This is a genomic window from Nocardia vulneris (assembly GCF_001613425.1).
GTDB lineage: Bacteria > Actinomycetota > Actinomycetes > Mycobacteriales > Mycobacteriaceae > Nocardia > Nocardia vulneris.
On record NZ_BDCI01000015.1, the window covers coordinates 225974 to 282914 of the forward strand.

The following is a 56941-nucleotide window of genomic DNA, read 5'->3' on the forward strand; positions in this document are numbered from 1 at the left end:
GGGTGGACCCGGCGATGTTCCCGGAACTGCGGGCCAGCGACGTCGTGGTGACCAATACGCGCGGCCTGTTCGACACGGCCATCGCGGAATATGTGCTGGGGCAGATCCTCGGCTTCGCCAAGGACCTGCCCGGAGCGCTGCGCAGACAGCTGCGCCACGACTGGGAACATCGCGAGAACGAACGGGTGGCGGGCGCCACCGTACTGATCGTCGGCACCGGCTCGATCGGCCGCGCCATCGCGCGACTGCTGCGCGCGGCCGGGATGAACATCCGGGCGGTGGGCCGGCGAATGCGCTCGGACGACCCGGATTTCGGCGCGGTGGGCACGGACCTGCACGCCGAGCTACCTGCGGCCGACTACGTGGTGGCGATCGCCCCGCTGACGCCACAGACCCGGAACATGTTCGGCGCGAGGGAATTCGCCGCGATGAAACCGCATGCGAGGTTTGTCAACGTGGGCCGCGGGGAACTCGTAGTTACCGACGATCTGGTCGCCGCCCTCGGTGCCGGGTCGATCGCCGGGGCGGCGCTCGATGTGGTCGCGCCCGAGCCGCTGCCTCCCGACCACCCGCTGTGGGATCTGCCGAACGTGTCGATCACACCGCACAATTCGGGCGATTTCATCGGCTGGCGGACCGAGATCGTCTCCGTGTTCGCCGAGAACTTCGACAACTGGATCGCCGGCCGGCCACTGCGCAACGTGGTCGACAAAGAGCTGGGGTACGTGCCCGGCTGAAGGAGCCATGAGGATGAGCTACCCCGATATCAACATTCCGACCGAGCCCGCGGCGATGACCGCCGTCCAGTTGGTCTCGGCCTATGCCGCGGGCGCGCTCTCCCCGGTCGAGGCGACCGAGGCCGTGCTGGCCGCCATCGCCGCCAACGATCCGGCGGTGAACGCGTACTGCCTGGTCGATCCCGATCGGGCGCTGGTGCAGGCCAAGGACTCCGAGGCGCGCTGGCATTCCGGGCACGCGCGCGGACTGCTCGACGGTGTGCCCATCTCGATCAAGGACATCTTCCTCACCGAGGGCTGGCCGACGCGTCGCGGCTCCACGTCGGTCGACCCGGCGGGTCCGTGGACGGTGGACAGCCCGGTGGCGGCGCGGCTGCGCGAGGACGGCATGGTCTTCCTCGGCAAGACCACGACGCCCGAAATCGCTTGGAAGGCGGTCACGGACAGCCCGCTGACCGGGATCACCCGCAATCCGGTGGATCCGGCGACGACGGCGGGCGGCTCCTCCGGCGGTAGTGCGGCGGCGGTCGCGGGCGGGATGGGGCCGGTCTCGGTCGGCACCGACGGCGGCGGCAGCATTCGTATCCCGGCGGCGTTCTGCGGCATCGTCGGTTTCAAGCCGACACACGGGCGGATTCCGCTGTATCCGGCGAGCCCGTTCGGGCCGCTGGCGCACGCGGGCCCGATGACCCGCACGGTCGAGGACGCGGCGCTGCTGATGGACATCCTCTCGCTGCCCGATCCGCGCGACCCGACGAGCCTCGCGCCGCCCCTGACGACGTTCCGCGGCCAGGTGGTGCGCGACGTGCGCGGACTCACCGTCGCCTATTCGCCGACCCTGGGCTACGCGCAGGTCGATCCCGAGGTGGCCGCCCTGGTCGACGCCGCGGTCCGCAAGCTCGGCGAGGCCGAATTACGGGTGGCCACAGCCGATCCCGGCTTCGCCGATCCGCGCGAGGCGTTCGAGCTGCTGTGGGCGGCGGGTGCCGCCACCATGCTGTCGAAATTTCCCGCGGGGTCGCGCGAGCGGGTCGATCCGGCGCTGGGCGAGGTCTGGGATGAAGGGAATGCGGTGCGCGCCGTCGACTATCTCGACGCGCGCAACGAGGCGGCGCAGCTCGGCATCACGATGGGGGCCTTCCACACGGCCCACGATGTGCTGATCACCCCGACGATGCCGATCACCGCGTTCGCCGCGGGCCACGATGTGCCGCCGGGCAGCGGCCTGACGAGCTGGCCGCAGTGGACGCCGTTCACCTACCCGTTCAACATGACTCAGCAGCCCGCGATCAGCATCCCGGTCGGCACCACCGCGGCCGGACTGCCGGTCGGGCTCCAGATCGTCGGCCCGCGCCACTCCGACGATCTGGTCCTCGCCGTCGCCCGCTACGCCGAACACGTTCTGGCACAGTGAAAATGCGCGTCGGCCGCCGTGGCGGCCGACGCGCATTTCTCCTGCCCCCGCGCACATGCCGTGCGCGGGTAGCGAATTCGCGTACGGGGGTCAGGCGCGGGCGAAGGCCAGCGTCTCGCCGGAGACGCCGTGCAGCCACAGGTCGTTGCAGGCGGCGGCGATATCGGCCAGGCCCTCTTCGATCGTGGCGAAGACGTTGCCGGGCACCCAGCCCATGTCGCCGTTGATGAGCAAGTTGTTGCGGCCGTAGAAGATCGCCAGATCGGTCGCGCCCTGGTCATGGTGGGCGGTGGAGCCCGGCTCGTAGCCGTAGGCCGGGTTGCCGATCTCCCAGGCCTCGAAATCGAACAGGCAGACATCGCCCGGGATCGGTGTGACCGTCGGGTTCTCCCGATGCGGGGCCGCGCCGATGCGGGGGACCAGGGTGTAGACCTCGTTGCGGGCGTACTTGGCGTGGAAGGCGTCCCCCTCCTGCGGGAGCGCGTCCCACACGGCGGCGCAGGTGTGCGGCGCCTCGGCGTCGAGCAGCCGGGCGCGGCAGGTGACGGCGGCCTTGGTCAGGGTGATGGTGATGAAGCGAGCCATTGCTGTCTGCTTTCTGTTGTCGCGCGGATCGATGTGCGGACTCACAGGGCGGCTGTTCGGCTGATCCGAGGTTATCGCCGCGGTAGGCCGGGCGCACGCGCTGTGGCGACCGGCTCAGAGTTCGGCCAGGACCTCGCTCCAGATCGCGAGCGCGTCATCGACCTGGCTCGCGGTGACGATCAGCGGCGGGATCATGCGCACCACGTTCATGTGCGCGCCGCAGGTGAGTAGCAGCAGTCCCTTCTCGACCGCGCGCCGCTGTGCCGCGCTCGCCGTCTCGGTATCGGGTTCGCCTGTCGCGGTGGTGAATTCGGCTCCGGCCAGCAGGCCGAGGCCGCGCACGTCACCGATCGCCTTGGTGGCGCTCGCGCGCAACCCGTCGAGCAGTTGCGCGCCCCGGGCGGCGGCGTTGTCCACCAGGTGCTCGGATTCGATGACCTCCAGGGTCGCCACCGCGGCCGCGCAGGCCACGGCGTTGCCGCCGTAGGTGCCGCCCTGCGAACCCGGCCAGGCCTTGGCCATCAGCTCGCGCGAGGCCGCGATGCCCGAGAGCGGGAACCCGCTGGCGAGCCCCTTCGCGATGGTGATGATGTCGGGTCGCACGTCGAAGTGCTGGTGCCCGAAGAACTTTCCGGTGCGCCCGAACCCGGTCTGGATCTCGTCGAGCACGAGCAGGATGCCGTGCCGGTCGGCGCGTTCGCGCAGGCCGCGGAAAAAGGCGGTGTTGCCGGGGATGTAGCCGCCCTCGCCGAGCATCGGCTCGACCACGAACGCGGCGGTCTCCGCGGGCGAGGTGAGCGTGGCGAACAGATAGTCGAGCTCGCGCAGCGCGAACGCGGTCGCCTCCTGCTCGGTCCAGCCGTAGCGGAACGCGGTCGGGAAGGGGGCCACGTGCACGCCCGACATGAGTGGGCTGAATCCGGCCGAGAACCGGGTGCCCGAGGTGGTCATGGTGGCCGCCGCGACGGTGCGACCGTGGAAACCGCCGTGGAAGACCACCACATTCGGCCGTCCGGTCGCCTGGCGCGCCAGGCGCAGCGCGGCTTCGATCGCCTCGCTGCCGGAGTTGGCGAAGAACAGCGCGTCCAGCTCCGGCGGCAGGACCGTGCCGAGACGCTCGATGAGCTGCAGCATCGGCCGGTGCATGACGGTGGTGTATTGGCCGTGGATCAGGCTGCCCACTTGGGCCTGGGCCGCCGCGACCACGTGCGGGTGGCAGTGGCCGGTGCTGGTGACGCCGATGCCGGCGGTGAAGTCGAGGTAGCGGCGTCCGTCGGTGCCGTACAGGTAGCAGCCGGTGCCGTGATCGACGGTCACCGGGGTGGCCTGGCGCAGAACGGGCGAAAGTTCGGTCATGGTGAGCCGCCTCCCGGGCAGTGGTGCGATCGCAACATCCGCAGATTGTCTATTGTCGGATTGTTGACAATATGCATAACATGGCGGGGGAGGTCGCAGCAATAGCCTGCGGATGCCTCCTGGCAGCGAAAGGAGTCCGGCGCCGATGCTCACCGAGACCTTGTCCGCCGCGGAGCGGGCCGTAATCGACACCGTGCCAACGGGTTTGTATATCGACGGGCAGTGGTGCGCGACGAATGCCGAACTGCCCGTGCTGGATCCGGCCACCGGCACCGTGTTGTGCGCGGTCGCCGACGCGGGCCCGCAGGACGGGCTCGACGCGTTGACCGCGGCGCACCAGGCCCAGGCGGCCTGGGCGGCGACACCGCCGCGAACCCGCGCCGATCTGCTCATGCGTGCACACCACGCGCTGCTCGACGACACCGACCGGCTCGCGCTGATCACGACGCTGGAGATGGGCAAGCCGCTCGCCGAGGCCCGCGGCGAAATCGCTTATGCCGCAGAGTTCTTCCGCTGGTTCGCCGAGGAAGCCGTCCGTTCGGACGGTGGCTACCTCCCCGCTCCCGCGGGCGGCTCCCGCTTCCTGGTGACCAAGCAGCCGGTGGGCCCCAGCCTGCTGATCACGCCGTGGAACTTCCCGATGGCCATGGGCGCGCGCAAGATCGCGCCCGCGCTCGCCGCCGGCTGTACCTGTGTGGTGAAACCTGCTGAGCAGACGCCGTTGTCGATGCTCGCGCTCGCCGATCTGCTCGATCGCGCCGGCCTGCCGCGCGGCGTCGTCAACGTGCTGACCACCGCCGACCCGGGCGCGCTGATGACGCCGCTGATCGCGGACGAGCGCTCGCGCAAACTGTCCTTCACCGGGTCCACCGCCGTCGGCAAACGGCTGCTCGAACAGTGCGCGCGCACGGTCATGCGCACCTCGATGGAGCTCGGCGGCAACGCGGCGTTCATCGTGTTCGACGACGCGGACCTGGACGAGGCTGTCGAGGGCGCGCTCGCCGCCAAGATGCGCAATATCGGGCAGGCCTGCACCGCGGCGAACCGAATCTTCGTGCAGCGCGGCGTCGTCGACGAGTTCGCCGCCCGGCTCGCCGAGCGGATGGCGGCCTTGCCGATGGGACGTGGCACCGAGCCGGGAGTCGTCGTCGGGCCGCTGATCGACGCCGACGCGGTCACGAAGGTCGCCGAACTCGTCGCCGACGCGCGCCGCCGCGGCGCCCGCGTCCTCACCGGCGGCACCGTGCTCGACGGGCCCGGCAACTTCTACCCGGCCACCGTGTTGGTCGGCGTGCCGGACGATGCGGCGATGTGCCACACCGAGATCTTCGGTCCGGTCGCCTCGATCACGACCTTCGACACCGAGGACGAGGTGGTCGCCCGCGCCAACAACACGCCCTACGGCCTGGTCGGCTATGTCTTCACCGAGCATTTGCGCCGCGGCCTGCGGGTGTGCGAGGCCTTGGAAACCGGCATGGTCGGGCTCAATCAGGGCGTGGTGTCCAACCCGGCCGCACCGTTCGGCGGCGTCAAAGAATCCGGGCTCGGCCGCGAAGGCGGGATGATCGGCATCGACGAATTCCTCGAGACCAAATACATCGGAGTGCGACTGTGACAGCGCCCAGGTACCGCATCGCGACCATCCCCGGCGACGGCATCGGCGTGGACGTCACCGCCGCCGCCGTCTCGGTGCTCGACGCCGTGCTGCCCGGCCTCGAGTGGACCGAATTCGATTGGTCCTGCGCGAAATATCTGAGCACCGGCCGGATGATGCCGCCCGACGGTCCCGAACTGCTCGCCGGTTTCGACGCGATCCTGCTCGGTGCGGTCGGCTTTCCCGGTGTGCCCGACCATGTTTCGCTGTGGGGTCTGCTGATTCCGTTGCGCCGTGCCTTCCATCAGTACGTCAATCTGCGGCCGGTCCGGCTGCTGCCCGGCACCGAATCGGCCCTGCGCGGGCGCAGCGCCGAGGAACTGGACATCCTCATCGTGCGGGAGAACTCGGAGGGCGAATACTCCGAGATCGGCGGCACGCACAATCCGGGCCGCGCGGACGAATTCGTGCTCCAGGAGTCGGTGTTCACCCGGGTCGGGTGCGAACGGATCATCCGGTACGCGTTCGAGCGGGCTCGGGAACGCGGTGGCCGGTTGTGCTCGGCCACCAAGTCGAACGGCCTGATCCACTCGATGCCGTACTGGGACAGCGTGTTCGAACGGATCGCCGCCGACTACCCCGATGTGCAGACCCGGCAGATGCACGTGGACGCGCTCGCGGCGGAGATCGTGCTGCACCCGGACCGGCTGGACGTGATCGTGGGCTCGAACCTGTTCGGCGACATCCTGTCCGACCTCGCCGCGGCCGTGACCGGCGGCCTCGGGCTCGCCCCCTCGGGCAATATCAACCCCGAGCGCACCGCACCGTCGATGTTCGAGGCGGTACACGGCAGCGCGCCCGATATCGCGGGCCAGGGCATCGCCGATCCGATCGCTCAGATCCTCGCGGGCGCAATGCTGCTCGACCACCTCGGCGAAACCGCCGCGGCGGCCGCGGTGGACCGGGCGGTGTGCGACGTACTCGGCAAAGGCGAGGTGCGCACGCCGGACCTGGGTGGCGAGGCGACCACGACGGAACTCGCCGCCGCCGTCGCGGACCGCGCTGCCGAACTGGTCGCCATCCCTCCGCGCTGAGCGGGTTCAGTTGGCCCGCAACAGTTTTCCCTTGCTCAGGTGGTCAACCAGATGGCCTCGGCCGCGGGACGGCCGAGGTCGGTGGGCGTTTCCCCGCTGCCGATGCGAATCGCGATGGTGCCCGCGAAGTCCCGGCGTTCGAGCACGGTGATCGCGGTGTCCAGGGCGATGCCCACGGAGTCGAAATAGCGCAGCATCTCCGGATCCGAATCGGAGATGCGCGCGACCCGGCCCGCCTCGCCCGCATGGAAGTCGCTGAGCTGACGAGCCGGCGGCGTGGGGACCGCGCCGTCCACCGACGGAATGGGATCGCCGTGCGGATCCCGGTCGGGATAGCCGAGTTTCGCGTCGATGCGCGCCACCAGCAGTTCGGAGACCGCGTGCTCGAGCACCTCGGCCTCGTCGTGCACCTCGTCCCAGCCGTAGCCGAGCTCGTTGACCAGGAAGGTCTCGATCAGCCGGTGCCGGCGCACCATCGCGATGGCGGCGCGGCGACCGCCCTCGGTGAGCGTGATCGACCCGTAGCGGGCGTGCTCGACCAAGCCTTGGTCGGCGAGTTTGCGCACCGCCTCGGACACCGTGGACGCGGAGACCCCGATCCGTTCCGCGAGCAGTTTGGTCGACACCTTCTCCTGCGACCATTCCTGCGCGGTCCAGATCACCTTCAAATAGTCCTGCGCCACCGAGGAGAGCACCGGCGCGATGGTCGCGGTGGTGCCGCGGGCCTCGCCCGGCACGGGGGCGTCGGTCAGCTCGCGTCTTGTGGCGATGTCTCGTTTACCGGGCACATACTCGAGCTTAAGCACAGGAGACCCGATTGACACAGCTCGCCGCACAGTGGAACCAGGGTTTCATCACCCGTACACAACTCCGGAAGCTGCGCGTGACATCAGCCACCCTCGCGGCGGGGTCATCGCCGGCACCGCCGTTGCGGCGACCGCCTTCGGTCGGACCGTGTTTCCGTGCGCGATATAAGCTGCGCGTGTGCAGAGATGGCGAGGTCTCGAGGACGTGCCCGCGGACTGGGGCCGATGTGTACTGACGATCGGTGTGTTCGACGGTGTGCACCGCGGACACGCGCAGTTGATCAGCAGAGCGGTGAAGAAGGCGGCCGCGCGCGGGGTGCCCGCGGTGTTGATGACCTTCGATCCGCATCCGATGGAGGTGGTCCGCCCCGGCTCGCATCCGGCGCAGCTGACCACCCTGACCCGCCGGGCCGAACTGGCCGAGGAATTGGGCGTCGACGTGTTCTGCGTGATGCCGTTCACCCAGGCCTTCATGAAGCTCACGCCCGTGCGCTACGTGCACGACCTGCTGGTCGAGCGGCTGCACGTGAGCGAAGTGGTGATCGGCGACAACTTCACCTTCGGCAAGAAGGCGGCGGGCACCGTCGACACCATGCGGGAGCTCGGCAAGCGCTGGGGCTTCGAGGTCGACGGCGTCAAGCTGCTCGGCGAACACGCGGTCACCTTCTCCTCCACCTACATTCGCGCCTGCGTCGACGCAGGCGATATGGCCGCCGCGGCCGAGGCGCTCGGCCGGCCGCACCGGGTCGAGGGCGTGGTCGTGCACGGCGACGGGCGCGGGCGCCAGCTCGGCTTCCCGACCGCGAACGTGGCGCCGCCGATGCACGCCGCGATCCCGGCCGACGGCGTGTACGCGGGCTGGTTCACCGTGCTCGGTCCCGGGCCGACCATCGGCACCGTCACCCCCGGTGAACGCGCGATGGCCGCGATCTCGGTCGGCACCAACCCCACCTTCTCCGGGCGCGCCCGCACGGTCGAGGCATATGTGCTCGACGGTGAAGCCGATCTCTACGGCCAGCACGTCGCGGTCGATTTCGTCGACCACGTGCGCGGGCAGCGCAAATTCGATTCGATCGATGAACTCATCGAGACCATGGGCCGCGATGTCGAGAACGCGCGAAAGGTGCTCGCCGCCGAAGGCAAGTGAATCCGGGCGGTGCAGGGCATCCCGACCGGGTGCATCGACCCGCGATTCGGTCTACCGCGTCCGTTCCGGTAAGGTAGATCCTCGGGTTTGCTGCGGTCCGCGGCGGCGCCCACACCCGGGTAACCGGAAATTCGAGCGCGGCACTGAAATAGGGAGTGGATGCCTCATGGCTCTGACCACTGAGCAGAAGTCGGCGATTCTGAAGGAATACGGCCTGCACGAGAAGGACACCGGTTCGCCGGAGGCCCAGATCGCGCTGCTGTCCAAGCGGATCTCCGATCTCACCGAGCACCTGAAGGTGCACAAGCACGACCACCACACCCGGCACGGCCTGCTCGCGCTGATCGGTCGTCGTCGTCGGCTCTCGAAGTACCTGGCCGCCAACGACATCCAGCGCTACCGCTCGCTCATCGAGCGTCTGGGCCTGCGTCGGTAATTTCGGCCGCGCGGGCGCGGCGTGGTTCGCGGCCTGTCTGCCAGCATCGCGGAGCGATTCGATGAGGGGCGGCGGTCGGGTGACGGGTGGGCCTCGCACCTCAGCTGTCGAGACTCGCGCCTACGGCGCATGCGCTTCGACAGCTGAGCTGCGAGACGGCCGCGAACGGGTCGCTCGAAAGGCTCGCTCCGTGGTGGCCGACCGAGAATGGTCGGCGCGACACACGGTTTGCGGAGGCCCACGAAGCTCAGCCAACGGGGAGACGTACAATCTCCCCGTTGGCTATTCGTGTATGGGGGCGACAGTGGATTTGTGCGCCTGTTACACGACGACATTTGGACAGCCGTAAGTACCCGCCCGCGTGGCGTCGGTCTTCGGTAGTGGCCTCCCGGCAGGGGATAGACCGCCGGCGGGCTTCGATCGATGACCGCCTCCGCGTCGCCGTGATCCAAGGGGATTCGGCCGGGTCTGCGCGTCGCCGCCAGGAGGGCTGCCGCGCGTCCGTACCCAGGTACGGCTGACGAAGCGCCGGATCGCGCCGCCCAAGCGCTCGAGCCGGCGAAAGACGAGAGGTTGAGAGAAGAGAATGACCGAAACAACTGAACGCAAGTCCTCGGCCGTCGAGGTCGAGCCCGGTGTGTTCGAATCCGTCGCGCTGATCGACAACGGCACGCTCGGTACCCGCACCGTCCGCTTCGAGACGGGCCGGCTGGCCCGGCAGGCCGCCGGTGCGGTCGTCGCCTACCTGGACGACGAGACCATGCTGCTGTCCGCCACCACCGCGGGCAAGTCGCCGAAGGACCAGTTCGACTTCTTCCCGCTGACGGTCGACGTCGAAGAGCGCATGTACGCCGCGGGCCGCATCCCGGGCTCGTTCTTCCGTCGCGAGGGCCGCCCGTCCACCGACGCGATCCTGACCTGCCGCCTGATCGACCGCCCGCTGCGCCCGTCGTTCGTCGACGGCCTGCGCAACGAGATCCAGGTCGTCGTCACGGTGCTGAGCCTGGACCCGAACGACCTGTACGACGTCGTCGCGATCAACGCCGCGTCCGCCTCCACCCAGATCGCCGGCCTGCCGTTCTCCGGCCCGGTCGGCGGCGTGCGCGTCGCGCTGATCGACGGCCAGTGGGTCGCGTTCCCGACCGTCGAGCAGCTCGAGGGCGCCGTGTTCGACATGGTCGTCGCGGGTCGCGTGGTCGAGTCCGGCGACGTCGCGATCATGATGGTCGAGGCCGAGGCCACCGACAAGGTCATCGCGCTGATCGAGGGCGGCGCGCAGGCACCGACCGAGGCCGTGGTGGCCGAGGGCCTCGAGGCCGCCAAGCCGTTCATCGCCCGCCTCTGCAAGGCGCAGGCCGACCTGGCCGAGCTGGCCGCCAAGCCGACCGGTGAGTTCCCGCTCTTCCCGCCCTACGAGGCCGATGTCTACGAGGCCGTCGAAGGCACCGCCAAGCGTGAGCTGGGCGAGGCGCTCTCGATCGCGGACAAGCAGGAGCGCGAGGCGAAGATCGACGAGATCAAGCTCGACGTGCTGTCCCGGCTCGGCGACGATTTCGCCGGCCGCGAAAAGGAACTGGGCGCCGCGTTCCGCTCGGTCACCAAGAAGCTGGTGCGCCAGCGCATCCTGACCGACGGCTTCCGCATCGACGGTCGCGGGCTCGCGGACATCCGCGCGCTCTCCGCCGAAGTCGCCGTGGTGCCGCGCGCGCACGGTTCGGCGCTGTTCGAGCGGGGCGAGACCCAGATCATGGGCGTCACCACCCTCGACATGGTGAAGATGGCCCAGCAGGTCGACTCGCTCGGCCCGGAGACCAGCAAGCGCTACATGCACCACTACAACTTCCCGCCGTTCTCCACCGGCGAGACCGGTCGCGTCGGTTCGCCGAAGCGCCGCGAGATCGGCCACGGCGCGCTCGCCGAGCGGGCCCTGATGCCGGTGCTGCCGAGCCAGGAAGAGTTCCCCTACGCCATCCGTCAGGTCTCGGAAGCGTTGAGCTCCAACGGTTCCACCTCGATGGGCTCGGTCTGCGCCTCGACCCTGTCGCTGCTGAACGCCGGTGTGCCGCTGAAGGCGCCGGTCGCCGGCATCGCGATGGGTCTGGTGTCGGACACGATCACCAACGACAAGGGCGAGGACGAGGTGCGCTACGTCGCGCTGACCGACATCCTCGGCGCCGAGGACGCTTTCGGCGATATGGACTTCAAGGTCGCGGGCACCAAGGAGTTCGTCACCGCGCTGCAGCTCGACACCAAGCTGGACGGCATCCCGTCGCAGGTGCTGGCCGGTGCGCTGAGCCAGGCGCACGACGCGCGCAACACCATCCTGGAGGTCATGGCCGAGGCCATCGACACCCCGGACGAGATGAGCCAGTACGCGCCGCGGGTCACCGCGATCAAGATCCCGGTCGACAAGATCGGCGAGGTGATCGGGCCCAAGGGCAAGGTGATCAACCAGATCACCGAGGAGACCGGCGCCAACATCTCGATCGAGGACGACGGCACGGTCTACGTCGGTGCGACCAACGGCCCCGCGGCGCAGGCGGCGATCGACCAGATCAACGCCATCGCGAACCCGCAACTGCCGAAGGTCGGCGAGCGCTTCCTCGGCACGGTCGTCAAGACCACCGCCTTCGGCGCGTTCGTCTCGCTGCTGCCGGGCCGCGACGGCCTGGTGCACATCTCGAAGCTGGGCAACGGCAAGCGCGTGGCGAAGGTCGAAGACGTGGTGAACGTCGGCGACAAGCTGCGCGTGGAGATCGCCGATATCGACAACCGCGGCAAGATCTCGCTGGTGCCGGTCGAAGAGGAGGCTGCCGAAACGGCCGCCGCGCCTGCCGATGCCGAGACCGTTGATGCGGGCGCGGCAGGGGCAGAGTAGTACTTGTCTCTGTGACGAAGAAGAAGACGACAGCCCCTCTGCTCCGCCGCGAGCAGGGGGGTTCGTCTGTGGAGCTGCGGGCGAACATGATTGATCCCGGCGTACAGCGCACCGTGCTACCCGGCGGGCTGCGCGTGGTCACCGAGCATGTGCCCGGCGTGCGTTCGGCATCGATCGGCGTCTGGGTGGGCGTCGGTTCGCGCGACGAAGGTCCGACCGTCGCCGGTGCGGCCCACTTCCTCGAGCACCTGCTGTTCAAGGCGACGCCGACGCGCACCGCGCTCGACATCGCGCAGGCGATGGACGCGGTCGGCGGCGAGCTCAACGCGTTCACCGCGAAAGAGCAGACCTGCTACTACGCGCACGTGCTCGACGAGGATCTGCCGCTGGCCGTCGACATGGTCTCCGATGTGGTGCTCAACGGGCTGTGCCGCGCCGCCGACGTCGACGTGGAACGGCAGGTGGTGCTCGAGGAGATCGCCATGCGCGACGACGACCCGGAGGACGTGGTCGGCGACTCGTTCCTGTCCGCGCTGTTCGGCGATCATCCGATCGGTCGGCCGGTGATCGGCTCCATCGAATCCATCGAATCGATGCACGCGGCGCAGCTGCGCGGCTTCCACCTGCGGCGCTACCGGCCGGACCGGATGGTCGTCGCGGTCGCGGGCAACGTCGAACACGACCACACGGTGGAGCTGGTGCACCGGGCGTTCCAGAATCGGCTCGATCCGGCGGCGCAACCCGCCAAACGGCGGGAGGGCCGGTTCCGGCCGCAGAGCGATCCCGAATTGCAGTGGAGCCACCGCGACAGCGAGCAGGCGCATCTGGCGTTCGGGGTGCGCGCCTTCGGGCGGCACGAGGGCGAGCGGCGCTGGCCGCTCTCGGTGCTCAACACCGTGGTCGGCGGCGGACTGAGTTCCCGGTTGTTCCAACGCATCCGGGAGGAACGCGGGCTCGCCTACTCGGTGTACTCGAGTGTGGACACCTTCGCCGACACCGGCGCGTTCTCGGTGTACATCGGCTGCCAGCCGGAAAATCTCGGCAAGGTGGCTTCGTTGGCCCGCGGCGTGCTCGAAGAGGTTGCGGCGGACGGCATTTCCGATGCCGAGTGCGCCCGCGCCAAGGGGTCGTTGCGTGGTGGTCTGGTGCTGGGCCTGGAGGATTCGGCGTCCAGGATGAACCGCATCGGCCGCAGCGAGCTCAGCTACGGCAACCATCGCAGTGTGTCGGAAACGCTGGCCCGGATCGACGCGGTCACCACCGACGAGGTCTCGGCGATCGCGCGTACTCTGCTGGCCCGCCCCTTCGCGGCCTCGATCGCGGGCCCCTACAAGCGGACTCGGGAAATCCCCGCGGCCGTGCGGCGGCTGGTCGAAGGCTAGGGCGCTCGCGCCGGCGGGTCAGGCGCCGGCGCGGTTCGCGGCGTCGACGATCGAGGGGAGCAGGCCGGGGAGGGCGGCTTCGACGTCGGTGGCGCGCAGGCGCTGCCAGATCTGGCCCTCGACGATCACGCGCTCGATCACGCCTGCCTCGCGCAGGATCTTGAAATGGTGGGTCGCGGTCGATTTGTTGATCGCGTCGTAGAGCGAGTTGCAGCGCACCGGAGTGCCCGCGCCCGCATTGCTCAGTCGGCGCACCATCTCGAGCCGCACGGGGTCCTGCAATGCGGCGAGCACGGTCGGCAGCGGGGCTACCGGGGGGACATCGACCACCGTATCTTTAGCATCGGTCATGATCCACCTCACTTTGGGGTTTGATGATCGTCGTACCGGATGTATGGTCGAGCTCGGTTCGATCATCATCAAACCTACCCGATCGGAGTTTCGATGGCAGTGACGGTAGCGACACCCGAGACGAGCGAGCGGACCTCGCAGCGCTGGGCATACGCACTGGTCCTGGCCGCGAGCGGGGTGGCGCTCGGGGTGTCCGGCGTGCCCGCCCCGCTGTACGGCATGTATCAGCAGGAGTGGCATTTCTCGCCGCTGACGACGACCTTCGTCTTCGCGGTCTACGCGTTCGCGGCGCTGGCCGCGGTGCTGGTGTCCGGCAAGATCTCCGACGTGGTGGGCCGCAAGCCGGTCCTGCTCGGTGCGTTCGTGACGATGATCGCGGGACTCGCGGTGTTCTTGCTCGCCGACAACGTGGCGATGCTGCTGCTCGCGCGGGCGCTGCACGGGTTCGCGGTCGGCGCGACCGTGGTCGCCGGTGCGGCGGCGCTGCTCGATCTGCGGCCCAAGCACGGCGCGCGCTCGGGTCAGCTGAGCGGCGTGGCCTTCAATGTCGGGATGGCCGTGGCGATTCTGGGCTCGGCCCTGCTCGCCCAGTACGCCCCGCACCCGCTGCGCACGCCGTACGTGGCCATCACCTTCGTGTGCCTGCTCATCGGTATCGGCATCATCGCGCTGGAGGAGCCGCACACCGCCCGCATCGCCGGACGCATCCGGATCGCCAAACCGGCTGTGCCGCAAGAAATTCGCGGTGACTTCTGGTTCTCCGCACTCGGTGTGATGGCGGCCTGGTCGGTGCTGGGCGTGCTGCTGTCGCTGTACCCGTCGCTGGCCTCGGCCGAAACCGGCATCCACAACCTGGTTTTCGGCGGCGCGGTGGTCGCCTCGACCGCGGTGGCCGGGGCCACCTCGCAGTTGTTCGCGACCGCGATTCCCGCGCGGCGCGCGGCGATTCTCGGCGACACCGGCATGGCGATCGCGCTCGTGCTCACCGTGCCCGCGCTGCACACCGGTAACTGGATCGTGGTGCTGGCGGCCGGCGTGCTGCTCGGGGCGACGTTCGGCCTGGGCTTCGGCGGCTCGCTGCGGCACCTGTCCGAGGTTGTGCCGCAACACAAGCGGGGCGAAACCATGTCGGCGTACTACCTGCTCGCCTACACGGCGATGGCATTGCCGACCATTCTCGCCGGCTGGGCGGCCACCACATGGGGACTGAGCACCGTGTTCCCGTGGTTCGTCGGGGTCGTCGCGCTGGCCTGCCTGGCCGCGGCCGGCCTGGGCGTGCGGCGCAATCGCGCGACGGCTCGGCAGTCCGCGTAAGGGCGGATTGGCATTTTCCGCCGTCGATCGGCTAGAGTTCCATCTCGCATCACGGAGCGATCCGAGAGGCGAACGCGGATGTAGCGCAGCTGGTAGCGCATCACCTTGCCAAGGTGAGGGTCGCGGGTTCGAATCCCGTCATCCGCTCAATTCATTCGATGAGCCGCTGTTCCCGCCGCGGCACCGCGGCCGCGGTTTCCTCTTTCGTCAACAGCCCGGCCATGAATCCGAGCACGTCCGGGTCTTCGAGTGGTTTCCACTGCGGCGCAAGAAGTTTCATATAGCGCTCGACATACAGCAGCTGCTTGCCGACCAGCACCAATTCGCGCGGCAGCTTGGCCTCGTAGATCCTGGCCACCTCGGCGAGGCGGCGACCGAGCTGGGTATAGGACAGCGCGCCGAGATCGGACTTCTGCAAGGGGGCGGTGACCGACCGGATATCGCGGGCCGCGCGCTTGACATTGCCCGGGCGCCGGACCGCGCCCATCTCGAAAATGGTGCGGCCCGCCGCCTCGAAGTCGTTGTGCACCATCAGTTCCACCACGAGCCGGCGCAACAGCAGCCGGGTCCGGTCGTCGAAACGGCCGACGATGCCCCAATCCAGGAACACGACCTTGCCCGCCGCGTCGACCAGGACGTTGCCCGCGTGCAGATCGCCGTGGAACAGCCCGGCCCGGAACGCCGACTCCAGCAGCGAGAGCAGGATCGTCTTCAGCAACGCGGCGCCTTGGCACCCCGCGGCCCGCACGGCGGCGACATCGTCGATGCGGACCGCATCGACGTACTCCATCGTCAGCACCTTCGTGGTGCTGAGTTCCGGATACACCCGCGGCACCCGCACCTGAGCCGCGAACGGGGTGTTCGCAATGAATCGCGGCCACTCGGTCATCGCCGTGGCCTCGGTGTGGAAATCGATCTCGTCGTTGAGGTTGGCCGCGAAATCGGCCACGATATCGCGCGCGCCGAGCATGCGGCCGTACTCGGACAGCTCGAGCAGTTGCGCCGCGCGTTCCAGGATCTGCAGGTCCGCGGCGAGGCGGGCCTTGATGCCGGGCCGCTGGATCTTCACCACCACCTCGGTGCCCGAAGGCAGCGTCGCCCGGTGCACCTGCGCGATCGAGGCCGATGCGATCGGTGTGGGATCGAAATGCGCGAACAGCTGTGCGGGTGGCGCGCCCAGCTGCTCGGTGAGCAGCGTCCGGATCGCCGCCGGATCGGCCGGCGGCACCCGATCCAGCAGGGTGCGGAACTCGTTCGACAGCGTCTCCGGGAAGACTCCGGGGCTCGACGCGATGAGCTGACCGAGCTTGACGTAGGTGGGCCCCAGCGCGGCGAATCGGTTGCGCGCCTCGTGTGCCGCCCGATTCGCCAGCGGCCGCCCGTCGCGGCGGGTGAACAGCAGGCGTGCGCCGCCGCGGGTGGCCTGCCACAGGGTCGCGCCGACCCGCGCGGTCTCGGTGCCGATCGACACCGGCTGCAACCGAAGTGGCGTGGTGGCGCCCGATGGGGCCATCGATCCTCCGTCGTCGGTGCGCGCGCCCGGCCGCTCGCTCACGGCACGCGCGACTGCCTGCATACCCGAACCCAGAATAGGCGTTCGGGCGGTGATCGGAACGACCGGCGGATCGAGCGTGTCCGGGCGGGTCAGGCGAGCAGGCGGACCACTTCGCGGGCGCTGCCCCACGAGAGGCTGACACCCATGCCGTCGTGGCCGTAGTTGTGCACCACGCGGGCGCCGCCGAGCTGCTCCTCGTCGAGCCGGGCGGCGGTGCGGCCCGGGCGCAGGCCCACCTCGTGGCCGACCACTTCGGCGTCGGCCAGCCGCGCGTCGACCTCGATGGCGCGGCGCAGGATGCGTTCGTCCAGTTCGGGATCGGGGTCCAGACTCCAGCGGCCCGGATGCCGGGCGCCGCCGAGGATCAGGCGCTCGCCGTGCGGAAAGATGCCGGTCCACTCCGGTTCCTCGACGAACTCGACGTAGAAATCGGTGAGACCAGGGTTGCGCAGGATGACGTGCTGGCCGCGCACCGGCTGGACCTCGGCATCGCCGACGAGCTTGCCCGCGGCCACACCGGTGCAGTTCACCACGACGGGCGCGGCGGCGGTGGCCTCACCGAGCTCGCGCACGCGGCGCTGTTCGATCTCGATGCCCGCCGCGGACAGCCGATCGGTCAGGTAGTCCAGATAGCGCGGCAGGTCGATGAGCGGTGCGGTGCACCACAATCCCACCAGCATCCCCTCGGGCAGCTCGTCGGCCCGGCAGAACTCGGCCTCGCCGAGATCGTCCATCCAGTGCGGCGGTTCGGCCGACAGATTCGACACCTGGAGTCCGCGTTCGAAATGCACGCCCGACGCGGGTTCCTCGGCGAGCCGGGCGAGTTCGGCGAAGGAGACCCGGCTCCACGCCAGATCCCGCGGCGTGTGCCCCGGCCCCCACAGACCGCTCGCGACGGCGGAGGTGGTCTGCCGGGGCGGCAGCTCGGCCCACACCCGAACCCGATGGCCTGCCTCCGCCAGGCACACCGCCGTGGTCAATCCGATCACGCCCGCCCCGAGCACCAAAACATCATCAGCCATCTCGTGACGGTACCCACGAATACCCCTCGCGGACTTGAAAAGAACGGAATGGCGGCGTCAATGACTCTGTGCGGGATCAAGATTCGCAAGGCCGGGGCGGGCGCGGCGGACCACCGTTCAGTCGGTCGGCACCGCGGTTTCCTGGATGATCCGCCAGCGGTAGCGCGGGGGTGCGCCGTCGGTGGTGAGAACCGCGGTGCTGCGGCGGTCGGTGTGTTTGCCGTCGAAGTGATGGCGCTCCAAGAACCGGACCACGGTCACGCTGCCCTCGACGAGCAGCAGTTCCACATCGTCGATCTCGATGTCGAGACCGGGCCTGGAGTTCTTGGCGCGGCGCAATCCGGACAGCAATTCCGATTGGCTCACTCGAGCCCCGTCCAGGGTCACCATCGAGAACGAGTCGTGCTGGGTCGCCGCGAACTGCTCCAGCACCTCCTGGTCCGCATCGGTGCCCAGCCAGGCCGACAACAGCGCGTGTACGTGCTCGACCTCGGCGACCGGGTCGAGGGAATCGGAAGCAGACATAACGGCACCCTACTCGAGCAACCACACCGCAATGCCCCGGCACGCGGACCCGGTGGCAAGAGGACATGCTGGAATGAGTTGGGGCACTGTGCTAGCCGATCTTGTCCGGTAGTCGGCAGGCGGCAATCCGGCTACCATGCGCTAATGCGATGGGGGAGGTTGGGCGACCGACTGCACCGCGCGGCGTTACTGCTTGCGGTGTCGATGGCGGTCGTCGGCGGGCTCGCCATCGCGGCACTCACCTGGTGGTTGCTGTGGCTGGGCTTCGGCGCCACCGCCGAGCAGCCGAACCGGCTGGACCTCACCAAGATCGCGCTGGCGGTCGCGGCGGGTGTCGGCGGCGCCGTCGCGCTGGCGGTGGCCTACCGGCGCCAGCGCGACCTGGAGCGCGGCCGCTTCGCCGACATGTTCGGCGCCGCCGCGCGGCAGCTCGGGGACGCCGACGTGGCGGTCCGCATCGCCGGGGTCTACGCGATGGCCGGCGTCGCCGACGACTTCCGCGCGCCGAGCCGGCGCCAGCAGTGCGTCGATGTGCTGTGCGGTTACCTGCGGCTGCCCTACGACCCGGTCGCCGGGGCGAACCACCTTGTGTCGCAGGCGGAAACGGTGGACGAATCCGGGCTGAAGGTCGAGCGGGTCTATCAGTTCCGGCAGAACGATCGCGAAGTCCGCCGCACGATCGTCAAGGTGATCGCCGATCACCTGCGCCGCTCGGCCGAGATCTCCTGGTCGCACTGCGAGTTCACGTTCAATCGCGCCGTGCTCGAGCAAGCCGACTTTCGCGACGCCGTGTTCGCGGGACGGCACACCTCCTTCGCCGGGGCGCTGTTCACCGGGCGCACCACGTTCGAGCACGCCGTCTTCGCCGGTCCGCACGTCACGTTCCGGGATGCGCGGTTCCAGGACGGGCCGGTGCTGTTCGAGCGGGCGCAGTTCGGCTCGGTCCGCGGCGAGAAAGGGGAGCGCGCGAGTTACGGCACCACGTTCGACGGCGCGGACTTCGACTGTTCGGTGTCGTTCGAGCACGCGGTCTTCTTCGGCCCGCGCACCAGCTTCACCGGAATGCGCTGCACCGGGGCGCGAACCTCGTTCCAGGACACGAAGTTCCAGGCGGAGGTCACCGCGTTCGACCGCGCCACGCTCGATGGTCAGCACCTCGCGTTCACCGGGGCGGAACTGACGAGCGCCCGGATCACCTTCGCGGGCACCAACTTCGAGGCGGGCACGGTCGCCTTCGACGAGACCCGGATCGGGGCCCCGGCGCGCATGCGCAACCGGGGGACCCGGGAGACCGATTTCCGCCGCGCGGAATTCCACGGCACGACCACCTTCGCGGGCACCACGTTCGCGGGCCGCTCGGTGGACTTCACCGAGGGCGACTTCTTCGGCGACATCTCCTTCGTGGGCGCGCGGTTCAGCGCGGGCGAGGTGCGTTTCGATCGGCCCAAGGCCTGGGTCGGGATCCATTTCGACTGGGACGACATCCCGACCCGCAAACCGCAGAACGTGAAACCGAATCCGTGGCCGCCGGAGCCGCCCGACGAGTGAGCTCTACTCGGGGACGACCGCAGGGTAGGGGCGCAACGCGGGCCACGTCTGCGTGGTCAGCTTGCCCAGGGTGTATTTGGTGAGCAGGTCTTCGGCGATCTTTCGCGCGATGAGCTGGTACACCGCCTCGGTGGGGTGGGCCAGATCGCTGGTGGTGAGGAAGCGGCGGAACACCGGCTCGACCGGGTCGCGCTGCCCCAGATAGTGCACCGGAACGCCGTGCTCCTGAGCGAAACCCTTCAGATCGAACGCGTCCTGGTGCTCGGCGACGAACTTCATCCACGCGTTCATCCGGACCAGCGTGATGTTGTCCTTCTTCGCGCCGGGGCCGGGATCCTCGGCGGTCGAGGGCCAGTGCGTGGCGATGTAGTCGAGCTGATCGTTGAAGCGGACCGTGTTCGCCTCGAACTTGTCCACCTGCTTGCGCTTGCCGTCGGCGATCTGATCGAGGAAGCGGATCGAGATGGTCGGGCTCGGCAGATCGATGAGCAGGAAATGCTCCTGGTCGCGGTTGCCCGAGGCGTTGGCGATGCGGTCGACCAGCCCCTTGATCTCCTCGATGATGGGTGTGATGCCGGTGCCGTCCTTGTTCGACTCGAAGTAGCCGACCCGGTAGACCTCCCGCTCGCCCATCACCAGGCCCGCGCCGCGTTCGGCGGTGACGATGTCGTTCAAGCCGATCCAGATGATGTGCAGGGTGTGCCCGCGATAGTTCGCGCCCATCGCCCGGCGCGCCGCCAGGTACGCCTCGATCTCGTCCTTCAGATAACCCAGCGCACCGGCCTTGGGCTTCCAGTCCGAGGCGGCGATCGCCCCGCCTTCGGCGTAATTGGCATAGAACAGTGGCGGATTCGCGTTCGTGTCCGTCTTCAGCAGCATCGAGCGGGTGGTCAGGCTGCGGTGCGGCAGGGTCGCGCTTTCGGTCGCGTCCTTGTCACCGCGGACCAAGGGGTCCGCGCCGGTCCACTCGACCAGGAAGTCGGTCCAGTTCTTCCCGTCGCTGAAACGCCCGATCTCGTTGGTCCGCATCGCTTTCAGCGCACGGGCGAACAAACCGGTCGGCGCTTCGCGCTTGTTACCGACGTCCGACAGACTGTCGCCGAGCACGATCAAATTCTGCACCGCAGTTGGCATGGCAAACTCGCATATCGCAAATACAAAAAGGCGCAAGGCCTTCCGGACATGACGAGAATACGCAGTCGCCGGGTGCGGCACGCCGAACTCGAAAAACAAACCGGGACAGTCGAATTCGAGTGGAGTGATAGAAAAGAATAAAAATGGATAGTGTCCCGGGCCGGGGCGGCGCCCGTGCGGACGCCGCCCCGCGCCGCTAGCTCGGCCAGCCGCCGTAGGGCACCGTGATCAATTCCAGGAAGTGGCCGTTGGGGTCCAGGAAGTAGACGCCGCGACCACCGTCGTTGTGGTTGATCTCGTTGACCCCCTGTTGGCGGGGATCGGCCCAGTGCTCCAGTGTGTAACGCCGGATCTTGGCGTAGGCCGCGTCGAATTCGGCCTCGCTGATCAAGAAGGCATAGTGCTGGGGTGATATCTCGGTGACGTGCGGTGGCACATTCGCGAAATCGAACGTGACTCCGTTGTCCAGCGGCAGCGGGATGAACGGGCCCCATTCGGCGCCGAGTTCGGTACCCAGGATGTCTGCCCAGAATTCTGCGGTCACCCGGCTATCGCGGCAACCGACAATGGTGTGATTGAACTGTACTGACAGGGGATTGCTCCTTGTGTCGTGACGGTCCCGACCCCGGGCTCGGTACAAGGCGGCCAACGGGAGCACCGTCACGGTCGACGACGCTAGCAAACATCCGACGGATTTCGCCAGCATCCCGTGACACAGACCATGTTTCGGCTCTGGGGGCAGCGGTCAGGCCCGGGAGACGCAGCTCGGCGCGGCGTACGTGGCTCGGCTCGGCGGACGTGGCTCGGCGCGGCGGGCACCGCTCAGCGCGGCAGCCGCAATTCGGCGCGGTAGCCGCCGTCGGCGCACGGTCCGGCGGTGAAGCTGCCGCCGAGCAGTTCCGCCCGTTCGCCGAGGCCCACCAATCCGTGTCGGGAACTGGGCAGTCGCATCGCGGGCCGGGTGGGCCGGGAATTGGTGACGGTGACGCCGAGATGGTCGGCGCCGTGCCACAGCCGCACCGCGGCGGTCGCGCCGGGCGCGTGTTTGCGGACGTTGGTCAGCGCTTCCTGCACCGTCCGATAGATCGTGCGCTGCGCGGGCGCGCCGAGGTCGGCCGGCAGATCACCGCTGAATTCGACCTGAATACCGCTGGAGTCGAGCAGCTTTCGCAGATCGGCCAGGGTCGGCTGCGGGGTCAGCTCGGTGCCCTGGCCGCCCGCGGCGCGCAGCAGGGTGACCATGTGGCGCAGCTCGTCGAGGGTGTCCACGCTGAGCCTGCGAATGGTGCGCGCGGTCTCGGCCGCGGCCGGGTCGGTGGTCGCGACCTGTAATGCGCCCGCGCTCACGGCGATCAGGCTCACCTGGTGCGCGACGACATCGTGCATTTCCCGGCCGATCTGCGCGCGTTCGCGGGCCAGCACGGCTTGGGCGTGCAGCAGGCGTTCATGGTCGCGGGCCGCCTCGATCTCGGAGAGCCGGGTGGACAACTCGCGGCGGGTCCGCATCAATTGGCCGAGCAGCACCGGAGCGCCGGCCCAGGCCAGGGAATAGACGAGCGAGACGAGGGTGTCCGGCGTGCGGTAGTCGTCCGAGCCCGGCCAGGGAAACGCCGCGGCGACGGCGGTGGCGAGCGCGGCGCACGTCAGCAGCGCGCGGTTCCTGGTGCGGTCGGCCAGCGTGTACAGGGCGATCGCGGGCGCGGCCAGCACGGCGAGCAGCAGGCTCGCGGGCAAGGTCAGCAGGAAGGCCACCAGTGGAAAGCGTCTGCGCAGCAGCAGGCCCGCGCACGCGATACCGCCGGCGATGCGCGCGCTGACGGTGCCGTCGTCACCGTCGACGTACACGTCGGCCGCGGCGACGACGACCAGCGCGAGGTCGACCAGCCAGGGGTTGATCCGGTTCACGGCAGTAGTCCGGCGCGCTGGGCGAGCAGCGCCGCTTGCACCCGGCTGCTCACGCGCAGTTTGGTGAAGATCGCGCTGACATGGTCTTTCACCGTGCCGACGCTTAGATGGATCTGCTGCCCGATCTCGGCGTTGGACAGTCCCGCGGCCAGTTCGACGAGCACCGCGCGTTCGCGTTCGGTCAGCCGCTCGACGCGCGCGGCCTCGGCGTCGAACTCGGCGGTGGTGGCCGGTTCGGCATTACGCAACAGCGCCGCGGACGCCTTCGGCGACAGCACGACACCGCCGGCGGCGAGCGTGCGCGTCAGTTGGGCGAGTTGCTCCGGCTCGGTATCCTTGAGCACGAAACCTGCTGCGCCCGAACGCAATGCGGAAAGGATGTATTCGTCGGTGTCGAAGGTGGTCAGCATCGCCACCACGGGAGCCTCGGGCAGCGCGCGCAGCAGGCGCAGCACCGCGAGCCCGTCGACGTCGGGCATCCTGATATCGAGCAGCACCACGTCGGGCCGTTCCCGCTCGACCGCCGCCACCGCCTCCGAACCGGTCGCCGTGGCCACCACCTCGATATCGGCCGCGGCGTTCAGGATCAGCTCGAATCCGGAGCGCACCAGCGCCTCGTCGTCGACGACCACCACCCGAATCATTCGCTCATACCCTTTTCGCCGTCGTTGCCCGCTCCCTGTCGAGCCTAGATCTGCCCTGTTCACCGGGCTGCGCACGACCCCGGCGGACAGCCGGACGGCGGGGGTGGACCAGCCGATCGGCGCAGCGGCGCGGCCGACGGGCGGACCGGCTCCGGACCTGCGCCGGATACCCGCCGCGCGGTCCGTCGCCGAGGCTGAAGAACATGGCACACCATGGTGTTCCGGCCGCGTCGGTCGCGACCGGACCGGAGCGTGCGGCAGGTGGTCGGCGGGACGGGGTCGCGGCGGTGACGGTGCAGCGGGGGTGGACCGGGATGACGCCGGCTGAGGTGGCGCGGGTCGAACCCGCGGACGGCGCGACGGCCCGTGCGGCCGGACGGCTGATCGGGGTCGATCTCGCTCGCGGGATCGCGGTGCTCGGCATGTTCGCGGCTCACCTCGGGCCGACACCCGACCACGGCGGGGTCGTCGGGTTCGTCATGGAGCTGGCGCACGGGCGGTCCTCCGCGCTGTTCGCGTTCCTCGCCGGATTCTCGATCGTGCTGATCACCGGGCGGCGGGTGCCCAAGACCGGGCGCGACGGCCGCCAGGCGGTGGTGAAAGTCCTGATCCGGGCGGGCATCCTGCTGGTGGTCGGCACCGGGCTGACCGCGCTCGGCACGCCGGTCGAGGTGATTCTGGCCTACTACGGGTTGTATTTCGTGCTGGCGCTGCCGCTGTCGCGGCTGCGCGCCATGACGCTGGCGGTGCTCGCCGCGCTGAGCGCGCTCGTGTTGCCGCAGATCTGGTTCCTGGTGACCGATGCACCGCCCGGCTGGTTCGACGCCGTCGACGGCCACGATCCGCTCGCGTGGGCCAGCGGTCGCGGCGACGCGGTCGGCAGCCCCGGCGGGCTGATCGGCCTGCTGTTCACCGGCAGCTATCCGGCGCTGACCTGGCTGCCGTTCGTGCTCGCGGGCATGGCGGTGGCGCGACTAGACCTGTCCGACAGGGTGATTCGGCTCCGGGTGCTGGCGGTCGGGATCGCGCTCGCGGTACTGGGTTACGGCGGCTCCGCGGTGGCGTTGCGGGTGGTACCCGGTACGGTGCCGTCGGCCGGGCTGATGGATGCGCCGTGGTGGTCCGATCTGGCCGAGGAACAGCCCGGCTGGCGGGAGCAACTGGTCGCGGTGCCGCACAGCGAGACGACGCTGTCGATCGTCGCGAACACCGGTGTGGCCATCGCGGTCCTGATCGCCGGTGTGCTGGCGTGTGCTCGGTCCGGCTGGTTCCGCCGGGTGAGCGCGCCGCTGATCGCGGTCGGCACCATGTCGTTGACCGCGTATGTGTTCCATATCGTCGCCGTGGCGATCCTCGGCATCGACACGCTCCCCGCGGACAGTCTTCCGGTGCTGCTCGGCCTCAGCGCGATCATCCTGATGTTCGCCTACTGCTGGACCCGCTTCTTCGCCCGCGGCCCGCTCGAATGGTTGCTGCACCGGGCCACCGCCGTGGCCGGGCGGGTCCGGTGATCGTCCGACGGGGTCTGTGCCAGGGACAGTGCGGGCGGTAGCGTCGGCGGAATGAAGATTCGTGGGGCGGTCCTGGAGCAGATCGCGGCGCCCGTGCCGTTTGCCGAATCGACGCCGATCCGGGTGAGTGAGCTGGAACTCGGCGCGCCCGGTCCGGGTGAGCTGCTGGTTCGGATCGAGGCGGCCGGGCTGTGCCATTCGGACCTGTCCGTGGTGGACGGCAACCGGGTGCGCCCGGTGCCCATGTTGCTCGGGCACGAGGCGGCAGGCCGGGTCGAGGCGATCGGACCGGGGGAGAGCGACCTCGCGCTCGGACAGCGCGTGGTGATGACCTTCCTGCCGCGGTGCGGCGAGTGCGCGGGCTGCGCGACCGACGGGCGCACGCCGTGCGTGCCCGGCAGCGTCGCCAACAACGCGGGCGAACTGCTCGGCGGTGGCCGGCGGCTGCACCGCGACGGTGCGGAGGTACACCACCATCTGGGCGTGTCCGCCTTCGCCACGCACGCCGTGGTGGATCGCCGATCGGTGGTTCCCGTGGCCGACGACGTGCCGCCCGAGGTGGCCGCCGTGCTCGGCTGTGCGGTGCTGACCGGCGGTGGCGCGCTGCTCAATTCGGCGAAGCCGGGGCCCGGCGACCGGATCATGGTGGTCGGGCTCGGCGGTGTCGGCATGGCCGCGGTGCTCGTCGCGGTATCGCTCGCGGCCGCCGGGCACGAGGTGATCGCCGTCGACACGGTGCCGGAAAAGCTGAGCCTGGCCACGGAATTGGGTGCCACCGCGGCGTACACCCCGGGGCAGGTGGCCGAACTCGGCGTGCAGGCGGAGATCGTCGTGGAGGCCGCGGGCAATATCCGCGCCTTCGAAACCGCGGTCGCCGCAACGGCTCCCGGCGGTACCACGGTCACCGTCGGGCTGCCCGCGCCCGACGCGCGCGCCACCATCTCGCCGCTCGCCCTGGTCGCGCAGGGTCGGTCGATCGTCGGCAGCTACCTCGGCTCCGCCGTGCCCGCCCGCGACATCCCGGCCTACGTCGACATGTGGCGCGCGGGCAGGCTACCGGTCGAGCGGCTGGTCTCCGCGCATATCGGGCTCGACGAGATCAACCGTGCCATGGACGAATTGGCCGCGGGCCACGCGCTGCGCCAGGTGATCGTCTTCGACTGAGCGCAGCACTGCGCCGGACCTCGAGTTCCGGGTGCGCCCGGCGTTGTCAGCCCTCCAGCGCGTCCACGAAACGGCTCAGCAGGCGAGCGAATTCGGCGCGCTCGGCGGCGGTCCAGTCGGCCATGGCCGCGGCCATCGCCGACCGCCTGCCCGCCTCGGCGACGGCGATGGCGCGGTCGCCGTCGGCGGTGAGCCGCAGGACCGAGCGGCGACCGTCTCGCTGATCGGCGGTCCGTTCCAGTAGTCCGAGGGAAACCGCCTGTGCGACAAGGCGGCTCGCGCGCGGTTGATCGACGCCCAACGCGGCGGCCAGCATGGTCACCGTGCGACTCGGGTCGGCGGCGACCGCGTCCAGCGCCCGGAACACGGCGACGGGGATGGGGGAGTCGCGACCGAGCGCGCCCCGGGTCTGCCTGCGCCGGATCCGGACCATCGCCGCCGCCACGGCCGCGGTGACCTCGTCCTGCTCTGTCATCGCTGCTCCCTCGTCCGCTCTTTCGTCACTCGGATTTGCATGTAATCTTACATGCAGTTGCACTTATGCATGCTTGGAGGAGTCATGGCTGTACAGCGCCGGATCGGGTGCTGGCTCGTCGAACTCGATCGCCTGATCAACGAGCGATTCGACGAGGACCTCGCCGCGGGCGGATTGAGTCGCAGGCACTGGCAGATCCTGCATTCGCTGGCCGACGGGCCGCAGCCGGCGGCGGAGGTGCGGGCCGCGCTCGACGCGTTCCTGGCCGACGAAGCGGCGTGGGACGAGGAGGTCGCGGCCCTGGTGGCGGACGGCTCGGTCGTCGCCGAGGCGGGCACGCTTGCGCTGACCGATGCGGGACGAAACATGCACGCGCAGGCCTGGATTCGGATCCGGGCGCGACGCCGCGCGATGACCGAGGGGGTCAGCGACGAGCAGTTCGCCGACACGCTGTGGGTGCTGCAGAAGATGGCCGCCAATATGTCTGGCGCTGCGCCCGAGCGGCGCGTAGCCTTGGATTGACCAGAGTAGTCATAATAGTCGAAACGGGGATCGGATGACTCGGAAGCGGCCGCAGCGCCCGGACATCGTGTGGCCGCTCGCCGACGCGAAGGCTCGACTGTCCGAGTTGATCGACACCGTAGAGCGGGAGGGGCCGCAAGTGATCAGCAAGCACGGACGTGAAGTCGCGGTAGTCGTGCCCATCGACGAATGGGACCAGAAGACAAGCCGGAAGGGCAGTCTCGCGGAGTTCTTCGCCGATTCGCCGCTGCGTAATTCCGGTCTAGAGATCGAACGTATCCGGTCGGAACTGCGCGACATCGACCTGTGAAAAACTACGTTCTCGACACCTGTGCCGTGTCGGAATGGATGAAGCCGCAACCGGATCCGGGCCTCATCCGTTGGTTGCACACAGCGGATGAGGACCGGCTCCACCTCAGCGTCATCACCCTGGGGGAGATTCGGAAGGGCATCGAAAAGCTACCGGATTCGCCCAAGCGGCAGCGGCTGGTGGAGTGGTTGACGGAGTCGTTGCTCACCCGCTTCGGGCGGCGCATCTTGCCGGTCGATGCGGTGGTGGCCCAAGCCTGGGGACGCCTGGCGGCCAGGCTCGAGCAAGGTGGGACGTCCGTTGAATCGGCGGATGTGTTGATCGCGGCAACTGCGGAGTCGCACGGCTTCACGGTTGTCACTCGTAATGTGAAGCATTTCGAGCCGACCGGCGTTCCGCTGGTCTGCCCATGGGGTGAATAGTCAAGTGCGGCTGAGGAACTCGGTCACCAAGGCGATGTAGTCGGCGGTGCGGCTGATCGCCAGGGAGTGGCCGCCCTCGGCGAACGTGCGGTATTCGGAGCCCGGATGTAGCTCGCGTAGGCGATCGGTGTGGGTGGTGGTGATCAGCGGATCGTCGTCCGCACGGAAGATCAGCGTCGGCCCCGACCAGGCAGGGCCGCGCAGGAGATCGTCGACCTGCTCGGCGAGTTCCAGGAGCAGCCCATACGAATTCGCGGAGCCGACACTGCCGTGCACATCGGACGCGCGCAGCACCTGATCGATCCAGAACTCGGCCTCGTCGGAATCCTTCCAGGTGGCGCGCAACGCGGTCTGGATCGCCTCGCGGGTTTCCGGCCACGGCGTCGCCAACGTGACCTCGATCCGCGCCCGCAGCCGGTCCACATCCTCGGAGCCGTACAAACCCGTGCTCGAGAACGTCAGTGATCGGACGCGCTCCGGAACCCGGCGCGACAGCAGCTCGGCGTACATGCCACCCGCGGACTGTCCCACCACATGCGCCCGCTCGATGCCCTCCGCGTCGAGCACCGCCACCAATCCGTCGACCAGCTCGGCGCACGAGGAGATACTCGACGGATAGTCGGGCGCGATCGTCCGGAACCGTGGCGTCAGCGCGAGCGCCACATCCAGCCAGCCGATACCGATCCCGGCACCGCCGGTGAGCAGCAGTACCGGATCGCCCGCACCGCCCGCGTAATAGTGCCAATCATGGTGTCCGACAGTCGACTTCCGGCTGTCGTGTGCGTCGAGAAATGCTGCTGCCCGGGCCTGAATCGAAGTCACCCTGGTGACCGTAGGGCAGAAAACGGACAGGCGCAATTATGCGCATGTAGCAATGTAAATCACAGAGGTCAGCGAACCGACGCGGCGACCAGGTCGATAGGCTGACACCGACAACGAGGACTGAGGAGATGTGGTGACCATTCGGGTCGGAGTGCTGGGAGCGCGCGGCAAAGTCGGACAGGCCATCTGTGCGGCCGTGGCAGCGGCCGACGACCTGGAGCTGGTCGCGGCCGTCGACAAGGACGACGCGCTCGACACCTTCACCGCGGCGAACACGCAGGTGGTCGTCGACTTCACGCACCCCGACGTGGTGATGGACAATCTGAAGTTCCTGGTGGGCAACGGCATCCACGCGGTGGTCGGCACCACCGGCTTCGACGCGGCCCGGCTCGACGAGGTGCGCGGCTGGCTCGCCGACCGGCCCGAGACCGGCGTGCTGATCGCCCCGAACTTCGCCATCGGCGCCGTGCTGTCCATGCGCTTCGCCGAACAGGCCGCGCGGTTCTTCGACTCCGTCGAGGTGATCGAGTTGCATCACCCGAACAAGGCCGACGCGCCGTCCGGCACCGCCTACCGCACCGCCGGGTTGATCGCCGCGGCCCGCGACAAGGCGGGCGTGGGCCGCAGTCCCGACGCCACCAGCACCGAGCTCGACGGCGCGCGCGGCGCCGACGTCGACGGCGTGCGGGTGCACTCGGTGCGCCTCGCCGGACTCGTCGCCCACCAGGAGGTGCTGTTCGGCACCCAGGGCGAGACCCTCACCATCCGGCACGACTCCATCGACCGCTCGTCCTTCGCGCCGGGCGTGCTGCTCGGGGTCCGGGAGATCGCCGGTCGTCCCGGACTGACCGTCGGCCTCGACCCCTTCCTCGACCTGTGAATACGCACGCGCTGGGCGCGGCGGTGTCCCGGTGAACGCCGCGGCCGCCGAGGGCGACAAGCAGAACCGCGACGTGGTCAAGGTCGTCGCGTTCCTCGCGGTCCTGGTCGTCGTCCTCGTCTTCTATTTCGTGCTGCTCGGCCGAATCGCGTTCAGCCTCATCGCCTCCGGCGAGATCGCCGCGATCCTCATCGGGGTCGGCGTGCTGATCCTGCCGCTGGTCGGGGTCTGGATCGTCACCGCGACCGTGCGGGCCGCGCTGGCCCACCAGCACCTGGCCCGGCGCATGCACGACGAGGGCCGGGAACTCGACATCAGCGAGCTGCCGCGCCGGCCCTCCGGCCGGATCGAACGCGCCGCCGCCGACGAGCTGTTCAACCAGGTCAAAGCGGAATGGGAAGCCGATCCCGACAACTGGCGGGTGTCGTATCGGCTGGCCCGCGCCTACGACTACGCGGGAGACCGCGGGCGGGCCCGCGACACCATGCGCCGCGCCGTCGCGCTGGAACGACTCGAACGCGAACAGCGGGCATAGCCCCCGGACGCGGATAGGCTCGTCGGGTGCCGCAGTTGCTGATCGTTCATCACACACCTTCCCCGCACATGCAGGCGATGTTCGAGGCGGTGGTGTCGGGCGCGACCGACCCGGAGATCGAAGGGGTCGAGGTGGTGCGCCGGGCCGCATTGGGGGTGACCGCTTCGGATGTACTCGCGGCGGACGGCTATCTGCTCGGCAGTCCGGCGAACCTCGGATATATGTCGGGCGCACTGAAACACGCCTTCGACACGTTCTATTATCCGTGCCTGGATTCCACCGGCGGCAGGCCGTTCGGTTTCTATCTGCACGGCAACGAAGGCACCGAAGGCGCCGAACGCGGCGTGACGAGTATCACCACCGGACTCGGCTGGACGCTTGCTGCCGCACCCGTAATCGTCTCTGGGCCACCGGGAAAGGACGACCTCCAGCGGTGCTGGGAACTGGGTGCGACCATTGCCGCCCAGCTTATGGACGTATGACAGATTTTTTCTCCGAAGTAGCTGGCGATGACAATACCTGCCGGTAGTCGACGCGAATGCGGCCCCGATTTCTAGTGTCTGACCATTCCGAGCGCGGGACCTGCATACTGACAGAACGTTGTCGCGGTGGGGATGTGAACGAGTTTGCTCGGGAATGGAGAATTTCAGGTGACGTTGGCCGAAGGGGGCGAAAACGTGTCGCGCCGGATCGGAGTGGTCGAAGACCACGAATCAGTCGCGATCGGGCTGGCCGCCATGCTGGCGCCGGAACCCGATCTCGATTTGGTGCTGACCGCCGGTACGGTGCCGGAACTGCTGGCCGCCGCGCAGAACTTGCCGCAACTCGACCTGGTCATGCTCGACCTACGACTGGCCGACGGGTCGAACCCCGAGGACAACGTGCGCACCCTGCGCGACCGCCTCGGGATCGAGGTGCTGATCTTCACCGGCGCCGACAACGCGTTCCTGGTGCGTTCCGCGGCCCGGGCCGGCGTGCTCGGCGTGGTGCGCAAGTCCGAGGACGTGCAGACCGTGGTCGCGGCCGTGCGCCGCGCGGCCTCGGGCGAACAGGTGGTGACCACCGACTGGGCCGCCGCCATCGACGGTGACCCGCAACTGTCCGATCTGCGCCTGAGTCCGCGACAGCAAGAGGTGCTCACGCTCTACGCGTCGGGTGAGAAAGCCTCCCGCGTCGCGCGGCTGACCGGCCTGTCCGAGCAGACGGTCAACGACTACCTCGGTCGCATTCGGCAGAAGTACGCCGACGCGGGACGTCCGGCGCCGACCAAGACCGACCTGTACAAGCGGGCGGTGGAGGACGGGTGGCTACCGGTGCCCGAGCGGAATTCGCGCACATGACGGTGTCCAGCATGCTGGACACCTCGACGAACTCCCGCTCTGTCTCGCTCGGCCGTTCCGGCCCGAGCCGTTGGCGCCGTGGCATCGTGGCGGCGGCCAAACAGAGTGCGTACGAGGGCGCGTCCGACCGCATCCTGCGGCGCTTCGGCTTGGCGATCGGCATCGCGGGCGTGATCGTCGCGTTGGTGGAGCTGCCGGAGATCGCCGGGCAGAGCCGGTTTCTCGATGCCGGCTGGACCATCGTCACGATGGTGCTCGCGTTCGGGCTGTTCCCGGTGCTCGCCGTGGTGTCGATCAGCCTGAGCAGACAGATGATTCAGCTGGTCGCCGGTGCGGCCGCGGTGAGCTTCCTCGCGGCGCTCGTGGTGATTCCGCTCTCGTATCCGCACCCCGCGCCGGACGTGAGTTCGGTGTGGTTGTACCGGGTGCTCGCGCTCGGCGTGCTCGCGGCCGTGCTCGCCTGGCGGCCGCTGCCCGCCGTCACGTATCTGGTGGTCGGCTCCGCGGTGGCGTCGCTGTCGAACGGGCTGGTGGTGCCGCACACCACGCCGCTGGTGTGGGCGGGTGACTTCGTCCGCGCGGCGGGACTGTGCGCGCTGTTCCTGTGGTGCGCGATCTACGCCAAGGCGGCGGCCGACCGGGTGGATCGGGAGTCGGCGATCGAGAGCAGGCGCGCGGCCGCCGTCGCAGGCGCCGCGGCGCGCGATCGGGAACGCGCCCGCTTCGCCGCGCTGATCCACGATGCGGTGCTCTCGACGCTGCTCGACGCGTCCCGCGCGGGCACCGATTCGCCGGTGCTGCGCAGGCAGGCCGAGCAGACCCTCGAACAGCTCGACGAATGCCGAGTCGGCGAGGCGGAACCGAATCGGCTGGACGCGCAGTCGGCCACCGGCTTCCTGCGCTCGGCCGTGCACGAGGTGAACGCGGGCATCCGCTTCACCGCGCGGCGCTGGTCCGGCTTCGACGATCTGCGGCTGCCGGTCGACGCCGCGGGTACCATCGCCGCCGCGCTCACCGAGGCGGTGCGCAACAGCCTGCGGCACGCCACCGTGGCGGGCCGCGAGGTGCAGCGCACGGTGACGGTGACCATCAGCGCGGGCGGCATCCGGGTCGTATTCCGCGACGACGGAGCGGGTTTCGACATGAGCCAGGTGCCGGCCGACCGGCTCGGCATCTCGGTGAGCATCCTGGGCCGGATGCGCCAGCTCGCCGGTGGCGCGGGTTTCGTGGAATCGCAGCCGGGTGAGGGCACCACGGTGACCCTGGTGTGGGGCAGCGATGGCTGACACCGACGCCGAATTCGGCCTGCGCGATCTGCTCGGGCTGCGGGATCCGGCGGCGGGGCTGTTCCTGCTGATCCTGCAGGCCACCATCGTGCTGTACATGGTGCGCAATTTCAGTGAGTCGCCGCTGATTCCGGCGGCCGCGGCGCTGGCGTTGCTCGCTGCGGCGGGCGTGCTGGTGCTGGTGATTCCGGTGGATCCGCTGCCGTGGCCGGCGACCGTGTTCGTGGCGGCGTCCGGTCCGCTGGCGACCTTGCTCACCTCGTTCGAGGTGGAGCAGAACTGGTCCAAGCAGGTGTGGACGGCGTTCGCGTCGTCCTATGTGCTGGCGGTGCTGGTGCTGCGCGGCAGGCTCGGCGCGGCCTGGCTCGGAGTCGGCGGTGTCGCGGTCGTGATCGCGACCGTCGGTGTGCTCAACGGGGTGCGCGGCGGGGTGATCGCCGGGGCGATCGTGCCCATCGCGACGGTGGCGGGGGTGTCGCTGTTCGCGCTGATCATGCGGCCCACCCAGCGTTCGCTGCGGCTGTTGCGCGAGGAATCGACGATGCGCGCCGCCGCCGAGGCGACGATGGCCGCCGAGAACGGCGAACGCGACCGCCAGCTGGCCCGGCTCGACAAGGTCGCCCGTCCGATCCTGGAGCGCATCGCCGACGGCGTCGAACTCACCGCCGCCGAACGCGAACAGTGCAGGCTGCTGGAAGCCGAACTGCGCGACGGGCTGCGCGCCCCGCAACTGGTCACCGACGAGCTCAGCAGTGCCGCGCGCGGCGCGCGTTCACGCGGGGTCGAGGTGGTGCTGCTCGACGACGGCGGTTTCGCCGGGGTGCCGCGCTGGGTCCGGCAACAGGTGATCGAAGCCGCGACAAAGGAATTGGACGCCGCCAACGCGGGATCGGTCACGGTGCGCGTGCTGCCGATGGGCCGGCGCATTCTCGCCACCATCCTCGCCAACGCCCCCGAACAGGACCGTCGCACCGAGATCGACGCCGCGGGCAGCATCACGGTCTCCACCTAGCACCTCGAGACCGGCTGCCCGGCGACGTTGTCGGTGGGGCATGGCATTGTTCGGGTATGCGGAAGATCAGTGCGGGGGCGGCTCGGCGGATCGCGCTGGGCGCGCAGGGTTTCGCGGCGCGCAAGCCCGCTCGGGCCACCCGCCGCGCGGTGCTCGGGGTGCTGGACAAAACGCAAGTGCTGCAACTTGATTCGGTGTCGGCGGTGGTGCGCGCGCACTATGCGCCGGTGTTCAGCCGGATCGGCGCCTACGACCGTTCGCTGCTCGACGAGGCGGCTTGGCGCGACAGCGCGCGACGGCCGCGGCGCCTGGTGGAGTACTGGGCGCACGAGGCGGCGCTGATCCCGGTCGAGGACTGGCCGCTGATGCGCTGGCGGATGGCGCAATTCGCGCGCGGCCGCTGGGCGGGCGTGCGCCAGGTGGTCGACCGCAACCCCACGCTCGGGCGCGACATCCTGGACGTGATCCGCGAGGTCGGCGCGTGTACGGCGGGCGAGGTCGAGCGGCACCTCGAACTCGACAAGCCCCGGGCCAAGGGCTCCTGGTGGAATCTCAGCGACACCAAGATGATCTGCGAGCAGTTGTTCGCGGCGGGGGAGTTGTCGGTGGGCAAGCGCGTCGCCTTCGCCCGGCACTACGACCTGACCGAGCGGGTGATCCCGCCGGATGTGCTGGCGCGCAACGTCGCCGAGGAAGACGCGATTCGCGAGCTGGTACTGCGCGCGGCCACCGCGCACGGCATCGGCACCGAGACCGACCTCCGCGATTACTACCGGTTGCACCGCAAGCAGACCGAGCCGGCCATCGCCGCCCTGATCGACGCGGGCGAACTCGCCGAGGTCGCGGTGGAAGGCTGGGACAAGCCCGGCTACCTGCGGGCCGGCACCCCGATGCCGCGCCGGATCGAAGGGGCGGCGCTGCTGTGCCCGTTCGATCCGCTGATCTTCTTCCGCCCGCGCACCGAGCGGCTCTTCGATTTCCACTATCGGATCGAGATCTACACTCCGGAACCCAAACGGGTACACGGCTATTACGTCTTCCCGTTCCTGTTGAACGGTGAGCTGGTCGGCCGGGTCGATCTGCGCGCCGAACGCGCGGCCGGGCGGCTGTCCGTCCCGGCCGCCTTCGCCGAGCCCGGCCACGACACCCCGGCGACCGCGTTCGCGCTCACCGAGGCGTTGCGCGAGATGGCCGACTGGCTCGAGCTCGACAAGGTGGTCGTCGGCGATCGCGGCAATCTCGCGCCGCTGCTCTAGCGGGCAGGCTCAGGAGTCGCGCTTGGGCCCGTACCCGCGCATCTGGTCGCGCAGCGCGCCGGAAACCGCGCTGGACAGCCAGGAATTGAGCGACTGACCGCTCTGCGCGGCCGCCTCCTCCGCGCGGGACTTCATCTGTTCGACGAGGCGCAGCGTGACCCGGCTGATATCGCCGGTCATCTCCTCGAAGGTCGGATGGTCGTCGGCGGAAGACGTCTTGCGCAGGTCGACCTTGGCGTCGGTGCCGTCGAAGGACAGGTGCACGCTGCGATCGCCCAGTTCGGTGCTGATCTCGGCGGCGAGGTCGGACAGCGCGGCAAGCAACACCAGCCGGGCCGAACTCTCGGTCGCCGCGGCCAACGCCGCCGCGGTGGCCTGGGTCTTCTCGTCGCCGAGGGCGGCGGCCGCGATCAGGTCCGTGCGCAGGCGAGCGGTGTACTTGTTCAGATCCATGACATCAGTGTGACGTCATATTTGGTGTCCGGCAAGGGCGGGAATGACATCACTCTGACGGAATGGGAGCGGGATCACCCGACTGGCCGGTCCGTTCGGAGACGACGGTGTCGAGGGCGTTATGCCGACCGGGTAGCCTTTCTGACCATGACGAACGGTAATTCGACGCAAAGCGAGCTGAGTGCGTCCGGCACAGTTGGTGTCGCGATGGTGACTCCCTTCAGTGCCGACGGCAAGCTCGACGTCGATGCCGGAGTCGCCCTTGCGTCACACCTGATCGATCGTGGAGTCGATCTGCTCGCGATCTCCGGGACCACGGGCGAATCACCGACCACCACCGAATCGGAGAAGGCGGATCTGCTGCGCGCCGTCGTCGACGCGGTCGGCACGCGCGCCACCGTGATCGCGGGCGCGGGCACCTACGACACCGCCCACTCGATCGAGCTGGCGCGTAACGCGCAACGGGCCGGCGCACACGGCCTGCTCGTGGTCACGCCCTATTACTCGCGTCCCTCGCAGGAGGGTTTGCTCGCACATTTCACCGCGGTCGCCGATGCCACCGACCTGCCGGTCACCCTGTACGACATTCCGCCGCGCTCGGTGGTGCCGATCGCCACGGACACCCTGCGCCGCCTGGCCGAGCATCCGCGGATCGTCGCGGTGAAGGACGCCAAGGGCGATATCAACGCGGGTGCCGACCTGATCGCGAACACCGGTCTGGCCTTCTACTCCGGCGACGACACGCTGAACCTGCCCTGGCTCTCGGTCGGTGCGACCGGATTCATCAGCGTCATCGGGCATCTGGTGCCCGAGCGGCTGCGCGAGCTGCTGACCGCCTACACCACCGGTGACGTGGTGCGCGCCCGCGATATCAACGCGAGCCTGGTGCCGTTGAACGCCGCGATGTTCCGCCTGGGCGGTGTCGCGATGAGCAAGGCGGGTCTGCACCTGCTCGGCATCGAGGTGGGTGAGCCACGGTTACCGCAATTGATGCCGTCACCGGAACAACTCGAGGTCCTGGCCGCTGATCTGCGGGTGGCGGGGGTGCTCGCATGAGTGAACCGCTAGCTCGTCGTCCGCGTCGTACTGCCAGCCGGGCCGCCGGCGCGCCCGCGCCGGTGCCGCCGCCCGCGCCGGTCGAAAAGCCTGCCGCGGCACCGGAAGTCACCGAGGTGGTCGAGGTGACCGAGGTGGTCTCCGAGAAGTCGGTGCGCACCGGCGACGCCGAGCGGACCGAGCGCTCGGCCGCCGTGCAGGCGACGCAGTCGAAGAAGTCCGCGCCGCCGAAGAAGGCGGCGCGCGCCGAGACACCGCAGAACCAGCAGGCCAAGAAGTCCGGTCGCGGTCGTCAGCAGTCCGGTCGCGGTCGCGGCGAGCAGTCGGCGCCGCAGCAGGACCCGCGGGCCGTCACGCCCGCGCACGATCGGCTCGGCACGCCGCCGAAGCTGCCGAAGAACGGCCTGCGCGTCTTCGCGCTGGGCGGGATCGGCGAAATCGGCCGGAACATGACCGTTTTCGAGTACGGCGGCAAGCTGCTCATCGTCGACTGCGGTGTGCTGTTCCCCGAGGATCAGCAGCCGGGTGTCGACCTGATCCTGCCCGATTTCCGGCCCATCGAGCATCGAATGGCCGATGTGGTGGCCGTGGTGCTCACGCACGGCCACGAGGATCACATCGGCGCGGTGCCGTTCCTGCTGCGGCTGCGCTCCGATATCCCGGTGGTCGGCTCCAAGTTCACCCTCGCGCTGGTCGCGGCCAAGTGCCGGGAGCACCGGCAGCAGCCGAAGCTGGTCGAGGTGGTCGAGGGCCAGCACACCGATCACGGACCGTTCGCCTGCGAGTTCTTCGCCGTGAACCACTCCATCCCGGACGCGCTGGCCGTCGCCATCCGCACTCCGGCGGGTGTGGCGCTGCACACCGGCGACATCAAGCTCGACCAGCTGCCGCTCGACGGCAGGCTCACCGACCTGGCCGGTTTCTCCCGGCTCGGGGACGAGGGCGTCGACCTGTTCCTGGTGGACTCCACCAATGCCGAGGTGCCCGGCTTCGTGACGCCGGAACGCGAGATCGGCGGCGTGCTCGACACGGTGATCGGCAAGGCGCGCAACCGGGTGATCGTCGCGTCCTTCGCCAGCCACGTGCACCGCATCCAGCAGGTGGTCGATGTCGCGCAGAAGTACGGCAGGCGGGTGTGTTTCGTCGGCCGCTCGATGGTCCGCAACATGCAGATCGCGCAGGATCTGGGCTATCTGACCGTGCCCGACAACATCGTCGTGGAGCTCGATCAGGCCGCGACGCTGCCCGGTGACCGGCTGGTGCTGATCTCGACCGGTTCGCAGGGCGAGCCGCTCTCGGCGCTGTCCCGGATGGCGCGCGGCGATCACCGGCAGATCAACATCCGCCAGGACGACCTGGTGGTGCTGGCCTCCTCGCTCATCCCGGGCAACGAGAACTCGGTGTTCGCCGTGGTCAACGGCCTGGCCAGGCTGGGCGCCACGGTGATCACGCAGCAGAACGCCAAGGTGCACGTGTCCGGGCACGCCTCCGCGGGTGAGCTGCTCTACCTGTACAACGCGGTGCGCCCGACGAACGCCATGCCGGTGCACGGCGAGTGGCGGCATCTGCGCGCCAACGCCGCGCTCGCCATCGCGACCGGCGTGCCGGAGGATCGGGTCATGCTCGCCGAGGACGGCGTAGTCGTGGACCTGGTCGACGGCATCGCGAGCATTGTCGGGCGGGTACCGGTCGGGCACGTGTACGTCGACGGTCTGTCGGTCGGCGATGTCGGCGAGTCGACGCTGTCGGATCGTCTGGTGCTCGGCGAGGGCGGGTTCATCTCGATCACCGTCGCGATCGACGAGACCACCGGCAAGGCGGTCAGCCCGCCCGAACTCAGTGGCCGCGGCTTCTCCGACGACCCGACGGCCCTGTCGGACGCGGCCCAACTCGTCGAGGCCGAGCTGCTGCGCCTGGCGACCGAGGGCGTCACCGATACGCATCGCATCGCGCAGAGTGTGCGGCGCGTGGTCGGCCGCTGGGTGGCCGACACCTACCGCCGCCGCCCGATGATCGTGCCGACCGTCATCGGCGTCTGACCCGAACGCGGAAAAGCGCCGGTTGCCTTGGCAACCGGCGCTTTTCGTTCGTGGCTCAGTTCATTCCCGAGACGTTCATTCCCGGGACCGGCTCATTCCTGGCAGGCCGCGGATTCGATCTTCGCGCTCTTGACGATGTTGCACGCGAAGGTGTGATCGACCTTCCATTCGCCGCCTTCGGAGACGAAGGAGATGAACGCGTTGTCGACCGGCGAGCCGCCGATGGTGACCTTGGCGTCGGCCTTCACCTTGCCGTCCTGCGGTTCCTGCACGTTGGTGACCTCGACCTTGACGTCCTGCTTCTTGGCGGCGTCGACCAGGTTGGCGACCAGGTACGGATCCTGCTCGGCGGCCTGGATCCAGCTGATCTTCTCCTTGTTCGGCACAGCGGGATCGAACGCCTTGGTGAGACGGTCGTTGAGCTGCTGCACCGACGGCTTGGCCAGGGCGGGCGAGGACGGTGTGGTCGGCGCGGAGCCGGTCTCCTTCTCACCCTTGTCGCTGCCGCCCTGCAGTTCCCCCGGCTGCGTGTCGGCGTTGGCGCTGGTGCTCGGCGACGCGTCCTTCTTGTCGTCGTTGCCCGAGGCGCAGGCGGTAAGCGTGCACGCGGCGGCGGTCAGCACGACGGCCACGGCGGTGCGGAAAGTGCGATGCTTCACTGTGTTTCCCCTGAATCAGCCGTGGTTGGACGTGCAGTTCCAGTGCACGATGTACGCGTCGGAGTTGTTGTAGGACAAAGCCTTGCTCTGCGCGGACCGGCGCGAGGCGGCGTACGCCCAGCTGTAGTTGCCGGTCCGGTTCGAGTACGCCACGGCCCCACACCCGTTGGCGAACCACACCACGGTCTCGCAGTCGCTCGCCCCGCAGCTGCGGACCGCCCGCGCCTGCGCGGACGAGGAATCCGGGTAATCGTAGGAGTACCCGATCAACCCGGTCGACGTCGACAACGCGATCGCACCGTAGTTGTACGGCTTGGCTTGCGCGGCGGGCGCGCTGATAGCCAGCGCGCAACCTGTCGCCGCGATCACGGCCGCACCAGTAAGAAACTTCTTCACAGGGAATTTGCCCTTCTTCGTTTCAAGAGTCCACGACCCGATGGACCGAGTGACAAGGTACATAGCGAACACTCATTGCGCTACCCAGGAATTCGGGGGTTCGGCGTGTCCCAAATCAGAAATAGGTCCGATTCACCAATGGGTGGGTCTCGGCGGTGGGAAGTGGTCGGTATGTTCAGGAGATGAGCATGGCGCAGCGCGAACGGCAGCAGTTGGTGCAGGCGATGGCGGCCGCCGGACCCGAGGCGCCGACGCTGTGCGGCTCGTGGACGGTGCGCGACCTCGCCGCCCACCTGGTGGTGCGCGAGCGCAGGCTGGACGCGGCGCCGGGCATCCTGCTGAAGCCGTTGGCCGGGTATCTCGAAGGGGTACAGGCGAAAGCGGCCCGCAAACCGTTCCCCGAGCTGCTCGACGAGGTGCGCACCGGGCCGCCGTGGTGGTCGCCGCTGCGTCCGGTGGACGCGATCGCGAACCTGTCCGAGATGTTCGTGCACCACGAGGATGTGCGCCGCGGCGCGCCCGGCTGGGCGCCGCGCGAGCTGCCCGCCGCCGACGAGGCCGCGCTGTGGGCGCTGGTGCGCCGCATGGCCGTCCGGTCCTATCGCAAGGCGCCGGTGCGGGTCGTACTCGCCACGCCGGACGGCGAGCGGGCGACGGCCGGTGCGAAGTCGGGCGGCGAGGTGACGTTGACCGGCAAACCGTCGGAACTGCTGCTGCACGCGTTCGGGCGGGACGAGGTTCGGTTGGCGACGACCGGCGAGCCGGAGGCGGTCCGTGCCGTGCTGGGCTTGGATCGCTCGATCTGATCGGACCGCTCGTCCGACACGCGGAAGCAGGCGCTGAGCGGGGGCTGTGTCCGGCGGTCCGCCATCGCCGCCGACCTGGGCATCCGCACAGTTACGTGCCGTTGTGGCGTGGGGTACCAGTGTTGCGGATGGTCTGGATGGGGCGTTTGCGGCTAGCCTTGACCCATGGCAGGTAAGTCCCGCAGCACCACGACTACTCGGGCGCGGGCGGGATCGGCGCGGGGCAGGACCACCACGGCACGGACCCGTTCGGCGACACCCCGCGGCACGGCGGCGTCGCGCGGGCGCAGGCAACCCGCCCGCCGGCCGGTCCGGCGCGCGTCGAACACGGCGCCGCTGGCGGTGTTCAGCCGGGGGATCAGCAGCGGATGGAACATGCTCGCGCGCGGCCTCGGCGCCACCACCAGGGCGGTCAGCCGGGCGGGCGAGATCGAGCACGGGCACCGTCGCGACGGCGTCGCGCTGGCGCTGATCGCGTTGAGCGCGGTGATCGCCGCCGCGGTCTGGTTGTCCGCAGGCGGCCCGGTCGGGCACTGGGTCGGCGAGGCCATTCGCGCGGTCTCCGGGTCGGCGTCGGCGGGACTGCCGTTCGTGGCGACCGCGATCGCCGTCGTGCTCATGCGCACCGAGCCGCGTCCGGAGATCCGGCCGCGACTGGTGCTCGGCGGGCTGCTGGTCGGCCTGCCGGTGCTCGGACTGTGGCACGTCATCGCCGGTGCCCCGACCGATCCGCACGGACGCGCGCACGCGGCGGGGTTTGTCGGCTTCGTGGTCGGCGGCCCGCTCACCGACGGGCTCACCGCCTGGCTCTCGGTCCCGATCCTGTTGCTGGCCATCGTGTTCGGTGTGCTGCTGCTCACCGGAACCACGGTCCGCGAGGTGCCCGCCAAACTGCGCGAGTACTTCGGCACCGGCAGCGGTGGCGACGAATACGGGGAGTACGACGGCGAATACGACCCCGCGAAGTACGATGCGGACGGTTTCCCGCTGCACTCGACCCGGTCGAAGCGCCGGGGCCGCACACCGGCCGAGAACTATCCCGCCGACGAGTTCGGGGACGGCGACGCGGTGACCGAGGTGCTCGGCGAACCCCCGCTGCGCGACGCGAAGCCGATCGTCACCGAGGAGCCGCCCGCGCCGCCGAAGCCGAAGAAGCAGCGCCCGGCCAAGGTGGTCGAGGTCGAGGATCAGACCCCGCCGCCGCCGAAACAACTGGAGTTCGTCACCGATCGCGAGGTCGAGGGCGATTACACGCTGCCACCGCTCAGTCTGCTGACCGACGGCGATCCGCCCAAGAAGCGCAGTGCCGCCAACGAATCGATGATCGAGGCGATCACCGAGGTGCTGGTGCAGTTCAAGATCGACGCGGCGGTCACCGGCTTCGTGCGCGGCCCGACGGTCACCCGCTACGAGGTCGAACTCGGCCCGGGCGTGAAGGTCGAGAAGATCACCGCGCTGGCTCGCAACATCGCCTACGCCGTTGCCACGGAGAACGTCCGGTTGCTCGCGCCGATCCCCGGCAAGTCCGCGGTCGGCATCGAGGTACCCAACGCCGACCGGGAACTGGTCCGCCTCGCCGACGTGCTCAAGGCGCCCTCGACCCGAAACGACCACCACCCCTTGGTGATCGGCCTCGGCAAGAACATCGAGGGCGACTATCTCGCGGCGAACCTGGCCAAGATGCCGCACCTGCTGGTGGCCGGTTCCACCGGCTCGGGTAAGTCCAGTTTCGTGAACTCGATGCTGGTCTCGCTGCTGCACCGGGCCACGCCGGAGGAGGTCAGGATGATCCTGATCGACCCGAAGATGGTGGAACTCACCCCGTACGAGGGCATTCCGCACCTGATCACGCCCATCATCACCCAGCCGAAGAAGGCCGCCGCGGCGCTGGCCTGGCTGGTGGAGGAGATGGAGCAGCGCTATCAGGACATGCAGGCCAACAAGGTTCGCCATATCGACGACTTCAACAAGAAGGTGAAGTCGGGCGCGATCACCGCCCCGCTCGGCAGCGAACGGGTGTATCGGCCCTACCCGTACATCCTCGCCATCGTCGACGAGCTGGCCGACCTGATGATGACCGCGCCGCGCGACGTCGAGGACGCGATCGTGCGGATCACCCAAAAGGCCCGTGCCGCAGGCATTCACCTGGTGCTGGCCACCCAGCGGCCCTCGGTCGACGTGGTCACCGGCCTGATCAAGACCAACGTGCCGTCCCGATTGGCCTTCGCGACTTCGTCGTTGACGGATTCGCGGGTCATCCTGGACCAGCCGGGCGCGGAGAAGCTGATCGGCATGGGCGACGGCCTGTTCCTGCCGATGGGCGCGAACAAGCCCACCCGCCTGCAGGGCGCGTTCATCAGCGACGAGGAGATCCACGCCGTCGTCGATTTCGCCAAGAACCAGGCCGAACCCGAATACCAGGACGGCGTCACCGCCGCGAAGGCGGGCGAGAAGAAGGATGTCGATCCCGATATCGGCGACGACCTGGAGGTCTTCATCCAGGCGGTGGAACTGGTCGTCACCTCGCAGTTCGGCTCCACCTCGATGTTGCAGCGCAAGCTGCGCGTCGGCTTCGCCAAGGCGGGGCGCCTGATGGACCTGATGGAAACCCGCGGTGTCGTCGGGCCCAGCGAAGGTTCCAAGGCGCGCGACGTGCTGATCAAGCCGGACGAGCTGGACGGCCTGCTGTGGACCATTCGCGGGGGCGGCGACGAGCCGCCGCCGGACGAGGACGCCGGCTGAAATTCGGTTGAGGTTTCCGGCCACGTCGGTACCGTCGAGCAGCATGGTGTCCGACGACGTGGCCGTGGACCCGTCCGCGGATCCTTGGAGCGCGCACGACGCGACCGTGGCCGCCACCGGCTTCTGGGCGATGGCCCGGCAGCTGCCCACGACCTTCGCGCAGGTGCTGCGCGAATGCTGGCAGGTGAGCAGGCTCGATACCGCCGCACTGGTGGTGAGCAGCCTGCTCGCCGAGATCGGCACGGCGGTCGGGCTTTTGGCGACCACCGCGGTGCTCGAACGCTTGCTCGCGGCGGGACCGACGCCCGACCGGGTCCGCGCCGCGGCGCCCGCGCTGCTGCTGATCACCGCGATGCTCCTGCTCCGTGGCGGCCTGCGCGAGCTGGCGATCTGGGTGAAGTCGCGGATCGACCCGCAGCTGCGCCGCAGCCTGCGCACCCGGCTGCTGCGCTTGACGACCGACGTCGAAGTGGTGGCCTTCGACGACGACGTCTTCCAGAACACGCTGCACCGCATCCGAGAGCGCGCCCCGCATGCGGTCTCGGGCTTGGTCGACGGCGTCCTGCGCCTGATCTCCGGGGTGATCGGTGTCGTCATGGTGACAGGCGTGCTGGGTGTGCTGCACCCGATCCTGGTGCCGCTGCTCGTTGCCGCGCTCGTCCCCACCTGGTGGGCGGCCGTCCGCGGGGCCCGGATGGGCTATGAGATGTATGCCGCGACCAGCGGCGCCGAACGCCGGATGGAAACCTTGACCGATCTGATGGCGGATCGGCTCCCCGCCGCCGAGATCCGGGCCTACACCATGCGGCCGTTCCTGCTCGCGGAATTCGACCGGTTGGCCCATTTCGTGCAGGGCAAGGCCTTGCGGCTCGAGCGCGAACAGGCGGGCGTTCGCGCGCTCGGGGCGATCCTCGCCGGGCTTGCGATGGGCGTGGTGTATCTGGCGCTCGGCCTGCTGCTCTTCGCGGCCGTATTGCCGCTGGCCGTGGCGGGCACCGCGGTGGTCGCCCTGCGCACCGCGACGACGGCACTGCGCGAGCTGGTCGAGAGCATGAACTGGAGCTACGAGAACGCGCTGTTCTACCGGGACTACCTCGATTTCTGCGCCGCAGCGCAACGGCGACAGGAACGTCGCGGTGGGACGGCGGTGGGTGCGGACGTGGACCGCATCGTTGCCAGTGACCTCACCTTCACCTACCCGAACGCCGAGCGGCCCGCCTTGCGCGGGCTCAGCATGCATATCGAACCCGGCGAGATCATCGCCATCGTGGGCGAGAACGGTTCCGGCAAAACGACACTCGCCAAGATTCTCGGCGGCCTGTACCAACCCGACTCCGGCACAGTCACTTACGGCGGTGTGCGGCTGCAGGACATCGATCTGCGGCTGCTGCGGGACCGCATCGCGGTGGTGGCGCAGAACTTCACGCACTGGCCCTTCTCGGCTCGGCAGAACATCACCATCGGCCGCCACGATCATCCGGAGTCGGCGGCCGCGTTCGCCGCGGCGGCGCGGGCGGCCGGGGCCGATGCGGTGCTGGCCGGTCTGTCCAGCGGGCCGGACACCTTGCTCGATCCCACCTATCAGGGCGGCGTCGAGCTGTCCGGCGGGCAGTGGCAGCGCATCGCGGTGGCGCGCGGCCTGTACCGGGACGCCCCGCTGCTGATCTGCGACGAACCGACCGCGGCCTTGGACGCGCGCACCGAGCACGCGGTCTTCGAGACGATCCGCACCCATGCCGCGCAGCGCACGGTCGTGCTCATCACGCATCGGCTGGCCAGCGTGCGCTACGCCGATCGAATCTATGTCCTCGAACACGGCCGGGTGGCAGAGCACGGCAACCACGACGAACTCATCGCCCGCGGCGGCCTCTACCATGAGTTCTACTCTTTGCAGGCCCAGGCCTACCAAGCGCCGGAAGCGGTGCAGTAGCGACGGATCGGACGGTGACATGCTGATCGAGAAGCCACGCTGGGCCGGTATCCAGGACGGGTCGGTCACCGTGCTGTTCCGGCGGTGGCGGCACCGGCAGGCCACGGCGGGGAAGATCTACCGCACCGCCGCGGGGCGAATCATGGTGGAACAGGCCGAGATCGTGGCCCCGTCCCGTATCCGGGCCCGGGACGCGCACGCCGCCGGCTACGCGACGATCGCGCAGGTGCTCGCGGATCTGCGTGGTGCGCCGGAAGATCCGATCTACCTGCTGCGTATCCGGCTGGTCGAGGACCCGGACCCGCGGACGGAGCTGGCGAACACCGCCGAGCTGTCCGAAGCGGACATCGTCGCGATCACCACGCGGTTGGCTCGGCTGGACGCGTCCAGCCCGGTCGGCCCGTGGACGCTCGCGACGCTGCGGCTCATCGAGGAGCTGCCCGCCACCCGTGCCCCCGATCTCGCCGCGCGGCTGGGCCGGGAAGCGGATCGGTTCAAAGTGGATGTGCGCAAGCTCAAGGCGCTCGGACTGACGCTGAGTCTCGAAGTCGGTTACCGGATTTCCCCGCGCGGCAGCGCCTACCTGCGCGCTCGCTGATCCGTCGCGGGTACGAAACCGCTTGCTTCCCAGCGTGTTCGGCTAGCCCGGGCGTTCGGTGCTGCGCACGCGCTCGCGCCAGGTGCGGTTCTTCGCGCGGTTGCCGCAATTGGTCATATCGCACCAGCGGCGGGAGCGGTTGCGTGAGGTATCGAAATACGCCCAGCGGCAGTCCCGGGCCGCGCAGGATTTGAGCCGGGTCCAGTCGCCCGCGGCGCGCGCGGTGAAATAGGCCTGCGCGATTTCGGCGATGACGTCGCGGGCCGGGGCCGTGCCGGTAGCGGACAGCTGCGGTCCCCGGTGGTCGTCGCCGAGCGTGACCACCATCGGCACGGACGCCAATATTGTTGCTGCACCGCGTAATACCTCTGCGTCGGGGTCCTGGGCGTTGTTCGTCGCCGCCAGCTCGCGCAGGCCTTCGCGCAGCTCCCGCAAGGCCCGCAGGTCATTCGGCGTGACGGACAGCTCCGCGCCGTCGCGGCCCAGCCAGTCGGCGAGCCAGGTCGGTGCGCGCTCGTCGGTCAGCACGTCGTCTCCGTCGGGGCAGTGCCGCGTGTTGATGAACGCCACCAGCCGTTGCGCCGTTTCGGGCGGACCTTCCCTCGTCATGAGACCAGTGTAACCACTTGACTGGTCACGGTGAGCGGGGCCACAATGACCAGTGTTCCGATTTAGCCGGTCACTTTCCGGATCGCGGAACGACCGTATTACCGAAAGCAGGGAGCATGACATGTCCACCATCACCCGGACCTCGACCGTCGATCGAGTAACCGCACTGCCGCAGCTGGGCGCGGCGATCAGCCGCTACGGCCTCGCGCTGGTCATCCTCTGGATCGGTGCGATGAAGTTCTTTTCCTTTGAGGCACAAGGCATTCAGCCGCTGATCGCGAGTTCGCCGCTGATGTCGTGGCTCTACGATTTCCTGAGCGTCGACGCGCTCTCCGCGGTGATCGGCGTGGTCGAGGTGGTGATCGGACTCCTGATCGTCGCCTGGCGGTTCGCGCCACGCGCGGCCCTGCTCGGCAGCCTGGGCGCCGTGCTCCTGTTCCTGACCACCCTGAGTTTCATGCTCACCAGCCCCGGTGTCTGGCAGCCCGGCTACGGCTTCCCGTTCCTCGGCGCGGGCGGCGGTTTCCTGCTGAAAGACCTCGTGCTGCTCGGCGTCTCGGTGGTCACCGCGGGCGAAGCCCTGACTTCGGTCCGGGCCCGGCGCCGGTGACCGGCGAAGGGGCCGTCGCAACCGGAGTCGCCGACCGCCGATTCATCAGCGGCACAGGTCGATATCGGAATAGGACACTGTCGAGCCGCCGGAATCGAGGGGTTCCGGCGCGACCGGGATGGTGCGGCACAGTTGATCCGCCACCACGGCGGGATCGGTGACCCAGCGTTCGGAGGCCAGGTTGGCGACGCCGAAGAGGCGTTTGTCGTCGGCGCGGTCGAAGCGCACGAACCAGCGCGCGCCGATGTCCGAGGAGATCGAGCGGCCCAGCGCGCGGGGTCGTGCCGGATCGCTGACGTCCCACAGCCGGACGGATTGGTCCGCGCCCGCGGTCGCGAGGCGGCGGCCGGTGTGGTCGAGCGACAGATCCGAGACCGAGGCGGTGTGCACGGCGGCGATCTGCGCCGATTCACTCGGGCGGCTCAGATCCCACGATCGGATGGTGCCGTCGTCGGCGGCGCTGAACAGGTGCCGCGCGTCGTTTGCGAAAGCGAGTGTGGTGACCGGACCTTCGTGTCCGGTCAAGGTGGTGCGCAGCACCGGCCGGTCTCGATCGCGGATATCCCACAGATAGATCGCGGCGTCGCCCGATCCGGTGGCGACCAGCGTGCCGTCCCGGGACACCGCGAGGGAGCGGAACGAGCGGCGGCTCTGCGATGTCGCGGTGCCCAGCGGTCGCGGGGCCGCCGGATCGCCGACCGACCAGAGGCGGATCGAGTAGTCGTCGTCACCGGTGACGAGGATCTTCCCGTCCGGCGTGTACTGGGCACCGGTGAAGTACCGGGTGCGGGTGCGCAACGGTGCGCCGACCGGCATCGGCCGAGCCGGGTCGGCCGAACTCCACAGCTGCACGGCACCGCCGTCGGCATCCGCGACGGCCAAGCCCGCGCCGTCGGCTCTCATATCGACTCGGACGCCGTGGCCGAGGGCGGGCGCGCCCTGCACGTCGGCGGCGGGCACGACCTGATCGGGCCCGACCAGCCACACCTGGAACCGCCCGTCCTCACCCGCGGTGACCAGCCGCGAACCGGCCGCATCGAGTTCCACCGAGGTGAACGGCGCTTCGGTGGTCACCGGAATATCCGCGGGCGGGCGCGTCCACAGGTGGATCCGGCCGTCGCCACCGGCGGAGATGAGACGCACGCTCGCGGTCACCCCGAGACCGGAGATGGCGCCGCGATTACCGCCGATCGGGCGGCCGATCGGCACGAAACCCGTGGCGGTCAGCTGCCACAGCAGGACGGTACCGTCGGCGGCCCCGGAGGCCAGCAGGCCGAGGGGGCCGAACAAGAGTGCGTCGACGGACGCGGTGTGCATGGTCTGCGGGACGCCGAATTCTCGTGGCGCCGTGCGGTCGGCGAGCGACCACATCCGCACGGCACCGTTCGTGGCCCCGACCGCGAGCAGACCGCCCGGCCCGATCGCCAGGGCGTGCACGGCGCTGTTCGCCGGGAGCAAGGGCGCACCGAGCGGACCGAGCCGGGTCGGGTCGGCGATATCCCAGAGTCGTACGGTGCCGTCGTCACTACCGCTCGCGAGCAGCGACCCGCCGGCGTCGGCGGCCAGAGTCCGGATCGCGTCGGTGTGTGCGGGCAGCCGCTCCCGCAGGATCGGCGCGGCGGGATCGGTGACGTCCACCAGCGACAGCTCGCCGTTCTCGCCGGCGACGACGATCGCGCGCCCCTGCGCCGCGAAAACCACGGACAGCGCGGGTGTTCCGAGATCGAGCGTGCCGAGGGCGCGCACCCGGGCCGGATCCCGGACATCCCACAGCCGAACCGCCCGGTCGTAGCCGACGCTGACGAGCAGGCCCCCGTCCGGTCCGAACGCCACCGCGGCGACCGCACGCTCGTGTCCGCCGAGCCCGTCACCGAACGCCACGGCCTGATCGTCGTCGCCGACCGTCCACAGGCGGACCTGGGTGTCGTCGCCGGCGCTGGCGATCAACCGCCGGTCGGCGAAATACGCGAGCCCGTTGATCTTTCCGGCGTGCCGCTGGGCGGACGCGCGGATCACGGGATAGGCCTGGGTGGACAGCAGACGGGCCTGAGTGTCCGGGTTGTCCGGGCGGATGCGATAGGCGGCCAAGGCCATTCGCGCGGATTCGGTCGGATCGAAACTCGCGATGCGCTGCGATTCGTGGATCAGTGCGGCGACCGCGGCATCGGTGCGTTCGTGGGCGACCACGCGATACTGCGAGATCGCCACCGTCGCGGCGAGCAGCGCGACGACCACCAGCAGGACCGCCGCCGTGCGCAAGAATTTGCGCCTGGCCGAGGCTGCCGCGACCTGACGTCGTGATCGCGCGACGAACTCCTGAGCGGTCCGGTTGATCGAACCGCCGTTGCCGGTCACCACATCGACGGTTTCCAGCCGTTCGGCGTCGTACAGCAGCGTGTCCGGGCTGCCCTGGTCGAGCCAGGTCCGCGCGTCGTCCTCGATTCGGTGCCGCGCCGGGCCGAATTCCTTTTCCGCGTCGACCCATTCGGCCATCCGCGGCCACACCCGGGGCACCGCGTCGTGCAGCAGTTCGACCTCGCCGTCGTGCACGAGCACGATGCGGGCATCGACCAGGTGCGCGATCACCCGTTCGGCCAAGCGGGGATCGACGGCTTCCTCGACCACGCGCTGCTGGGGGAGGCGATCGCGGGTCACCGAGCGCGGTCCGATGATGATCAGGGTCAGCAGCACCGCGCGTGCGGCGACCTGCTCCTCGGCGCTCAGCTCGGACCAGGCCCGCTCGGCGGTGGCGGCCACCGAACCCGCCATTTCCCCCGCCTCGCGATACGCCTCGAGCGTGAGCGTGCGCCCGCGGCGGCGCGCCCACGTCGCGTCGAGCACGTGCGAAAGCAGCGGCAGTAGTGCGGCTTTGCCGTCGCCGGACGTCGCGGTGTCCAGATCGTGCAGCACGACGTCGACCAGTGCGGGCTCGACCTTCACCCCGCAGGCGAGCGCGGGACGCACGATCACCTCCCGCAATTCCGCTTCGGTCATCGCGCCGACGATGACCGAAGCGTCCTTCATCGCCGCGGCCAGCAGCGGGTATTGGATGACGTCGGTGAAGAAGTCGGAGCGGATCGCCATGACGGTGGTGACCTTGCGCCGCGCGTCCGGTGCGCTGATCCGGCGGAGTTCGTCGAGGAATGCGCGGCGGGCGTCCTCGGTGCACCGGGTGAACAGCTCCTCGCCCTGGTCGAGGAGCAACAGCACCTCGTCGTCCGGTCCGGTCCCGTCGAGCGCGGCGCGCAGCGCTTCGGCCGGACGCGCGCCCGGGGTGGTCAGGACCGGCGTCCTGGCCCCCGGGTCGGCCTGTAGACCCGCGGCCAGCAGAGACGATTTGCCTGCGCCCGAGACCCCGACCACCAGGACCAGCCTCGGCAGTTCGCCGTCGTCGGCTATCGCGGTGAGCGCGTCCACGACGGATTCACGAACGCTGTCGCGACCGAAATACAGGTCCGCGTCCTCGGGGCGATAGGGCGAGAGGCCGCGATACGGCGGGTGATCGGGTTCCCGAACCACCGGCGCGGCCCGGTTCTGGTCGGCTTTCGCCGCCTGCCAGGCCGCGCGCCAGTGCGCCGGATCGAGCAGGGTGCGGTCCAGATCAGCCGGCTGCGTGCGTTTCTTCGCGTCGCCGATCAGCACGGCGAGGCTCGGCTGCACCGTCTCGAAGGTGGCGGGCAGCCGGGCGCCGCGACGCCAGTCGCTGATTCGCTGGACGGTGACCGGGCTGGTGCCGGGCGCGAGGCGCAGGTTCGCGCGGCGCACCACCGACTTGACCGGTGGCGCACCGGCGAGCTCGAACAGCGCGGTCAATCGTTCGGCGAAGTGCCGGCGCGCACCCGCTGCCTCCACGCACCCTCCTGAATCGTTCGGCGGTACCGCGTCGGACCCTTCCGGCGACCGGACGAGCCCGAACGTAGCAGCCGTTTCGCGTGGCAGCGCGAATTTCGCGCACCTGTCCGGCATGGCTCCCCATTGTCCGCGCACACCCCCGTCCGGCCCGCGCCGATCCGGCGACGGCGGCCCGCGTAGCTCGCTGCCAACCGGAAGCGTTGCCGGAATGTCAACCCGCGCTTGGTAACAACCGGATCAAGTTAATCCGCTCGGGATAACCGGCGAGGGTAGCTGACCTGCGTCTTCTCAAAAATAGCTGAATGTTTGCTTGAGGTCGGTCGTGCTTCGGGACAGGATCGGTTCCGCCGTCCGGCGAAGCGTCGGCCGTACCGAAGGAGTCGTCCGGAATGGACAGGTTCGATCCCCAGTTCAGCGCGGCCGATATCGCGCCGAACGCACTCGTCCGGCTGTGCGCGTACGCCGCCGAGCGGCAAGTCGACGCCGAACCGTGGTTCCTGGGCACGGGGGTGTTGCCGAGCCGGCTGGACGCCCCGGAGACACGCGTGTCCTATCGGCAGGCGATCACGATCATCCGGCGCGCGGTGCGGGCTATGCCGGACGGACCGCACGGGCTCGCGATCGGCGCTCGCAATCCGATCGTGGGTTTCGGCATCCTCGGCTTCGCGATGCGGTCCTGCCGGACCGTCGCCGACGCGGCGCAGCTGGCGCACGACATGCACCGACTGGCCGGCTGCCTGACCGATTTCGAGGTCGAGCGCCGCGGCGCGACGGCCGCCGTGCGCGTCGTGCAGCGCGTGCCCGACCCGGAAGTGCTGCGCTTTCTCACCGAGCAGGCGATGGCGGCGGCGTGCGCGTTCGGCCGGTCGCTGCTGCACCAGGACTTCGAGAGCAGCATGATCCGGTTGGCCTATCCCGAACCCCGGTATGCCGCGGACTACCCCCGGTTCTTCCGCTGCCCGGTCGAATTCGACTGCGCTGTCAGCGAGATCGTGTTCCCGGCGGAGTTGTTCGCGCGCCCCATCCCGACCTACAGCGAAGCCAACCTGGCCTTCGCGATCGACGCGTGCCGGCGCGCGGAAGGCGTCGAGCAGGGGCGGCACGACATCGTCGCCTCGGTCGAATCCATGCTGGGCCGCAACCTGCGCAGCGCGATGTCGATGGCGGAGGTGTCGGCGCGGCTGCTGGTCACCGAGCGCACCCTGCGCAGGCGGCTGCAAGACGCGGGCGAGAAGTTCAGCGATATCCGCGACCGCGTCCGGCAGCGGCGCGCGCGATATCTGATCGAGGAGACCGGGATGACCATCGCGCAGATCGCAACCGAGACGGGCTACAGCGATGCCCGCGAATTCCGCCGGGCGTATGTGCGCTGGAACGGTGAGCCGCCGAGCCGGACGCGCCGATCGGCCGGTGCCGCGTAGTCAGCGCGCGGCGGCGACGGCGGCGTCGATGCCCGCCGGGGTCAGATTGCCGACCTCGAGGGTGCCGATGCGCACGGTCGGGGCGTGAGTCACCTTCTCCGCGAGCGCTTTCCGGGTCTGGGCTGCGACGAACGCGGCGTAGCGCCGGGTCGTGACGCAGTCGCTCAGTGCCGGCGTCGCGGCGATCCCCGCCCGGGTGGCGAGGTCGAGCAATTCCTGGTCGCTCGGGCCCGGCGAATTCTCGGCCGGGATCCGATCCAGCACGGCCCGGCGCCAATCGAGCCATCTGGCTTTGTCGGCCTCCGCGACGCAGACGCTCGCGTTGGCCGCGCGGGTCGAGTAATCGGTGGTGGAACTGCGGTCGCGGATCGCGATCATCCGGTAGTCGACGGCGATCGTGCCGCGGTCGATCAGCGCGGTGAGGCGCGGACCCGAGACCGATTCCACGGTGCGGCACAGCGCGCACTGCGCATCCTCGGTCACGGTGAGCACGACCGGGGCGTTCGGGCTGCCGATCCGGATCGTCCTGTCCGTGGTCAGCATCGCCGGACCGGCGACCGCGGCTGCCGCGGCGGCCGCCGCGCGGTCGCGCGCTCGCACCTGGCCGACCAGCCCGACGACGACGAGCGAGATCAGCAGTAGCAGCAGGGCGGTCGCGGATAGGCGGCCGACCGTGCCGAGTTCCTGCATCCGGCCGGGTCGAAGGAAATCGTGCTTGCGGGATGTGCGCATGAGGGTCTCCGAATTCCGGCGCTACGGCCGTAATGCCTCGAGGTGAATTCGCAAACTAGCAATTGGCAGGCAATTACGCAAAAGGTCCTATGAATTGCGTTTGCCGTCTACGTTTTCCGTATCTATGACGGGGTATTCAATGCCCCTCTAGGGGGTTTGGTCGGACATTGATTCCGGGGGGCAGCGAAGTCTATTGACCTTCCTCTGTCGCCGAATGGACCCTCTCCCTATGAGCAAATCTCTAGTTAATCTATTGTCGGTGGAGCGGACGGTGCCGTCGAGCACCGCGGGTCGCCGTCTCGGCGCTGCTCTCGGCGGGCTGCTGCTCGTCCTCGCCGCCACCACCTTCGGTCTCGGCGCCGCAACGGTGCGCGCCGAACCGCTCCCCGCGGGATGCCGGGCGGATTATTCGACGCCGCGACAGCTGACGGTCGAATGCGACCCCGGCGCCGGGGTCGGCGAACACGCCTACATCCGATGCACCGACACCCTCGGCATCAAGCACACCCATATCGGCACGCCGATCGGCGAACAGGGCGGCCGATCCACCGCCGTGTGCGGGCCGGACGAGGTCGGCAACACCTGATCCGGGTGGGTCGAGCAGGCATTCAGTCAGAGCAGTGAGTTGAACGAAGCGAGAGGCGCAACCGTCGTGCAGTACATCGAAGGCTCCCGCCCCGGCGAACGCGGGCGGGCAACGAAAGCGTCCGGCAGGCACCGCCGGAAAGTCAAGCAGAACCGGCGCGGGCTCTACGCCGCCGCCGCGTTCGCCGGAGTCGCGACCGCCACCCTCGCGGCCGGTCCCGCCGGCGCCGCCCCGGCCCCCGACGTGACCCCGATCGACGCGGGAAATGCTCCGGCACAACTGGGTTCGGCCGTCGGTGCGCTGCTCGACCCCGGCGCCAAAGCCGGGCTGGGTGAGGTCATCGACACGGTGACCGCCGCGGTGCCGAACGCACCGTGGGCGGATCCGATCACATCGTTCGAAAGCGGTGTCCGCGCGACACTGCCGCCAACGGGTGCGGTGACGCCGGACCCCGGCACGGTGCTGCCCGCCCCGACACCGGCCGCGGGCGTCGCCACCGGCGGCAACACCGGTCGCGCGCCCTCGGGCGTCGAGGAACTGGCCGAAACCGTCACGAAGATCGCCGGCTCCGGCCTCGAGCTGCGCGAGATCGGGGATTGGGCCGCAAAGACTTCCGGCGGTCCGCTGCAGCAGCCGGTACAGGATCTGCTCGCGTTCGTGCAGGACGCCACCGAGATGGCCGGCACCCGGCGCACGGACCCCGGCGCCAATGCGATCGACACCCTGCTCAATCAGGCGCGCGAAATCTTCGACTTCCCGCGCGACGGCGCCGACCCGGCCAAGGCACTGCGTGAGTTGATCGAGCCCGTCGTCGCCGACGGCGCCGGAGCCGACTGGGCCCCGGTCCTCGGTCAGATCGCCCCCGCCCTCCAGGATGTCGCGGCGGGCAAGGATATCCAGGCCGTGCTCACCGAGCGACTGACGCCGCTGTTGCAGTCGGGCCCCTTGGCCGATGCCGTGCGACCGGTCATCCTGCAGTTCGCGCCCGCCTTGCGCGAAGTGGCGCCCACCCTCATGGCCGTCTCCGACGGGTCGCTGCCGGCGACCGCGCTGATCGGTGCGCTGGAACAAGTGGTGCGCTCGGGCACGCTCGCCGAATCCCTCGCGCCGTTCGCCGGGGTGATCACCCCGGTACTCAACGCGATCGCCGATCCGAGTTCGGCATTCGCGCCCCTGCGCGACTCCGTACTGCAAGCGGTCCGCGCACTGTTGCCCTCGGCGACCCGGCAGGTTTTCTTGCCGCTGTCGCTGCCGTTGGCGGCCCTGGCCGCACCGATACTGATCGCGGTGCTCGCCGTGCCGGTCATTGCGGCGGTGGTGCTCGGCGCCGCGGCCGTCGCCGTTCTCGGTGCGGTCGTCGTGGCCGGTGTCATCGGTGCGGCGCTGCTGCTCGGCGCGCTGGCGCTCGGCGCGGTAGTGGTTGCGGCCCTGGCGATTCCGGTGCTGATCGTGCTCGCGGTCATCGCGATCCCGGTGCTGCTGGTGATCGTGCCACTCGGGTTCCTCGCGTTCCAGCTGCTGGCCCCGGTCATCCTGGCCGGACTGCTGGTCACCATCGCGGCGGTGGTGCTCACCACCATCGCCGTCGCCGCCGGGGCGCTGATCGTCGGCGGGCTGTTCACCGCCATCGGCTTCCTGGTGCTGACCGCCGCGGCGGTGCTGTTCACCGGCCTGGTGCCGGTGCTCGGACTGCTCGCCGGGCCGCTGCTGTTCGGCGGTGCGCTCGTGTTCCTGGTGCTGGCAACGCTTTTCACCGCCGCGCTGGTCTTCGGTGCGCTCATCGTCGGCGGCCTGATCGCGGGCGGGCTGATGCTGCTCACCGGCCTGCTGTCGTTGCTGACGCCGTTCGGCCTGATCGCGCTGCCGATCCTGTTCGCGCTCGCGATCGTGGGCGGCGGCCTGCTCGTCGCGGCCGCGGTCATCGGGGTCGGCGTGCTCGGCATGCTGTTCCTCGCGGGCTTGGTGATCCTCGGCGTGGCCGCGGGCCTCACCGTGACGTGGCTGATGTTCCTGAGCCTGGTCACCGCCACGTTGATGGCCGCGGGCGCGGTCATCATGTGGGTCGCGCTCGCCGTGGCCGCGGTCGTGCTCGGCATCGGCGGGCTGATCGCCGCGGCCGGCGGACTGGTCTTCGGCACCATCGCGGCGGCCGCGCTGACGCTCGGACTGCCGATCATCGGCCCGCTGCTGGCGCCGCTGTTCTTCCTGGCGCTGGTCGTGGCGCCGACGGTGCTCGGCCTCGGGATGATGCTCGGCGGGCTGCTGCTCGGCACCATGATCACCGCGTTCTGCTTCAGCGTCGTGCTGCTCGGCATCGCGGGCTTCGCGGTCGCGACGCTGCTCGCCTCGGTCATCCTGATGGTGGCGATGCCGTACGCGATTCCGCTGATCCTGTTGGCGGACATCGTGTTCGCCGCGATCGTCGGCACCGGCCTGGCCGCGCTGGCCGCCGCAGGCATCTTCTTCACGCTGATCGGCTTCGGCCTGGTTCCCGGCCTCGGCGAGATCATGCTGGTCGCCTTCGCGGCCGCCGTCCTCGGGGCCGCGGGCGTCTTCCTCAGCGGATTCCTGCTGACGATCGTGGCGTTCGCCGGTTTCGTGCTCGGGGCGCTCTTCTTGATCGTTATCAACCCGCCGCTGGCTCTGCTCGGCGCACCCGTCATCTTCGGCGTGATGTTGCTCGGCCTGCTGGCCATGATCGGTACCACGGCGCTGGCAGGCAGCGTGGTGGTCGGCCTGATCGCCGCGGCATTGATCGCGATCGGCGCGGTCTGGGCCGTCATGACGATCGGCATGGTCGCCACCATGCTGATCGTCTCGGCACTGTTCCCGCCGCTGTGGCTGATCACCGTGCCGCTCGCGATCGCCGCGCTGGCGTTCATGGCCGTGGCGATCACCGCGTCGGTGGGCCTGGGACTGCTGCTGCTCGGCGCGGTCTTCCTCGCGGGCAACGTGCTCGCCGCCGCGCTGGCCGTCGTCGCCGTGGTGGCGACCGGCATCGTCGCGATCGCCGGTGTGGTGCTGGCGGCCGTGCTGTCGATCCCGTTCCTGATCGTCGGGCCGTTCGCGCCGATCCTGTCGACCGCGCTGATGCCGTTCCTCGCGGTGGCCGTGCTCGCGCTCGCCGCGCCGTTCCTCGCGGTGCTGCTCGCGGTCGCCGCGCTCGCCGTGGTGCTGCTCGGCGCGGCCGTGGTGCTGGTGCCGATCATCGCGGCGGTGCTCGCGGCCGGACTGATCCTGCTGGGCAAGGGAATCCTGTTGACCCTCACGCTCATCGGGCTGGCCCTGAGTTTCGCGACACCGCTGGCCCTATTGCTGCTCGCCCTGCCGGTACTGGCCTTGGCGGCGATCGGCCTGCTGGCCTTGCTCGCATTGCCGTTCCTGGCGCTGGCCGCGTTGGTCGGTATTCCGTTGGCGGCCTTGGGCGCACTGGCCTTGCTGGCGCTGCCGTTGCTGGCCTTGGCGGCGCTGATCGCATTGCCGTTGCTGG

Annotated in this window: 52 protein-coding genes and 1 tRNA gene (2 of these 53 cut by a window edge); 33 read left to right on the forward strand and 20 right to left on the reverse strand. The window is 69.4% G+C overall.

Features of this window, described 5'->3' with window-relative positions; genetic code table 11:
• Both NVU01S_RS17390 and NVU01S_RS17395 read left to right on the forward strand, forming a co-directional pair.
• Window positions 1-737, forward strand: the 3' portion of a protein-coding gene (locus NVU01S_RS17390; protein WP_043667059.1) for a D-2-hydroxyacid dehydrogenase. It extends 229 nt beyond the left edge of the window; the window shows 737 of its 966 coding nt (coding positions 230-966); its start codon lies beyond the left edge, outside the window; the stop codon is at window positions 735-737.
• 28 nt (window positions 738-765) lie between these two features.
• Window positions 766-2151, forward strand: a complete 1386-nt coding sequence (locus NVU01S_RS17395; protein ID WP_209444775.1) for an amidase — start codon at window positions 766-768, stop codon at window positions 2149-2151.
• A 90-nt stretch (window positions 2152-2241) separates the two neighbouring features.
• On the opposite strand, the gene NVU01S_RS17400 is transcribed toward NVU01S_RS17395, so the two are convergent.
• Together NVU01S_RS17400 and NVU01S_RS17405 are read right to left on the reverse strand one after the other, a co-directional pair.
• Window positions 2242-2736 (reverse strand): DUF3830 family protein, encoded by a 495-nt coding sequence (locus NVU01S_RS17400; protein ID WP_042259026.1) that lies wholly within the window; start codon window positions 2734-2736, stop codon window positions 2242-2244.
• Between the two features lie 114 nt (window positions 2737-2850).
• Window positions 2851-4092 (reverse strand): aspartate aminotransferase family protein, encoded by a 1242-nt coding sequence (locus NVU01S_RS17405; protein ID WP_043667057.1) that lies wholly within the window; start codon window positions 4090-4092, stop codon window positions 2851-2853.
• Between the two features lie 145 nt (window positions 4093-4237).
• Here NVU01S_RS17405 and NVU01S_RS17410 point away from each other — a divergent pair, with 145 nt between their 5' ends.
• Both NVU01S_RS17410 and NVU01S_RS17415 read left to right on the forward strand, forming a co-directional pair.
• Window positions 4238-5707 carry an NAD-dependent succinate-semialdehyde dehydrogenase gene (locus NVU01S_RS17410; RefSeq protein ID WP_156161490.1) on the forward strand — a complete coding sequence of 490 codons (1470 nt, stop codon included), beginning with the start codon at window positions 4238-4240 and terminating at the stop codon, window positions 5705-5707.
• On the forward strand, window positions 5704-6780 hold the full coding sequence (locus tag NVU01S_RS17415) for a tartrate dehydrogenase (RefSeq protein ID WP_043667054.1): 1077 nt from the start codon (window positions 5704-5706) through the stop codon (window positions 6778-6780). Before NVU01S_RS17410 ends, NVU01S_RS17415 begins: the two co-directional genes overlap by 4 nt.
• A gap of 35 nt (window positions 6781-6815) precedes the next feature.
• Here NVU01S_RS17415 and NVU01S_RS17420 read toward each other — a convergent pair whose 3' ends face one another.
• Entirely contained in the window at window positions 6816-7484 is a 669-nt protein-coding gene (locus tag NVU01S_RS17420) for a metal-dependent transcriptional regulator (RefSeq protein WP_175068900.1), read from the reverse strand.
• A gap of 280 nt (window positions 7485-7764) precedes the next feature.
• Here NVU01S_RS17420 and NVU01S_RS17425 point away from each other — a divergent pair, with 280 nt between their 5' ends.
• From NVU01S_RS17425 to NVU01S_RS17440, 4 genes are all read left to right on the forward strand, one after another.
• Window positions 7765-8733 (forward strand): bifunctional riboflavin kinase/FAD synthetase, encoded by a 969-nt coding sequence (locus NVU01S_RS17425; RefSeq protein WP_043667049.1) that lies wholly within the window; start codon window positions 7765-7767, stop codon window positions 8731-8733.
• Between the two features lie 166 nt (window positions 8734-8899).
• On the forward strand, window positions 8900-9169 hold the full coding sequence (gene rpsO / locus NVU01S_RS17430; RefSeq protein WP_014986888.1) for a 30S ribosomal protein S15: 270 nt from the start codon (window positions 8900-8902) through the stop codon (window positions 9167-9169).
• A 586-nt stretch (window positions 9170-9755) separates the two neighbouring features.
• Window positions 9756-12047, forward strand: a complete 2292-nt coding sequence (locus NVU01S_RS17435) for a polyribonucleotide nucleotidyltransferase (protein ID WP_043667029.1) — start codon at window positions 9756-9758, stop codon at window positions 12045-12047.
• An 86-nt stretch (window positions 12048-12133) separates the two neighbouring features.
• The gene (locus NVU01S_RS17440; RefSeq protein WP_052280379.1) at window positions 12134-13429 is read left to right on the forward strand and encodes a M16 family metallopeptidase; all 1296 of its coding nucleotides are present in this window, start codon (window positions 12134-12136) and stop codon (window positions 13427-13429) included.
• An 18-nt stretch (window positions 13430-13447) separates the two neighbouring features.
• On the opposite strand, the gene NVU01S_RS17445 is transcribed toward NVU01S_RS17440, so the two are convergent.
• Window positions 13448-13780, reverse strand: a complete 333-nt coding sequence (locus NVU01S_RS17445) for an ArsR/SmtB family transcription factor (RefSeq protein WP_043666995.1) — start codon at window positions 13778-13780, stop codon at window positions 13448-13450.
• Between the two features lie 93 nt (window positions 13781-13873).
• Here NVU01S_RS17445 and NVU01S_RS17450 point away from each other — a divergent pair, with 93 nt between their 5' ends.
• Window positions 13874-15094, forward strand: coding sequence for an MFS transporter (locus tag NVU01S_RS17450; RefSeq protein WP_043666992.1), 1221 nt, complete (start codon window positions 13874-13876; stop codon window positions 15092-15094).
• 74 nt (window positions 15095-15168) lie between these two features.
• Window positions 15169-15241, forward strand: a tRNA-Gly gene (locus tag NVU01S_RS17455).
• A 4-nt stretch (window positions 15242-15245) separates the two neighbouring features.
• On the opposite strand, the gene NVU01S_RS17460 is transcribed toward NVU01S_RS17455, so the two are convergent.
• The 3 genes from NVU01S_RS17460 to NVU01S_RS17470 all read right to left on the reverse strand — a co-directional run bounded on the left by NVU01S_RS17460 (window position 15246) and on the right by NVU01S_RS17470 (window position 18196).
• Window positions 15246-16607, reverse strand: a complete 1362-nt coding sequence (locus NVU01S_RS17460) for an ABC1 kinase family protein (RefSeq protein WP_052280378.1) — start codon at window positions 16605-16607, stop codon at window positions 15246-15248.
• 131 nt (window positions 16608-16738) lie between these two features.
• Window positions 16739-17671, reverse strand: coding sequence for an NAD(P)/FAD-dependent oxidoreductase (locus NVU01S_RS17465; RefSeq protein WP_043666991.1), 933 nt, complete (start codon window positions 17669-17671; stop codon window positions 16739-16741).
• A 117-nt stretch (window positions 17672-17788) separates the two neighbouring features.
• Complete coding sequence (locus tag NVU01S_RS17470) at window positions 17789-18196, reverse strand: hypothetical protein (protein ID WP_043666990.1); 408 nt, start codon at window positions 18194-18196, stop codon at window positions 17789-17791.
• Window positions 18197-18340: 144 nt separating this feature from the next.
• Between NVU01S_RS17470 and NVU01S_RS17475 the strand changes: the two genes are divergently transcribed.
• Complete coding sequence (locus NVU01S_RS17475; protein ID WP_244467162.1) at window positions 18341-19744, forward strand: pentapeptide repeat-containing protein; 1404 nt, start codon at window positions 18341-18343, stop codon at window positions 19742-19744.
• A 3-nt stretch (window positions 19745-19747) separates the two neighbouring features.
• Here NVU01S_RS17475 and NVU01S_RS17480 read toward each other — a convergent pair whose 3' ends face one another.
• From NVU01S_RS17480 to NVU01S_RS17495, 4 genes are all read right to left on the reverse strand, one after another.
• Window positions 19748-20878, reverse strand: a complete 1131-nt coding sequence (locus NVU01S_RS17480) for an SGNH/GDSL hydrolase family protein (RefSeq protein ID WP_156161489.1) — start codon at window positions 20876-20878, stop codon at window positions 19748-19750.
• A 196-nt stretch (window positions 20879-21074) separates the two neighbouring features.
• Window positions 21075-21470 carry a VOC family protein gene (locus tag NVU01S_RS17485; protein WP_043667325.1) on the reverse strand — a complete coding sequence of 132 codons (396 nt, stop codon included), beginning with the start codon at window positions 21468-21470 and terminating at the stop codon, window positions 21075-21077.
• Between the two features lie 230 nt (window positions 21471-21700).
• Window positions 21701-22783, reverse strand: a complete 1083-nt coding sequence (locus tag NVU01S_RS17490) for a sensor histidine kinase (protein ID WP_043666987.1) — start codon at window positions 22781-22783, stop codon at window positions 21701-21703.
• Window positions 22780-23427, reverse strand: a complete 648-nt coding sequence (locus NVU01S_RS17495) for a response regulator (RefSeq protein WP_043666984.1) — start codon at window positions 23425-23427, stop codon at window positions 22780-22782. The genes NVU01S_RS17490 and NVU01S_RS17495 overlap by 4 nt, the downstream gene beginning before the upstream one ends.
• Before the next feature lie 203 nt (window positions 23428-23630).
• Between NVU01S_RS17495 and NVU01S_RS17500 the strand changes: the two genes are divergently transcribed.
• Window positions 23631-24938 carry a DUF418 domain-containing protein gene (locus tag NVU01S_RS17500; RefSeq protein ID WP_043666983.1) on the forward strand — a complete coding sequence of 436 codons (1308 nt, stop codon included), beginning with the start codon at window positions 23631-23633 and terminating at the stop codon, window positions 24936-24938.
• A 51-nt stretch (window positions 24939-24989) separates the two neighbouring features.
• Window positions 24990-26102: an alcohol dehydrogenase catalytic domain-containing protein gene (locus tag NVU01S_RS17505; protein ID WP_043666981.1), complete on the forward strand. Its 1113-nt coding sequence runs from the start codon at window positions 24990-24992 to the stop codon at window positions 26100-26102.
• 46 nt (window positions 26103-26148) lie between these two features.
• Here NVU01S_RS17505 and NVU01S_RS17510 read toward each other — a convergent pair whose 3' ends face one another.
• A complete protein-coding gene (locus NVU01S_RS17510) occupies window positions 26149-26577 on the reverse strand; it encodes a MarR family winged helix-turn-helix transcriptional regulator (protein ID WP_043666979.1) in 429 nt (142 codons plus the stop codon).
• Between the two features lie 84 nt (window positions 26578-26661).
• Between NVU01S_RS17510 and NVU01S_RS17515 the strand changes: the two genes are divergently transcribed.
• From NVU01S_RS17515 to NVU01S_RS17525, 3 genes are read left to right on the forward strand one after another with little or no spacing between them, the layout of a single operon-like run.
• On the forward strand, window positions 26662-27099 hold the full coding sequence (locus NVU01S_RS17515; RefSeq protein WP_043666977.1) for a winged helix DNA-binding protein: 438 nt from the start codon (window positions 26662-26664) through the stop codon (window positions 27097-27099).
• Between the two features lie 34 nt (window positions 27100-27133).
• Window positions 27134-27409, forward strand: coding sequence for a type II toxin-antitoxin system Phd/YefM family antitoxin (locus tag NVU01S_RS17520; protein WP_014986871.1), 276 nt, complete (start codon window positions 27134-27136; stop codon window positions 27407-27409).
• Window positions 27406-27831 carry a type II toxin-antitoxin system VapC family toxin gene (locus tag NVU01S_RS17525; RefSeq protein ID WP_043666974.1) on the forward strand — a complete coding sequence of 142 codons (426 nt, stop codon included), beginning with the start codon at window positions 27406-27408 and terminating at the stop codon, window positions 27829-27831. Before NVU01S_RS17520 ends, NVU01S_RS17525 begins: the two co-directional genes overlap by 4 nt.
• Here NVU01S_RS17525 and NVU01S_RS17530 read toward each other — a convergent pair whose 3' ends face one another.
• Entirely contained in the window at window positions 27832-28653 is an 822-nt protein-coding gene (locus NVU01S_RS17530) for an alpha/beta fold hydrolase (protein WP_052280362.1), read from the reverse strand. It lies immediately after the preceding gene.
• A gap of 133 nt (window positions 28654-28786) precedes the next feature.
• Here NVU01S_RS17530 and dapB point away from each other — a divergent pair, with 133 nt between their 5' ends.
• The 7 genes from dapB (at window position 28787) to NVU01S_RS17565 (ending at window position 34962) form a co-directional block, all read left to right on the forward strand.
• The gene (gene dapB, locus NVU01S_RS17535) at window positions 28787-29533 is read left to right on the forward strand and encodes a 4-hydroxy-tetrahydrodipicolinate reductase (protein WP_043667319.1); all 747 of its coding nucleotides are present in this window, start codon (window positions 28787-28789) and stop codon (window positions 29531-29533) included.
• Window positions 29534-29564: 31 nt separating this feature from the next.
• Window positions 29565-30068 carry a hypothetical protein gene (locus tag NVU01S_RS17540; RefSeq protein WP_052280361.1) on the forward strand — a complete coding sequence of 168 codons (504 nt, stop codon included), beginning with the start codon at window positions 29565-29567 and terminating at the stop codon, window positions 30066-30068.
• Window positions 30069-30094: 26 nt separating this feature from the next.
• Window positions 30095-30550, forward strand: a complete 456-nt coding sequence (locus NVU01S_RS17545; protein ID WP_043666971.1) for a flavodoxin family protein — start codon at window positions 30095-30097, stop codon at window positions 30548-30550.
• A 168-nt stretch (window positions 30551-30718) separates the two neighbouring features.
• A complete protein-coding gene (locus NVU01S_RS17550) occupies window positions 30719-31408 on the forward strand; it encodes a response regulator transcription factor (RefSeq protein WP_014986865.1) in 690 nt (229 codons plus the stop codon).
• Window positions 31372-32694: an ATP-binding protein gene (locus NVU01S_RS17555; RefSeq protein ID WP_244467161.1), complete on the forward strand. Its 1323-nt coding sequence runs from the start codon at window positions 31372-31374 to the stop codon at window positions 32692-32694. The genes NVU01S_RS17550 and NVU01S_RS17555 overlap by 37 nt, the downstream gene beginning before the upstream one ends.
• On the forward strand, window positions 32687-33706 hold the full coding sequence (locus NVU01S_RS17560; RefSeq protein ID WP_043666966.1) for a DUF8320 family protein: 1020 nt from the start codon (window positions 32687-32689) through the stop codon (window positions 33704-33706). The genes NVU01S_RS17555 and NVU01S_RS17560 overlap by 8 nt, the downstream gene beginning before the upstream one ends.
• 56 nt (window positions 33707-33762) lie before the next feature.
• On the forward strand, window positions 33763-34962 hold the full coding sequence (locus NVU01S_RS17565) for a winged helix-turn-helix domain-containing protein (RefSeq protein ID WP_043666963.1): 1200 nt from the start codon (window positions 33763-33765) through the stop codon (window positions 34960-34962).
• Between the two features lie 9 nt (window positions 34963-34971).
• Here the strand turns inward: NVU01S_RS17565 and NVU01S_RS17570 are convergent, their stop codons facing one another.
• Complete coding sequence (locus NVU01S_RS17570) at window positions 34972-35415, reverse strand: hypothetical protein (protein ID WP_043666960.1); 444 nt, start codon at window positions 35413-35415, stop codon at window positions 34972-34974.
• 147 nt (window positions 35416-35562) lie between these two features.
• On the opposite strand from NVU01S_RS17570, the gene dapA reads away from it, so the two are divergent.
• Together dapA and NVU01S_RS17580 are read left to right on the forward strand one after the other, a co-directional pair.
• A complete protein-coding gene (gene dapA / locus NVU01S_RS17575) occupies window positions 35563-36471 on the forward strand; it encodes a 4-hydroxy-tetrahydrodipicolinate synthase (RefSeq protein WP_043666957.1) in 909 nt (302 codons plus the stop codon).
• Window positions 36468-38510 carry a ribonuclease J gene (locus tag NVU01S_RS17580; RefSeq protein WP_043666956.1) on the forward strand — a complete coding sequence of 681 codons (2043 nt, stop codon included), beginning with the start codon at window positions 36468-36470 and terminating at the stop codon, window positions 38508-38510. Before dapA ends, NVU01S_RS17580 begins: the two co-directional genes overlap by 4 nt.
• Before the next feature lie 92 nt (window positions 38511-38602).
• On the opposite strand, the gene NVU01S_RS17585 is transcribed toward NVU01S_RS17580, so the two are convergent.
• Entirely contained in the window at window positions 38603-39169 is a 567-nt protein-coding gene (locus NVU01S_RS17585; RefSeq protein WP_014986858.1) for a WKL family lipoprotein, read from the reverse strand.
• A 15-nt stretch (window positions 39170-39184) separates the two neighbouring features.
• Window positions 39185-39538: a DUF4189 domain-containing protein gene (locus NVU01S_RS17590; protein WP_014986857.1), complete on the reverse strand. Its 354-nt coding sequence runs from the start codon at window positions 39536-39538 to the stop codon at window positions 39185-39187.
• 209 nt (window positions 39539-39747) lie between these two features.
• Between NVU01S_RS17590 and NVU01S_RS17595 the strand changes: the two genes are divergently transcribed.
• Window positions 39748-40371 carry a TIGR03085 family metal-binding protein gene (locus NVU01S_RS17595; protein WP_043666953.1) on the forward strand — a complete coding sequence of 208 codons (624 nt, stop codon included), beginning with the start codon at window positions 39748-39750 and terminating at the stop codon, window positions 40369-40371.
• A 152-nt stretch (window positions 40372-40523) separates the two neighbouring features.
• On the opposite strand, the gene NVU01S_RS44885 is transcribed toward NVU01S_RS17595, so the two are convergent.
• A complete protein-coding gene (locus NVU01S_RS44885) occupies window positions 40524-40748 on the reverse strand; it encodes a hypothetical protein (RefSeq protein ID WP_244467160.1) in 225 nt (74 codons plus the stop codon).
• Here NVU01S_RS44885 and NVU01S_RS17600 point away from each other — a divergent pair.
• From NVU01S_RS17600 to NVU01S_RS17610, 3 genes are read left to right on the forward strand one after another with little or no spacing between them, the layout of a single operon-like run.
• The gene (locus tag NVU01S_RS17600; RefSeq protein WP_029899164.1) at window positions 40747-43113 is read left to right on the forward strand and encodes a DNA translocase FtsK; all 2367 of its coding nucleotides are present in this window, start codon (window positions 40747-40749) and stop codon (window positions 43111-43113) included. The genes NVU01S_RS44885 and NVU01S_RS17600 overlap by 2 nt on opposite strands.
• 43 nt (window positions 43114-43156) lie before the next feature.
• Complete coding sequence (locus NVU01S_RS17605; RefSeq protein ID WP_043666948.1) at window positions 43157-45043, forward strand: ABC transporter ATP-binding protein; 1887 nt, start codon at window positions 43157-43159, stop codon at window positions 45041-45043.
• Window positions 45044-45062: 19 nt separating this feature from the next.
• Window positions 45063-45641 carry a hypothetical protein gene (locus tag NVU01S_RS17610; RefSeq protein WP_043666945.1) on the forward strand — a complete coding sequence of 193 codons (579 nt, stop codon included), beginning with the start codon at window positions 45063-45065 and terminating at the stop codon, window positions 45639-45641.
• Between the two features lie 42 nt (window positions 45642-45683).
• Here the strand turns inward: NVU01S_RS17610 and NVU01S_RS44600 are convergent, their stop codons facing one another.
• The gene (locus NVU01S_RS44600; RefSeq protein WP_043666941.1) at window positions 45684-46250 is read right to left on the reverse strand and encodes a CGNR zinc finger domain-containing protein; all 567 of its coding nucleotides are present in this window, start codon (window positions 46248-46250) and stop codon (window positions 45684-45686) included.
• A gap of 121 nt (window positions 46251-46371) precedes the next feature.
• On the opposite strand from NVU01S_RS44600, the gene NVU01S_RS17620 reads away from it, so the two are divergent.
• Complete coding sequence (locus NVU01S_RS17620) at window positions 46372-46860, forward strand: YkgB family protein (protein ID WP_043666939.1); 489 nt, start codon at window positions 46372-46374, stop codon at window positions 46858-46860.
• Between the two features lie 45 nt (window positions 46861-46905).
• Here NVU01S_RS17620 and NVU01S_RS17625 read toward each other — a convergent pair whose 3' ends face one another.
• A complete protein-coding gene (locus NVU01S_RS17625; protein WP_043666937.1) occupies window positions 46906-50712 on the reverse strand; it encodes an nSTAND1 domain-containing NTPase in 3807 nt (1268 codons plus the stop codon).
• Between the two features lie 389 nt (window positions 50713-51101).
• Between NVU01S_RS17625 and NVU01S_RS17630 the strand changes: the two genes are divergently transcribed.
• Entirely contained in the window at window positions 51102-52133 is a 1032-nt protein-coding gene (locus NVU01S_RS17630; RefSeq protein WP_052280359.1) for an AraC family transcriptional regulator, read from the forward strand.
• Here NVU01S_RS17630 and NVU01S_RS17635 read toward each other — a convergent pair whose 3' ends face one another.
• Window positions 52134-52865: a DsbA family protein gene (locus NVU01S_RS17635; RefSeq protein ID WP_082031930.1), complete on the reverse strand. Its 732-nt coding sequence runs from the start codon at window positions 52863-52865 to the stop codon at window positions 52134-52136.
• A 259-nt stretch (window positions 52866-53124) separates the two neighbouring features.
• Between NVU01S_RS17635 and NVU01S_RS17640 the strand changes: the two genes are divergently transcribed.
• The gene (locus NVU01S_RS17640; protein WP_244467159.1) at window positions 53125-53451 is read left to right on the forward strand and encodes a hypothetical protein; all 327 of its coding nucleotides are present in this window, start codon (window positions 53125-53127) and stop codon (window positions 53449-53451) included.
• A 39-nt stretch (window positions 53452-53490) separates the two neighbouring features.
• Window positions 53491-56941: the 5' portion of a hypothetical protein gene (locus NVU01S_RS17645; RefSeq protein ID WP_043666931.1), read on the forward strand. It continues 1280 nt past the right edge of the window; 3451 of the gene's 4731 nt are visible here — the first part of the coding sequence; its start codon is at window positions 53491-53493; its stop codon lies off the right edge, out of view.

Bases quoted from the DNA above. Each gene is read 5' to 3' on its own strand.
- NVU01S_RS17400 (WP_042259026.1), bottom strand. From the start codon at position 2,736: ATGGCTCGCTTCATCACCATCACCCTGACCAAGGCCGCCGTCACCTGC.
- NVU01S_RS17405 (WP_043667057.1), bottom strand. From the start codon at position 4,092: ATGACCGAACTTTCGCCCGTTCTGCGCCAGGCCACCCCGGTGACCGTC.
- NVU01S_RS17410 (WP_156161490.1), top strand. From the start codon at position 4,238: ATGCTCACCGAGACCTTGTCCGCCGCGGAGCGGGCCGTAATCGACACC.
- rpsO (WP_014986888.1), top strand. From the start codon at position 8,900: ATGGCTCTGACCACTGAGCAGAAGTCGGCGATTCTGAAGGAATACGGC.
- NVU01S_RS17435 (WP_043667029.1), top strand. From the start codon at position 9,756: ATGACCGAAACAACTGAACGCAAGTCCTCGGCCGTCGAGGTCGAGCCC.
- NVU01S_RS17440 (WP_052280379.1), top strand. From the start codon at position 12,134: ATGATTGATCCCGGCGTACAGCGCACCGTGCTACCCGGCGGGCTGCGC.
- NVU01S_RS17445 (WP_043666995.1), bottom strand. From the start codon at position 13,780: ATGACCGATGCTAAAGATACGGTGGTCGATGTCCCCCCGGTAGCCCCG.
- NVU01S_RS17450 (WP_043666992.1), top strand. From the start codon at position 13,874: ATGGCAGTGACGGTAGCGACACCCGAGACGAGCGAGCGGACCTCGCAG.
- NVU01S_RS17460 (WP_052280378.1), bottom strand. From the start codon at position 16,607: ATGGCCCCATCGGGCGCCACCACGCCACTTCGGTTGCAGCCGGTGTCG.
- NVU01S_RS17465 (WP_043666991.1), bottom strand. From the start codon at position 17,671: ATGGCTGATGATGTTTTGGTGCTCGGGGCGGGCGTGATCGGATTGACC.
- NVU01S_RS17470 (WP_043666990.1), bottom strand. From the start codon at position 18,196: ATGTCTGCTTCCGATTCCCTCGACCCGGTCGCCGAGGTCGAGCACGTA.
- NVU01S_RS17475 (WP_244467162.1), top strand. From the start codon at position 18,341: ATGCGATGGGGGAGGTTGGGCGACCGACTGCACCGCGCGGCGTTACTG.
- NVU01S_RS17480 (WP_156161489.1), bottom strand. From the start codon at position 20,878: ATGCCAACTGCGGTGCAGAATTTGATCGTGCTCGGCGACAGTCTGTCG.
- NVU01S_RS17495 (WP_043666984.1), bottom strand. From the start codon at position 23,427: ATGATTCGGGTGGTGGTCGTCGACGACGAGGCGCTGGTGCGCTCCGGA.
- NVU01S_RS17500 (WP_043666983.1), top strand. From the start codon at position 23,631: ATGGCACACCATGGTGTTCCGGCCGCGTCGGTCGCGACCGGACCGGAG.
- NVU01S_RS17505 (WP_043666981.1), top strand. From the start codon at position 24,990: ATGAAGATTCGTGGGGCGGTCCTGGAGCAGATCGCGGCGCCCGTGCCG.
- NVU01S_RS17510 (WP_043666979.1), bottom strand. From the start codon at position 26,577: ATGACAGAGCAGGACGAGGTCACCGCGGCCGTGGCGGCGGCGATGGTC.
- NVU01S_RS17515 (WP_043666977.1), top strand. From the start codon at position 26,662: ATGGCTGTACAGCGCCGGATCGGGTGCTGGCTCGTCGAACTCGATCGC.
- NVU01S_RS17520 (WP_014986871.1), top strand. From the start codon at position 27,134: ATGACTCGGAAGCGGCCGCAGCGCCCGGACATCGTGTGGCCGCTCGCC.
- NVU01S_RS17560 (WP_043666966.1), top strand. From the start codon at position 32,687: ATGGCTGACACCGACGCCGAATTCGGCCTGCGCGATCTGCTCGGGCTG.
- NVU01S_RS17565 (WP_043666963.1), top strand. From the start codon at position 33,763: ATGCGGAAGATCAGTGCGGGGGCGGCTCGGCGGATCGCGCTGGGCGCG.
- NVU01S_RS17570 (WP_043666960.1), bottom strand. From the start codon at position 35,415: ATGGATCTGAACAAGTACACCGCTCGCCTGCGCACGGACCTGATCGCG.
- dapA (WP_043666957.1), top strand. From the start codon at position 35,563: ATGACGAACGGTAATTCGACGCAAAGCGAGCTGAGTGCGTCCGGCACA.
- NVU01S_RS17580 (WP_043666956.1), top strand. From the start codon at position 36,468: ATGAGTGAACCGCTAGCTCGTCGTCCGCGTCGTACTGCCAGCCGGGCC.
- NVU01S_RS17595 (WP_043666953.1), top strand. From the start codon at position 39,748: ATGAGCATGGCGCAGCGCGAACGGCAGCAGTTGGTGCAGGCGATGGCG.
- NVU01S_RS17600 (WP_029899164.1), top strand. From the start codon at position 40,747: ATGCTCGCGCGCGGCCTCGGCGCCACCACCAGGGCGGTCAGCCGGGCG.
- NVU01S_RS44885 (WP_244467160.1), bottom strand. From the start codon at position 40,748: ATGTTCCATCCGCTGCTGATCCCCCGGCTGAACACCGCCAGCGGCGCC.
- NVU01S_RS17605 (WP_043666948.1), top strand. From the start codon at position 43,157: ATGGTGTCCGACGACGTGGCCGTGGACCCGTCCGCGGATCCTTGGAGC.
- NVU01S_RS17610 (WP_043666945.1), top strand. From the start codon at position 45,063: ATGCTGATCGAGAAGCCACGCTGGGCCGGTATCCAGGACGGGTCGGTC.
- NVU01S_RS44600 (WP_043666941.1), bottom strand. From the start codon at position 46,250: ATGACGAGGGAAGGTCCGCCCGAAACGGCGCAACGGCTGGTGGCGTTC.
- NVU01S_RS17620 (WP_043666939.1), top strand. From the start codon at position 46,372: ATGTCCACCATCACCCGGACCTCGACCGTCGATCGAGTAACCGCACTG.
- NVU01S_RS17630 (WP_052280359.1), top strand. From the start codon at position 51,102: ATGGACAGGTTCGATCCCCAGTTCAGCGCGGCCGATATCGCGCCGAAC.
- NVU01S_RS17635 (WP_082031930.1), bottom strand. From the start codon at position 52,865: ATGCGCACATCCCGCAAGCACGATTTCCTTCGACCCGGCCGGATGCAG.